This window comes from Rothia sp. HMSC058E10 (genome assembly GCF_001809415.1).
Lineage (GTDB): Bacteria > Actinomycetota > Actinomycetes > Actinomycetales > Micrococcaceae > Rothia > Rothia dentocariosa.
Map to the genome: position 1 here is coordinate 75,461 of NZ_KV797632.1, position 40,873 is coordinate 116,333.

Here is a 40,873-nt window from a genome sequence, read left to right on the forward strand (position 1 = left end):
GGTTGTTCTCCCCTCACCCCGTCTACGCATTAATTGACAGCCCTATAAGTCTTAGCAGGAGAGTCAGAAATTATTCGAGGAACATTACGCATAAAATATATGTAGTTTTGGTGAATGTTTTCCGGTGGATATATTGTGACATCAACGCGAAATTTTTGATTTAAGAGAGCGTTGAGAATACCAACCACACTAAACTTCACCGGGAGAACAACAATGGAGACCCCGAGATCTGCTGTCGTGCCAGATTATTATTCTCTGCTCGATGCCGAGATCCGTGATGCGATTCGCGACGGAGACCTTGACCCTTACACGTCACAGGATGCCGTCGAAGGGCTCATTAGAAGTACTGTTTCCGCCTACGAAAGACGGATGGTACGCGCTTCCCTTCCTCCTCTTGAGAACGTCGAAGAGATTATCCATCGGCTGCGTAACGATCTCTGTGGATATGGCCCGCTTCAGCCTTATCTTGATGATGAAGAGGTCGAAGAAATCTGGATCAATTCACCCGATGAAATCTTTGTGGCTCGTGCTGGCGAGAGTGAACTGACAGGGCTGCACCTTAGCGATGAGGCTATTCAACAGCTCTTGGAACGTATGCTTAAGCCTTCGGGACGACGTGTCGATTTATCATCTCCCTTCGTCGATGCTTCGTTACCGGATGGATCTCGTCTGCACGCCGTGATTCCCGATATTACGAGAGCCCACACCTCCCTCAACATTCGTAAATTTGTGGTGCGCGCCAAACGTCTTCCCGACCTCGTAAAGCTTGGTTCCCTGAGCGCGGGAGCCGCATCGTTTTTACACGCTGCTGTCGAAAGCGGAGTCAATATTTTAGTGTCCGGGGCTACTCAAGCGGGTAAAACCACAATGCTAAATTGTTTGGCAGCATCTATACCGCCGCGTGAACGGGTGGTGACCTGTGAAGAAATCTTTGAGCTTTCTATTCCTCTGCGTGATGTCGTGGGAATGCAATGCAGACAGCCTAATCTAGAGGGTAAAGGCGCAATAGCTCTTCGCCGCCTCGTCAAAGAGGCTCTGCGTATGAGACCGGATCGACTACTCATTGGCGAGGTCCGCGAAGCGGAATCCCTCGATATGCTCATCGCTCTTAACGCGGGTTTACCGGGTATGTGTACTATTCACGCGAATTCTGCACGGGATGCAGTCACTAAAATTTGTACTCTTCCGTTGCTGGCAGGAGACAACATCTCATCCGCCTTCGTGGTGCCCACCGTAGCGAGCTGTTTCGACCTCGTAATTCATTGTGGCCGCGACGCCCACGGGCATCGTCAGGTAGAAGAGATCTATATGCTGGGCGGTCGTGTAGAAGACGGCGTCATTGAGATGTCACCGCTTTTTACCCGTCAACAAGGTGAAATGGTGTGCGTAGCCTTAGAAATCCCAACACCCGAAAAATGGGTTCGCGCCGGACACCGGCCCGATCAAGTATTAGCAGCAGCAAAGGTGGGACGCTAATGGGTGTTATCTATGGCTTAGCAATGGGGATCGGGGTTTTCCTCGTATGGTGGTCATGCTGGAGCATGCCGCAAGGAGCCGTCAAGACTGGACGGGAACCGAAGATAGCGGTAACTCTTCGTAAAGCTGGGATGCACACTATTACTCCCTCGGCTTTTACCGGAGTGAGTATCCTCAGTGGGGTTTTAGCAGGAGTGCTTCTTTTCGCTCTGACCGGGCTGTGGAGTTTCGCCTTCCTAGGGATGGGAGGTGGTTTCATCATGCCTCGCGTGGTCGTAAATCACCGTGCGAAAGTACGTGAGGGTAAGCTCTGGCAGCTCTGGCCGGATGCCGTTGATCACTTACGATCGGCTATTCGTGCTGGGCTTTCACTGCCAGAGGCTCTTATCCAGCTTTCATACCGCGGACCTTATGAACTTCGAGAGGCTTTTGCACGTTTTGGATCGGATTATCGTGCAACCGGTGACTTTGTAGCTTCCTTGAATCGGCTTAAGGAATATGTTGCTGATCCAGTCGCCGATAATATCGTTGAAGCACTCAAAATAGCACGTGAAGTCGGCGGCAGTGACTTGGGACGACTACTGGGCACATTGAGTAATTTCTTACGAGAAAATGCGCGTACCCGAGCAGAACTTCAAGCACGCCAATCTTGGACTGTCAACGCCGCCCGGTTGGCCTGTGTTGCTCCATGGGTAGTACTGATGCTGATGGCCACACAGCCTGCGGTTCGAAATATTTATAACTCTTTTGCCGGTTTCGTTCTTATGTTCGCGGGTGCTGGACTGTCGGTAATCGCGTACCGCATCATGCTCCGTATTGGGGCGCTACCTCAAGAAAGGAGGGTTTTTGCATGAACTTTGCTATTATCTTCGGGCTTTTCTTCGCGTTTGGTGTAATGCTCATAGCATCTTCATTGCGTAAGAGACGTGGGCCGAACTTTGGAGAACGTATTGCGCCGCAGATGCGCTCCGTTTCGATACGCGAATCCCTGCACCGTGAGAATCAGGCCTCAGGAACTAGCGTTTTAGATGCCCTTTATTCGTTCCTGGAACCTATGATGCAGTCGTTCCTAGGGCGGGTACGTTCTACAGAGTCTAGGGACGAAGCCCTTGCTGCTCGCTTGCGCCGCGCGGGAAGTGATCAGACTGTAAGTGCTTTTCGTGCCGAACAAATCCTCTGGGCGGTTAGTTCGGTGGCTCTTTTAGGAGTATTGAGCGTTATTGGGCTGTTGGAAAACCAATTGTCACTCTGGAGCGGCCTGATGCTCATTATCCTGGGTGGTGTTACCGGTTTTCTGGCGCGAGACTGGTGGCTGGGTCAGATTATTGTACGTCGTGAGAAACAGCTCATTGCGGAGTTTCCCGCGCTTGCAGAGATGATGGCGCTTTCGGTGGCTGCGGGTGAATCTGCTCTTGCTTCCCTGGAGCGCATTTGCCGTACTTCTCGCGGGGAATTGGCCCGAGAATTTAACGATATTCTTGCGCAAACGCGAGCTGGATCCAGCCTACTGGCGGCGCTCAACGAATTCGCACAGAGTACACAAATTCCAGCCCTTAGCCGATTTGTCGATGGTGTAGCCGTAGCCATCGAACGCGGTACTCCTTTGGCAGATGTTCTACGGGCACAGGCCCAAGATGTGCGCGACAACGCGAAACGCGAGCTTCTCGAAGTAGCCGGGAAAAAGGAGATCGCCATGTTGGCGCCTGTCGTATTTTTAATTCTGCCTTTGACCGTAGTCTTTGCGATTTTCCCCGGTCTTTCACTGATGAAACTTGCGTTTTAGCACATCATAACCTCGCCGTTAAGGTGGGTTCCATAACAGTCCAATCACATAAGGAAAATACTATGTTTACTCGACTTCGTATGTTGTTTCTGTCTGTTCCCGGTATTGCTTTCCTGCTTACCTCTTATAGAGGCTTGCAAGACGACCCAGAACGCGGAGATGTACCCGGATGGGTCATGATTACCATGATGAGCGCCATCTTGGTCGCCGCGATTTTAGCTATTGCCCAACCAGCTTTGATCAAGATGTTTAACGATGCTATCGCGCTTATTCGTCCCTAGTCGTATGAGCCGACATCAAGAACAAGAGCTTGCAGCACCGCCATCAGAACGAGGGGATGCCAGTACCGAGTTCGTGATGGTTTCTGCTCTCTTAGTACTGCTGACCGTCGCAATTTTGCAGGTTTCCTATGCGTTTTACACGCGCAATATTCTATTGGATGCGGCAAGCGCGGGCGCTCGCTACGGCACGCTGTATGATCGCACCCCTGAGGAAGGTCGGGAACGAGCAGAGCAGATTATTCGGGGGAACTTGCCTGAGAGTTATGCGCAAGATGTTCATACGTCGGTGTATGTTGATCCGTCTGGAATTCGTATTCTTGAGGTTCACGTTACTGCTCCTTTGCCAGTACTGGGGCCATGGGGGTTCCCAGGTTCTATTTCGGTAAGTGGTCATGCTGCATATATTCAGTCTTAGAAACCTGGCGCTGTGTCTGCGGACTCGTGCAGAGGATTCAGAGAATACCGATCATGAACATGAGCGCGGAAGCGCAATTGTTGAATTTCTCGGGCTCGGTGTTACGCTGCTGCTCCCTATCATGTATGGGGTCTTGACGATTTTTTCAGTGCAGGCTTCGATCTTGGGGGCGCACGCCGCAAGCGCGCAGGTAGCTCAATATATTCAGGAGCTGCCGCCTGAGACTTCGATGTCGCAGGAACAGGCTCAACGTTTGAGCGCGCTTGTGGCACGCGATTTTGGGGTTGCAGAATCTGATATCTCGGTATCTTTGAGCTGTTCAGGGTCGTGTAGCGCGCGAGAGAGTATTAAAGTCCAGGTTCAGGTAAATGCACACCTTCCCCTAATTCCGCAGGGGTTAGGAGCAAGCGTTATCCCGGTATCCTCACAATCAGTGACCTGGGGACAGGCTGAGATAGGCTCTGCTGCTTCATCCGCTTTCCGGGAAACTCCGTAAGGAAAATTAGATGGTAGTTTCGTATATTCATGCCGTTCAGAGCCGTGACGGTGATAATGATGAGGGGAGCATTAGCCCGCTCATCGTTGGTATGTGCGCTTTGGTACTGTTGATAGCATCAGTGACTTTAGCGGTCACGGGTGCTCACGTACAAACCCACAGACTCGAAGACCTTGCGGATGCGCAAGCCATTTCTATTGCACGAACTATAGAACATGGATTCTCGGAATATTCCGATAAATCTGCAGACAACGCTCAAGCTAGGCAGCTTGCTGCCAAATATCTGGAGGAGAGTGGAGCTTCTCACGAATTCGTGAACTTGCAAGTAGACTCGGTGCAGATTAGCGATGACCGTACTGTTCATGTCACGTTACGTGCTAGGATTCATCCTCCGATCGTTTCGGCCGTGGTTCCTGATGGTTTTGAGGTGAAGGCTCAGGCTCGCGCCCGCATCCACCAGCAACAGAAGGACGAAAAGTAAATGTGCCTGTAGCGTTGTAAGGTAATTCGGCGGGACTTTCCGCATGATTCACGCTAGTCTTAAATGCTATGGCATCTTTCGACTTTTCGGCTGAGATTAAGGATCTGCGTTCCATATACGCCTCAATTGTTGCGGTGAGTGACCTTGAGGGTATCAAGCGCGCTCTTGAAGATCTGTCTCAGCAAGCTTCAGCACCTGAGCTTTGGGATGATCCTGAGCATGCTCAGCGGGTAACAAGCGCGCTTTCCCATAAGCAAGCTGAACTGAATCGTCTAACGAACTTAGCGTCTCGTATTGATGATGTTGAGGTCATGGTCGAGCTAGCACAGACCGAAGATGAATCATCCGAAGAGGACCTATTGGCGGAGGCTGAAGCCGAGTGTAAAGAGCTGAGGAAGAAGCTGGATGAACTTGAAGTGTTGGTGCTGCTCTCTGGTGAGTACGATCAGCGTGAGGCTGTTGTAACGATTCGTTCAGGCGCGGGTGGTGTGGATGCGGCAGATTTTGCAGAGATGCTTTTGCGCATGTACTTGCGGTGGGCTGAAAAGAATGGCTATCCGACGAAGGTGCTGGACACCTCGTATGCTGAAGAAGCAGGGCTGAAATCCGTAACTTTTGAGGTCAACGCGCCCTACGCTTTTGGCCGCCTTTCTGTTGAAGCGGGCACCCATCGGCTAGTACGTATCTCTCCATTTGATAATCAAGGGCGCAGGCAAACCTCATTTGCTGCGGTTGAAGTTATTCCTCTGATCGAGCAGACCGATGCGCTTGAGATCCCCGAGTCTGAGATTAAGGTTGATGTATTTCGCTCCTCTGGGCCGGGTGGTCAATCCGTCAATACAACGGACTCAGCGGTGCGTATGACGCATATTCCGACGGGTATTGTCGTGTCAATGCAGAATGAAAAATCGCAGATTCAAAACCGGGCTGCGGCTCTGCGCGTGCTGCAATCGCGTTTACTTATGCTTCGTCAAGAGCAGGAGGACGCCAAAAAGAAAGAGCTGGCGGGTGATATTAAAGCAAGCTGGGGCGATCAAATGCGATCCTACGTGCTCCATCCGTACCAGATGGTGAAGGATCTGCGTACCGGATATGAGGAAGGCAACACATCAAGCGTGCTTGATGGGGGACTCAACAGATTTATTGAAGAGGGCATTCGTTGGCGCGCCTCCGGTCGCCGTGTTAACGAAGGCTAATACATAAGGAATATCATGGCTCAGAAAAAGAAAAAAGGCTCTAAAACGGACCCGAATAATTCGATTATTGCGCAGAATAAGAAAGCACGACATAACTACAATATTGTCGACACCTATGAAGCGGGCATGGTTCTTTTAGGAACAGAGGTGAAATCTCTGCGCGACGGGGGAGCCTCTATCACTGACGGGTTCTGCCATGTGAAGGATCACGAACTCTGGCTGGAAGGTATTCATATTGCTGAGTATGGCTATGGTACGTGGACGAATCATTCGGCACGCCGCAGCCGTAAGCTGTTACTGCATCGTTCAGAGATTAACCGGTTAGAGCAGAAACTTAAAGAAACCGGGTATACAGTGGTGCCCCTCAAGCTATATTTTAGCGGTGGGCGTGTGAAGGTTGAGATTGCCTTGGCAACAGGTAAACGTGAGTACGATAAGCGTCAGGCGCTGCGTGAGAGGCAGGATAATTTGGAGGCGGCACGTGCTATGCGGTACCGCAACTTGGGATAGTTATCTAGGCTAGATGAGTTGGGCGTTACTGGTTGATGCCTCTGAAACACTGCCATTAGGGGACATCAAGACTTAGCTGTTTTAGCTAGAAATCTGCACCATTAATGCATATGTAGGATATACTTACTAACAAGACATAAACGCGTATTTACTCGATGGGACGTGTAAGTATGCGACAACACAACAGACAGAAATATGGAGGAGTTTTATGTCTGAGAATACACCCGGTCGCTCTGAAGGACAGCCCGAGCAACCGAAATTTGTTCCTGCTGCGCCACCCGTTGCGCCTGCAGGAAATACTTACTCCGGTTACGTTCCGACGAAGCTCCCTGCTGGCTTGGCGATTGCCTCGCTGGTGTTGGGTATTGTGAGTATAGTTGGGGCTATCCCTTTAAGCTTCGTCACTATCGTTGTTGCCCTTGTAGGTCTGATCCTTGGCATTATTGCGCTCCGTAAGGTCAGCAAAGGTACCGGCGGTGGTAAGGGTATGGCTATCGGTGGTGTTGTTACTAGTGCTATCGGCTTTATATTATCAGCCGTGGTTCTTATCTTTGTCATTATCACCTTGATGATGGTTCAGGACTGCAAGAATACTGGTGTACAGAATAGTGACGGTTCTGTCACCTGTTCGATTAACGGACAGAAGATGACTGTCCGTACCGATGGGACTACTTCTATTCGGTAGCCAAGTTATTGTTCATCGTGTGGGGTGGGTAGCTCAAAAAGCTACCCACCCCACACGTTTGTGTTTCAAGGATAGTGGAATAGGTGAGATAGAGCATCCTAATTTTTATGAAGTTTAGGGTGTTGTAACCAATGGTTTTCGATATAAAAGTTCGTATAATGAAAGTTGGTACTCAGCAATAACGCCGGGATAACCGACGGCCTCACCGAAGACAAAGGATAGTAAAGCATGTCAGAAAACCTTTACGGTCAGAACAAGCCGCAAGGGCAGTCGCAACAGCCTGGTCAAGATCAGAACTCTCAAAATCAGGGTTCACAAGCGCAACAGCAATATCAGGGGCAGGCTCCCCAGAGTAATAGTTCCCAGCAGGGGAACTACCAGGGCAATGGTGCTCAGAACTCATACCAGCAGCAGTACCCTCAGCAGCCGCAACAGGGCTCGGGCAATCAGCATCTTTTCTACGGTGATCAGGCACAAAATCAGCAGCCTACTCCATCAGCAGGGCAGCCCTCCTATAACACGCAGTACTCTAGCTCCTCGAACATGGTTTCGGGGCAGCAACAGCATTCTGCACCCCAGCATTCTTCGCAGACTGGGCAGAATGCTTCAGGACAGGGCTACGCCTCACAGCAGAGTTATAATTCGGCACAAGGTTACAACCAATATCAGCCGACCCAGGAATCACGGAATTACTCTCAGCAGGGGAACTCTGGCCAGCAGAATAGTAATTCGGCACAGAATTACCAAAATTCTGCGGGATACCAGAACGCCCAGCAACAGGGATCTCCACAGCAGAACAGCTACGGTCAGAGCTCTGCTCAGACGCAGCAGAGCGGATCATCTGTTTATAACGGAAATTCTTCCTACGCTCAGCCACAGCAGCAGGCCCCCTACGGAACTTCTGGTTCCCAACCTGCACAACAAAATGCTCAGCAGGGCTACGGTCAACAGAATTCTTACTCGCAGACGAGCGGATACCAGAACCAAGCTGTAAATTCGGGATACACAAGTCAGAATCAAAACTATTATGGTGCCCAGAACCAGCAGGGGCAGTATGGGCAGCCCGCCTACGGTTCTTCTCAGTTTGACGCAAATGCTCAGAACGCAGGCGGTCCCTCGCAGGCCGCTCCGGTTATGGCAATTATTTCCTTGGTACTTGGTGTGCTTGCCATTGTGAGCGGATGGTTCATCGTCGGAGGTCTGCTCGGTATTGGCGCTATTGTTTTGGGCGCTCTGGGGCTTCGCCAGTCACGTCAGCTGGGCAAGGGTAAGGGAATGTCCATCGCCGGTATTATTACCGGTGGCGTGGGTATCATCGTAGCTATTATCGCGACTATCCTTTTTGTGCTGGGGCAGCAGACTCTTCAGGAATGCCAGAAGGTCGGTACTCCGGATGGTAACGGCAACAAGGTCTGCCAGGTGGGGGATAACCCCGATAGCCGTATGACTGTTCCTGCTCAGTAGCGGCAGGTAGCGGTTTTTCGCTGAATGAAGGGGGCGGAGCATCTCGTTACGGATGTGTTCCGCCCCCTTGTGCATAAGTAAAATAATGCTGGTGTGTTGGTAGTAAAAGAACCTGGTGGTTGTGTAGAGACAGACCCCTTGATATAATTAACCATTACCATCGCGAACGGTACTGTGTACATTCAGGGCAATGAAGAGAACGTTTGTAGATGGTGCTTTTTGATAAAAGTATAGGGGGATGATCGGTTTCGACGATGTGGGTTGAGATGGGTGAAGCGTGCCGAGGACGCAGGGTTATCTCGTTAACGCCCTCTGCAAAAAAATAAGTGCAAAATCTAAGCGCACTGACTTCGCACTCGCTGCCTAAGCGCGAGTTGCAGTCTGTCGGTCTGAGCATGCCTTTGGCTCAGAACCCGGCATCGACTTAAAAGGCCACTGCTGTTAGCCCTCGTCGTAGGGGCTGATGGGACTTTTATTACGAATAGGTTTGTCGATGTAAGTGTTTGTGCAAACATCGGAGCCGAGAAATAGCGCTTTCACAAACTGCGCACGGAGAAGCCCTGTTGAAGCCACATCGGACCGGGGTTCGATTCCCCGCATCTCCACAAAAGCCCTTAAAGGGGCAGGGAACTAAAACCCAAACCTGATAACTGAGCCGCCCACAAGCAGAATCGCTGGTGGGCGGCTCAGTTATATTTGGCCTTTTTCGCGCCGAACAAAATATGGGAAGTATGCAACGGCTAAAGCCGCAAGAGCATGATTTTCAGCCCGGAATAACGTAATATCAAGAAAGAAGACTCAGCGCGTATGGAGAAAAAGATGACAGAAAACCCGCGACAGGATCCTATGCCAGATTCAAACACACCTCAGGCATCATATCCTCAAGTCGAAGCTCCAACGCTACAGGAGGGTCACGATATGCAGAATTCTGCAGCTTCAGACGTGCCATTGGCGGCTTATGCTTCAGCAACGGATGGAGCGTCTCATCCTCAGGCTCAGCAAGCCGTACCCCCAGTTGGAAACGTGGCTGCCGCCTACGACTTTGGCTACCGTAGGGTTCCTCGCCAATATGAGGTTCCACCCGAGGACAGGCGACCTTACGGGGAACCTACCGGCGAAATTCGTGGACCTGGATATTTCTACTCGATAGGTTCTTTTGCTGCTTCGCTTTGTGGACTCGTACTTACCGGATTTAGTGGCTTTCAGGTACTGGGGATCGCCATACTCCACGACGACTACGACTCTATGGGCTATGGTGCCTATGAGTTTACGACAATCTCAAATACCATGCTTCTAGCGTTGGTACCTATAGTTATATCAATATGGCTGGGAATTTTTTCCTTTACTGTGAATAAAGGACGTATTACCCCCATGACGGGCAGGATGCGCGCCTTTGCCTCCCTTGGCATCATCATGGGAGCCTTAGGAGCTTTAGGAATAGTTGGAAACTTCTTCCTCTACCTTCTTGCGATTTCCTAGAAATTAGCCTGCCAACACGTGCATATTTACCCGTGCACCAAAGCCAAAGCCTATGTAAAAGCCCCGATGGGATTATCACGCATAAATCTGGTGGCCCGCCGGGGCTTCGCCGTCCCTTACCACAGGGTCCGAATGGTTACTCGGGCGTAAGGTGGCTTATCACAGAACGATGCAAGGTTCCATTAGTAGCCAAAGTACTGGCGGTACCTTCTGCCTGCGCTGTAGCTACTGCATTGTCACCAGTTGCTGTTGTGAAGGTTCCGCCTGCTTCATGCACAAGCGGAACTAGCGCGGCAATATCGTGGAGCGCAACTTGAGCTTCACAAGCAATATCAACAGCCCCTTCGGCCACCAGACAATATGACCAGAAATCACCATAGGCACGGGAACGGTTAACCGCATGGACTAGCGAGAGAAAACTCTGCTCGAGTCCCAACCCCTCCCATCCTTTGAACTCGGCATAGGAGAGCGAGGCTCCAGAGAGCGTGGGGACACTCGAAACCTGAAGTCGTGTAGCCTGAGTTAGCGATTTACCAGCGTATGCGCCCGTACCCTGTGCAGCCCACCACCGTCGCTGTAACGCCGGGGCAGATATAAGACCCATAACCGGTTCACCCTGATCGAGGAGAGCGATGAGTGTGGCCCACACCGGAACACCACGCACAAAATTCTGCGTGCCATCAATAGGATCGATAACCCACTGCCTGGCAGCCGTACCTGTTGATCCTAGCTCTTCACCGATAATACCGTCGCGTGTACGCACCCGCGAGAGCTGTGCACGCAGAAGTTCCTCGACCTCACGATCCACCTCGGTCACTGGAGTGCCGTCGCTTTTGTGTTCCACGGTAAAAGACAGATCTTTAAACCGGGACATGCTGACGCGATCCACGTTATCCGCCAGGATATGCGCCAGCCTCAAATCATCAGTGTATGACGTCGTAAAGTTCATGAATCTCTCATCAGTCGTCAAATGCTACCGTGTGTGGTCTATGGTCTATGTCTTTGGGTACTTATGTACAGGATACGAGCGATTACACGAGTGCCCCAAGCTCTTTATCGGAATCAGCTTCTTCATCAGGAACAACCTGCAAAAGTTTTCGCAATGAATCCAAACGCGCCGCGCCACTAGCTCCCGCTTTACCCGCCTGCACGTAAGTATTTATACCGCAGTCTACTGCCTGAGCCGTATGATGACAGCCCTTAGGGCAGTCCTGCTCGCCAGGAACCAGATCGGGGAATGCCTGTACAATCTGCTCCGGCGGAACATGAGCCAGTCCAAAAGAACGTATACCCGGAGTATCGATAATCCAGGTTCCGGGTGGTACATGAAGCTCAGGCGTGGATACGGGCTGTAAGGCGAGAGCTGACGAAGATGTATGACGACCCCGCCCCGTAACGGCGTTAACGTGCCCAGTCGCACGGTCCGCACCAGTGAGTGCATTCACCAAAGTAGATTTACCTACCCCCGAATGCCCGAGAAGCACAGATACCTTACCCACAAGCTCTTCGAGAAGCTTATGAACGGGGGCATGCAGAAGACCCTCGGCTCCAGACTCACTTGGGGCTCGACCGTCAGCTGACCCCGAGAGTACAATTTTTAGCCCGGAGGCACTGTAATAATCGAGTAGTTGCTGAGGGTGAGAAACATCGGTTTTTGTAATGCACAAAATAGGCTCTATCCCGGCATCATATGCGGCAACGACGGCTCGATCGATAAAACCTGTGCGCGGCTGCGGATTCGCAGCAGCAACCACAATGACCAGCTGGTTTGCATTGGCCACCACCACACGTTCGGTTGTATCTGTGTCATCGGCACTGCGGCGCAGTACCGAAGAACGCTCTCCCAAACGAACGATGCGCGCTAGGGTGTCTTTTGCGCCGGATATATCTCCGACTACATCTACAAAGTCTCCAGTGACAATGGGGGTACGGCGCAATTCGCGTGCCCGTGCCGCGATAAGAGTCCGCTCCTGTGGGGTGCCTTCATCGACAACTACTGACCACCGACCACGATCGACGGTGACGACGCGACCGCGTATAGCATGCTTGTACCGGGGGCGTTCCTTAGTGCGGGGTCGAGAACCCTTTTTATTGGGGCGAACTCGAACGTCGGATTCATCCCACTCGTCGAAAGACCGGTTTCGGGATGGATTCACGAGCGCGCTCCTTCCCATTGCGAAAGCATTTTTTGCCAAAGCGCTGTGAATTGTGGGAGTGTTTTTGCGGTTGTCTGAACGTTTTCGATGCGCACTCCGGGTTCGTGAAGTCCAATAACCGCCGCGAACGTTGCTACTCGATGGTCTTCATAGGTCTGTACCGTCACAGGAGAGTCTTGAGGCAGACGTCGAACGGGGCGAAGAACGCGAATACCGTCAGCTGTTTCTTTGGCAAGCCCGCCCAAACGGTTAATCTCAGCGACGAGAGCCGCGAGGCGGTCAGTCTCATGCCCACGCAGGTGCCCAATGCCAGTGAGAGTGCTCGGGGAGTCAAGAAGCACAACGAGAGCGGCAACTGTGGGCGCGAGTTCGCCTGCAGTCTGTAGGTTAAACTCGACCCCGGAAAGCCGGGTTATATCTTCGGGCCCGGTGACTGTGAGCGAACCATTAGAGAATTCAACGGCACCGCCTAAACGGGGCAGAATGGTACGCCACTCATCACCTCCCTGCGTTGTTCCGGGGGAACCGTCTGCTGTAGGAGCGGGCCAATCGGGAATAGTCACTGAGTTGCCCGTTACCATCGCAGCTGCAAGGAAAGGACCAGCGTTAGAAAGATCCGGTTCAACCGTGACATCAAACCCGGAAATAGTGTCTGGGAATACACGCCAGGCGTATTCATCAGCAACGGCTTCGGCGCGTACCCCCAAGTCACGGAGGGTCTGCAGGGTCATCTCAATATGAGATATCGAAGGCACGGCGTTTCCCCGGTGACGAATCGTTAACCCCTGAGGAAGCCTAGGCGCAATCAAGAGCAGAGCAGATACAAATTGCGATGAAGCCGAAGCATCAATAAAGATCTCTGCGGGAGTACCGGATGCGGCCGCAAGTCCGGGGGAATGCAGAGTGAAAGGCAAGGTATCTACGGAATCATTGCCCGATCGTTCAATACGCGCCCCTAGCTGACGCAGACCATCGCAGAGCGCCGCCATCGGCCGTTTGCGGGCTTGTGGATCACCATCAAAGTTGTAATCACCCGGAATCAAAGCAGCAAGAGCGGGTACAAAACGCATGACCGTTCCCGCAAGTCCACAATCAATCTTTACCATTGGGGGAGCCGAAGCAAGATTTAGAGGGGTTATGAGAAGATCAGGACCAAACTCCGAACCTGTCTCGATACGCTCGAACTGGGCTCCGAGTGCCTCTAAAGCGGAAATCATGAGGGCTGAGTCTCGCGAATGCAGGGGAGCACGCAACCGTGAGGGAGAATCAGCAAGAGCCGCGAGGAGCAGGTAACGGTTGGTGAGCGATTTGGAGCCGGGGATGCGCATCCGTGCGCTCATCCCAGGCGCACCCCGGTACGTGGGGGCTTCCCATGCATGTGCCATGGTATTTTGCGCCGTACTCAATTCGCTCATCGGTATAACTCTCTGCCTCCCATAATCTGTCTGGTGTTTGCGCTGGAACTCGCCGGTTCTCTGTACCTGAGGACGCTCTTCTTCGCGCCCATACACTTCAACCATTCTACCGGGTGGGTACCCCAAACGGGTGAGAATCCAGGTAAAACGGTGTATCATTTTTCGCGGTGAACACACAATATTATGCGGGTTTATAGAAGAATAGCGAGGAGAAACCCGGTAGTCGAGTTTTCTCCTCGCCGTAGTATGCCGCGAACTTAGACCAAAGGCGGTGAAGGCTTAGGCACTCGCCGAACAAAATTCATCAATATGTTCCAAAAGCCTGGCTTTGAGGGATTCAGGCGCCTGCTCGTCACACGAAGATTTGATCTTCGCACGCAAAAGGACCTCAAGATCCTTCGCTTCGGTGCAATGCGAGCAAGCATCAAGGTGCCTCTGAATTTCTTGTATTTCCTCAGCGGTGAGAGCGCCATCAAGATATTCATAAAGGTTTTTGAGTGTTGTGGAACAGGGGTTGCCGCCACAATCTTCGGTAAGTGCCGTGCTATTCTCGGGTGTTTGCTCTTCCATAGCAGACTCCTTTCTTCCGAGTTTATAAAACTGAGCCTATTTCTTCTTCGCCGCTTTTGCTTCGACCTTTGCGATAGTCGAAGGGCGTAAACCATTTTCGCGAGCATAATCCAGTAATTTTTCGCGCAGAATGCGGCGTCCGCGGTGCAGCCGCGACATGACCGTTCCTAATGGAATATCCATAATCTCGGCGATCTCTTTATATGAGAACCCCTCGACGTCGGAGTAGTACACCACCATGCGGAAGTCTTCGGTGAGTGAGGCGAGAGCCTGCCGTACTTCGGTGTCCGGGAGCGCATCCAGAGCCTCCATCTCGGCTGAGCGTAGCCCTGAAGCATCATGAGCGCCCGCTTGGGCTAACTGCCAGTCTTCGACGGATTCCGTATGGGCCTGCTGTGGCTCTCGCTGGCGTTTACGGTACAGATTAATGTACGTATTGGTCAGAATACGGTACAGCCACGCCTTGAGATTGGTACCTTGCCTGTACTGGTGAAAAGAGGCAAAGGCCTTCGTATACGTCTCTTGAACGAGGTCTTCGGCGTCTGCCGAATTCCTGCTCATGCGTAAGGCAGCGGCATAAAGCTGATCGACGTATTGCATGGCATCTGCAGTGAAGCGCTCACGTAATTCACGAGGTGTGAGAGTCGCCGTCGCTTCTGCGGCGTTGGACTCGCTCATAGGTGCTCTTTTCTGTCGTGTAATGACTTTCGGGGGCCTGTGTACAGCATACCTTCGTGTGAGGCTTCGGGGAATGTAACGGCTCGCTCGAATGAATTATTCCCGGTATCCGCAGCACGATCATTAGCTGAAAGGCCAGATAATTCGATAAAGCAAAACCCCGGTGAAAGACCACCGGGGTTCTTACGTATAGCAAGATACCTTATGCGTTGGGGCGCTTACCGTGGTTTGCGCCGCCTTTACGACGGTCCTTGCGCTTACGACCGCGCTTGCTCATAGGAGCCTCCTTCAGAATTGTGAACCTCTGCTCAAAGAAAGCCAGCGAGGCTCTAAACTAACCGCCCCGAGTCTTAGCACAGGCTTAAACGCATAGGGCAACGCCGTCTATTTTTTCATAGAAACGGCTTGAATGCATCTTACCAACAGGCTGATGCGAAAAATATGGAGATCTAGATACTCTGTCTGCGTAAGATCTTATTGCTCGGGAAGGTTAAGCCAGCTGTACCAACCGCGGTGGAGTACAAGCCACGCCATGAGACCGTATCCAGATTGTCCCGGACGCCCATCATTAGCGGCCAGATCATTGCGCCATTGTTCGTGGTGTAAAAGAGGGTTGAACGTATCGACATACACGTGATTACGGCGGGTTACTACATCTGCATAAGCCGCCGAAAGATCAGCGATACGACGGTTACGCTCCGGGTCGAGAGTCGGGGGAGGGCCCACCACAAGTACACGGATGCTGTTCTGAGACGCCATGTCTACCATATTGGCAAGATTCAAGCGTGAACGTGCACTGGTGAGTCCCAAATCAATGTCAAAAGTTGAGGGAGCTATGACCAAACGGTTATCGGCACCGGGAAGGAACCTGCGGCGTGCCTCATCAAACCATCGAGTACTCAACTGCTCGCTTCCTTCATTCGGGGCGGCGAGATTATAGGCTGAAATGGATGCACTAGTTTGCGGGGTACGTGCCATCACGCGACCAAACCAACCTAGGGTGCGGGGGTCACCGACACCGGCGAGCAGGTCGTCTCCAACCGCTACAAGTCGAATATTGCGTTGCTCCACGGGGTTCTTTCTTCCGTTGATATCTTGCGTCTGCAGTACGTAAACGCTCTGTCCTTTTGTTTAAGCATAAGGTGTTCGAGTTATGTTTTCGAACTCCTCGAAAATTTTTGATCCAATCGTGATGAAAAATCCACTTGAGGCATAGGAAAAGCCCCATCACTACAGCCTTCCACAATCGCACGAGTTATAAAACTCGCTGTGAAGCTACGGTTGTGATGGGGCTTTACCCCACAAAGGATTTAGCCTTCGAAGACCTGCTTCATCAGTGCCTCAGCTTCAGCGGCATGGCGTTTACCCGTACCTGCTGCGGGAGATGCCGACGCAGGGCGGGACACCAAACGCATCCGGTAGTCAATAAGTGGCAGCAGGTTCAAAGCCATGAACGGCCACTGACCCTGGTTAGCGGGCTCATCCTGTGCCCATACAATATCGGTGGCGTTCGAGTACAAATCCAGCTGTGCCTTGACCTCTGCCTCGGGCAGGGGGTAAAGCTGCTCAACGGAGACGATAGCGGTTTTCGTATCACCGCGCTTTGCACGCTCAGCCTCAAGATCGTAGTAGAGACGACCAGAGACAAAGACTACACGCTCAACTTGAGCCGGAGTAACACCGGAACGATCGCCAATAACGGGCTGGAACGATCCCTCCGTGAAGTCCTCAATTGAGGATGAGGCAGCCTTCAAACGCAAGAGCTGTTTAGGGCTAATAACCACAAGCGGCTTATACGGGCGGTGCTGTGCGTGACGACGCAACAGGTGGAAATACGATGCCGGGGTAGAAGGCACAGCAACCGTCATATTGTTTTCAGCGCACAACTGCAGGTACCGCTCTATACGTGCTGATGAGTGGTCCGGGCCCTGCCCCTCATAACCGTGGGGGAGCAGAAGAACCAGCGAAGAACGCTGACCCCACTTCTGTTCAGACGATGACACGAACTCGTCGATAATCGTCTGGGCACCGTTCGCAAAGTCACCGAACTGGGCCTCCCACACCACCATCGAATCGGGACGTTCAACCGAGTATCCATACTCGAAGCCTATGACACCGTACTCAGACAGAAGTGAATTGTAGATACGCAGCTTGCCCTGATGATCCGAGAGATGCTGCAGCGGTGACCATTCGTCATCAGTGAGATGATCATGCAGCACCGCGTGACGCTGCACGAAGGTACCGCGTTGAACGTCTTGGCCGCTCATACGCACATCGGTGCCTTCCATGAGCAGAGAGCCAAAGGCCAGAAGCTCGCCCATGCCCCAATTGACCTTGCCGTTTGTGCCCATCTCAACGCGCTGTTCACACAGTTTCTTGAGCTTCTTGTGAACCGTGAAACCCTCGGGAACTTCACCGAATGCTTTTGCGATGTGCTCGAAGGTATCGCGAGAGATCGCGGTGTTACCGCCATGAACAATTTCGGTGCTCTGCTGAGAAGCCGGCAGCTCAAGTCCAGCGACATTGGGGGTCTCGGGAGCGGGTACGGCCGTTTGGGTCTCGCTGAAGATCGCATCCAGCTTCGAGTGGTATGCACTCAATGCCTCATCTGCTTCTTCCTGGGTGATATCGCCGCGACCCACCAGAGCCTCTGCATACTTGGTGCGGGTCGAAGGCATATTATCAATCACCTGGTACATCTTCGGCTGAGTCATCGACGGGTCATCAGCCTCGTTGTGACCGCGGCGACGGTAGCAGAGTAAATCAATTACGGCATCGCGACCGAAGCGCTCGCGGTACTCGAATGCGAGACGACCTGCCCGAACTACGGCCTCGGGGTCGTCGGCGTTTACGTGGAAGACAGGCGCCTTGGTCATCCGAGCAATATCGGTTGCGTTGGTGGCGGTACGTCCATCCTTCGGAGATGTCGTGAAGCCGATCTGGTTATTCACCACGATGTGTACGGTACCGCCGGTAGTGTAGCCACGCAGATTAGCCATCTGCAAGGTTTCCATGACGATACCTTGTGCGGCAAACGCGGCGTCACCATGAATCAAGATGGGCAGAATGGGATGACCTTCGATACCCTGGTCGTTAAGAACATCCTGCTTGGCGCGCACGATGCCTTCCAGAACGGTGTTAACAGCCTCCAAATGTGAAGGATTAGCAGCCAAATACACCTGAGTTTGCTTGCCTGAGGTAGAGGTGAACGTGCCCTCGGTGCCAAGGTGGTATTTCACATCGCCAGAACCACCTTCATATGGTGCCGCAGTACCGCTGAACTCACGGAAAATCTGGGCGTAAGACTTACCCGCGATGTTGGTCAGAACATTGAGGCGGCCACGATGCGCCATACCGATGGCGACCCCGTGCATATTATTATCTGCCGCCTTGTTGATGATCGCATCCAGCAGAGGAATGAGTGACTCTCCGCCTTCGAGTGAGAAACGCTTCTGACCCAGGTATTTGGTCTGCAGGAAGGTCTCAAAGGCCTCGGCCTCAACAAGCTTCTCCAGAACATGCATCAGACGTTCACGGCTAGGCTTGCTGTAGCCATGCTCCAGCTTCTCTTGGAACCATTCACGGGCTTTACGGTCTTCCATGTACATGTACTCGACCGCGAGAGTACCCGCATATGCCTCACGTAGACGCGCCAGAATAGTACGCAAAGGAAGCTGTTCTTTGTCGCCAAACCCTCCCGTAGGCCATACTCGATCCAGATCCCACAGAGTCAGACCGTAGCTTTCTACGTTCAAATCGGGGTTTGAATGTAGCTGGTAGCCCACTGGGTTGGTGCGGGCGATAAGGTGACCGTGCACGCGGTACGCGTGGATAAGCTGTTGAATGCGGGCGACCTTAGAAACCTCAGTATCAGGATTAACCTGATTATCCTGGCTCCATCGAACAGGTTCGAAGGGAATTTGAATAGCCTGGAAGATTTCGTCATAGAATCCTTCGGCGCCTAAGAGGTAGCTCTCTACTATCTTAAGGAATTCGCCGGAACCAGCACCTTGAATAACGCGGTGGTCATAGGTGCTCGTAAGGGTAATAATCTTGGAAATAGCGTGCTGGGCTGCCATCGTCTCCGCCACGCCGCGGAACTCAGCAGGGTATTCAAGAGCACCCACACCGATAATTGCGGCCTGCCCTTTCGAAAGACGAGGAACAGAGTGTACGGTACCGATACCGCCAGGGTTCGTGAGAGTAACCGTAGTTCCCTGGAAATCTTCCAGCCCAAGCTGACCTGCACGACCACGTTTGACGATATCGTCGTAGGCCTGCCAGAACTCCAAGAAGCTCAAGGTCTGTGCACCCTTGATATTCGGAACCACGAGGTTGCGGGAGCCATCAGGGCGGGGCAGATCGATAGCCAGACCGAAGTTCACGTTCGCATTGTGAATAGCAATCGGTTTGCCTTTTTCATCATGACCGTAGGTGACGTTCATTGAAGGCATGGCAGCGAGCGCACGAATAACGGCGTACCCAATGATATGCGTGAAAGAAATCTTGCCGCCGCGGGTTCGAGCTAAATAAGCGTTGATGGCAGAACGGTTTTCAATCAGCAGTTTAGCTGGTACCGCGCGCACCGTCGTAGCGGTTGGAACGGTAAGCGAGTCTTCCATGTTGGCGGCAACGGCTTTAGCCGGTCCGCGCAGGGGTACAATTTTATCTTCTAAAGGTTCCACGTTTTCTGCCTTTGATGAGGTTTTAGGAGCGGGCGATGCTGTCGACTTTGTTGGTGCAGCAGGCTGAGGCGCCGGGGTAGTAATAGATGCTGCAGCGGCTGGAGCAGAAGGTGTCGCCTCGGCTTTTTGGGTAGCTGTTACCGGGGCGGAGGCCGCCGGAGTTCCTTGAAGGGCCTTATCAATAGACTGAAAAATGGGCCACCACGAAGGATCCACGAGATTTTTGTCTTGCTGATAACGTTCATATTGTTCTTCGACGAACCATTCGTTACCGGCAAATTCCTCAGGTACCAGGTGATCTGGCAGATTTGGCACTGTAAACGCCTCTTCCTTGACTGTGAATTTATCCGTCGCGTCCGGAGAAATCCGGCACAGACGACCCGCATCTTCGAGGGGCGAATCATCACGCTGAGTATAAGTTGGCTTTGTGTGTGCCTCTTCAAGTCTCGCACACATTGCGGACTGCAAGAGCTGCAGCGCACCAAATACTCTATAACCTAGTTTAGTGAGAACTCACCCGAACTTTCCAGCTGAACCCGGCGGATACGGTGAGTTGTTCTTCACGGGAACACACTTGTAGGAAGGCAAAACATACCTTGAGGGTGGGTAAGTTCTGCGAGATATTGTGCTCATGGGAGCTTATGTATCTCTGTTTTACATTGATATCTAAAGGAAAGCGTAGCGACCACTGCAAAATTGCCTTAAACATTCGCTAGAATATGGGCTATGGATGACCCCTTCAGTTACCCCAATACAGACTGTCGAATATTACACTTTTATGACGCTCGTCGTTCTGATGACGTTGGGTGCGCGGTGAACGCATGAACTTTATACTTCTTGCTCTCGGCATCGCACTCATTCTAGGAACCGGTTTCTTCGTAGCTGTCGAATTCTCACTTGTGGCACTTGAGACCGCGACCGTGTATCAAGAACGGAAAAAAGGTGATACTCGCGCTAACGCCGTTCTTCAATGCTTACGTACTCTCTCAACACAGCTTTCAAGTTGCCAAATTGGCATTACGATTACGACTCTGCTCACGGGGTACACACTCGACGCTTCCATTAATGCGTTAACCGCTGGATTTATCTCTTCGTGGGGTCTTCCTAGGGCTGTAACTTCAACCCTGACCCTTGTGCTTGCTATGGGAATTGCCACCCTGTTATCAATGCTCCTCGGTGAACTGGTGCCTAAAGGTATTGCGATCGCTGAACCCTACCGGGTGGCGCGGCAAGTCGCGCCTGCGCAGCTTATATTTACGCGCATCATGAAACCTGTGGTCGTCGTGATGAACGGGTCTGCCAATAGGATTCTTCGTCTCTTCGGCATGGAGGCTCAGGAGGAACTTTCTGCTGCCCGCAGTCCCGAAGAGCTTTCGGCAATGGTGCGTCGCTCTGCGGAGCAGGGAACCTTGGATTCGGATACGGCTCGATTTGTGGATCGCACGCTTAGTTTTGCTGAACTTACCGCTTCCGAGGTGATGACTCCGCGAGGGCGGGTTACGATGCTCGAAGATACGGCGCCCGTAACAGAGGTTATAGAGCAGGCCCGTGCGACCGGGCATTCGCGTTTTCCGCTCTATCGTGGAGATCATGACAATATTGTGGGCGTTATCCATGTGAAGAAAGCTGTCGGGGTTCCAACCGATGTGCGTGAGACCCTGGAAGCCGGTGCATTGGCTGATGACGTGCTGCAGGTTCCTGAAACGCTGCACGTGGATGCGCTTCTTACTCAGCTGCGTGAAGGAGCATTACAACTTGCCGTCGTCCTCGACGAATACGGCGGAACATCGGGAATTGTGACTCTTGAAGACCTTGTTGAAGAGATTGTGGGCGAGGTATCCGATGAGCACGATCAAGGGCGAACGGAACGGCCTCTACGTTTTGGTAACGGCGACTGGGTGTTCTCAGGATTGCGTCGCCCGAATGAGGTTAACGAATTTATTCCCGGTGTCATCGCCGAGCATCCTTCCTACGAAACCGTGGGCGGTTTTATGATGGAGCAGCTGGGGCGCATACCTGAACAGGGTGACCAGGTACCGATCCCTGGCGGTATTCTGCGCGTAGACCATGTTGAGGGACGCCGGGTAGACCGCATCCGCTTTATCCCCGACAGCATCGGGGAAGGGCTCGTATCGCAGCCAGCGGTTTTGCAGAATCGGCAGGTGCGCTCATGAATGACTGGATAGCTATAGCACTCCTCGTTATTTTGCTTATCGGCAATGCATTTTTTGTCGCAGGTGAATTTGCCATCATGTCTACCCGCCGAGCCCAAATAGAGCCCCTGGCGGATGGGGGAAGTAAACGCGCAAAAGTGGTGCTCTACGCACTGGAACGCGTCTCTCTGATGTTGGCTACCTGCCAGTTGGGTATTACGATTTGTTCTCTGCTGATTCTGAACGTTTCCGAACCTGCTCTGCACCATCTGCTGGGGTCACCTTTAGAGTTACTTGGTCTTCCGCACACCACGGTCGATATTCTTGCCTTCGTCGTTACCCTTATCGTGGTGACGTATCTGCACGTTATTTTTGGTGAAATGGTGCCGAAAAATGCTGCAGTTACTCTAGCAGCGCGCGGTATTGCCCTGTGGATTGTTCCTACGTTGGTACGGGTTTCGCATGTTTTTGCTCCCATCGTGGCGTTTCTCAACGGTATGTCAAACATGCTTTTACGCTGGATGCGGGTGGATATTAAAGACGAGGTCGCCTCTACCTTTACACTAGGCGAGCTACAGTCTATCGTTGCCCAATCCACGGCAGAAGGCACCGTCGAGGACGATGCCGGCGTTATCGGCGGCGCTCTCGAATTTAGCGGGAAGCATGTTTCTGAGATTATGGTAAGTCGGGACAACGTGCATACACTGCCCTTCGGATGTACTCCGGCAGAGGTAGAACACGCCGTAGCGCGCACCGGATATTCTCGTTTTCCCGTCCACGATGAAGCCGGAATCTATATGGGGTACCTGCACCTCAAGGATGCCCTAGACGTAGCCCCTGAACGCACAGACCAGCCTTTTCCCTGGTACAAACTGCGGTCTTTGACCGTTCTAACACCGACGACCGAAATTGACGATGCGCTCGCCACCATGCAGCAGAATCGCTCGCATCTGGCGCAGGTCGTAGACACTTCGGGCACATTATTAGGCGTGGTCTTTATGGAAGATGTGATCGAAGAACTTGTGGGCGAAATTCATGATACGACACAGGACTCGAAGCGGCGTAAAGCCAGCACATCGCACTCTGAAGGGGTAAGCCAAGATGAACAATAAAGAGTTGTTTATACGGTATATGGCGTGATTTAGTGGTAATGCATCAGCAAACCCGGCGCGTCGTAATTGAAAATCGTTTTCACCTTGCGTAGCCTGGTAAAACTCGCTCGGAAAATATTCGCGCCGCAGTCGAAAGAAGAATTAACATGAAAAAACTCATGAGCACCATAACGGTATTGGCTGGAGTATCTCTCATGGTGAGTGGCTGCTCAACCGCTAACTCGGGTTCCAACGGGTCATCAGGCAACGACGGCGGGAAAGTAAAAGTTGTTGCAACCACTGACGTTTATGCCGATATTGTCAAGCAGGTGGGAGGGGACAACGTAGACGTTACCCCTATTATTGCGTCAACTAGCACTGACCCTCACTCCTATGAAGCAACCGCAGCAGACCGTGTTAAAACGAAGGACGCAGGTCTTGTTGTGGTCAATGGAGGCGGCTACGACCAGTTCCTTGAAGATATGGCAGGTAAAGACAATAGCTCACAGAAGGTTGTCAACGCCGTCAAGCTGAGCGGGAAACTAACTGACAGCGAATATGATCATCTCGCCGAAGACCACAAGGACGGTCACCATGATCATGAAGACGGTGAAGAACATAAACACGCCCACGAGTTTAACGAGCACCTTTGGTACGACTTCGACACCATGAAGAAAGTTGCCACCGAAGTAGCAGAAGACTTGGCACAGCTGGATTCCGCGCACGCGGACTCCTACCGCGAAAATGCTAAGAAACTCGGCACAGAACTTGATACTCTGGACTCCTCAGCGAAGAAGATCAACGGTAAAGGTAAGAAATATATTTCGACCGAGCCTGTGCCGGATTACCTGATTGCCTCCACGGGAGCCGAGAATGCAACCCCTGAGGAATTCGCGGAATCTATCGAAGCTGAGAAAGACGTTCCGGCACTTGTGCTCAAGGAAACCCAAGATTTGGTGACTGAGAAGCAGGTCTCCCTGGTGGCATACAACGAGCAAACCGAAACCTCACAGACCAAGGAAGTGCTTCAAACGGCTAAAGACGCGGGGGTTGCCCATGTTTCCTTTACCGAAACTCTCCCCGAAAACACCGATTACCTGTCGTGGATGAAGACTAACGTTTCAAATCTCGAAAAGGCACTTTCCTAAGTGAAAAATACGACACCATCAGGCACCCCCGCGATAGAAATACGCGGGGGTAGCCTCGCTTTTGGAACCCGTACCCTTTGGAATGACCTCAATCTTTCCATTGCCCAAGGAGAATATTTCGCGGTTCTTGGACCAAATGGTTCCGGAAAATCCACGTTCCTCAAAGTAACCCTCGGGCTCACCGTGATGAATACCGGCACAATCTCTGTTCTGGGCAAGCCGGCCCGCGCCGGAAACCCCGGCGTAGGCTACATTCCCCAGCAAAAAGCAATCGACCCATCAACCCCGATGCGTGCCCGCGACCTCGTTGGCTTGGGCATCGACGGGCACCGCTGGGGAATCCGGTTGGGCGGCAGAAAGTATCGTGCAAAAGTCAATGAACTCTTAGAGGCCGTCGGCGCTTTAGAATACGCCAATGTTCCGGTTGGTCTGCTTTCAGGGGGCGAACAGCAGCGACTGCGCATAGCCCAAGCTCTCGCGAATAACCCCCAAATGCTGCTTGCTGATGAAGCTCTTCTCTCTCTCGACCTGAACCATCAATACGCGGTTGCTGATCTGATTCATCGGTTTAACCGCGATCAGGGTGGCTCTGTTATCTTCGTAACTCACGAGATTAACCCCATCATTGAGCATGTTGATCGCGTCTTATATCTCGCCAACGGGCGATTTACCGTAGGAACTGTACCCGAGGTCATGAACAGCGAAACCCTGAGCGATCTTTATGGAACCCCCATCAACGTGCTGAAATCCAACGGGCGCTACGTTGTGGTAGGGGAGACCCATGCCAGCGACCATTGCCATGTGGTAGGTGGGGAGCAGAACCTTCATGGTGCGCATCAGGACCTTCGAGAAATTGCAGTCGAGACGGATCATGATGCATCCTCGGGTAAACCGATCAAAACCGCGAGCGCGGCGGGTGCCCTAGAAGATTCTTCTAATACTACGAAATATCACGCCGAGCACAAGGGCGGAGGGACACCCCAATGATTCTTTCCACAGTAATCTCTCCGGTGCTTGCGGCAAGCCAGCAACAGAACGATTTACTCTCGCGGATTTTCGTTTTCGACCGATACAGCGAACTAGTTCAGCTGTTGCAGAACTCTATTCTTGCGGGTGCAGTCCTCGGTATTATCGGCGGTTTCGTCGGCATGTTTGTTATGATGCGCGATCATGCCTTCGCCGTGCACGGTGTATCTGAAATGTCGTTTGCGGGCGCCGCGCTGGCACTTCTTCTGGGGTACGATGTCATTACCGGGTCAATGATTGGGTCCATTATCTCCGCCTTGCTGATCGGCATGATGGGCGTGAAGAAAAGCGAATCAAACTCGGTCATTGGTGCCCTCATGCCCTTTGGTCTGGGTTTAGGCATTCTCTTTCTCTCGCTCTACCAGGGCAGGAGCGCCAATAAATTCTCGCTTTTAACCGGTCAGATTGTTTCGGTCGATGGTGATCAGCTGAACGCCATGATCGCTGGAGCCATTGTAATTATCGCAATTCTGACTCTGGTCTGGCGGCCACTGAGCTTCGCTTCACTCGATCCCGAAGTGGCCCAGGCAAAAGGCGTTCCTATGCGTACCCTATCCCTGGTCTTTATGGTGGTTCTGGGTATCGCTGTAGCGCTTTCGGTTCAGGTCGTTGGCTCCCTGTTGGTGCTGGCCCTCTTGATTACTCCGTCTGCCGCAGCGCTTCAGGTGACCGCATCCCCGCTTAAAGCGCTTATTCTCTCGGTGATTTTTGCGGAAATGGCTATTGTGGGCGGTATTTTGCTTGCGCTTGCCGGCTCGCTACCGATCAGCCCTTATGTCACCAGTGTATCCTTCGTAATTTATCTTATCTGCCGCATTATTGGCGGAGTTAGGAGGCGGCACAGTGCATCAGGTCGCATCGCCCGTCAGACACAAGGGGATGCACATCATCACCCTGCGAGCGTCTAGTAGCGGCTCTTTCTAGAGAATCTTAAAGTTCTGTTGCCCACAACTCTTGGTTGAGTTGTGGGCAACAGACTTTAAAAGTAGCGCATACTCTGCGGGATGAACCAGGATTCAGGTCTTATTTACTGGCGCCCCGTCAACCGATTTTCTTCATCACGGAGTTCCAGAGTGCATTCAGGGCAGTAGCCAGTGACTTCAACTACATGCTCCAATTCCGAGAACCCGTATTTTTTCCCCATATCAAGGGCCCAATCCTCAATAGCGGGTGCCTCAAGCTCCACGGCCTTACCGCAACGGCGGCACAGAAGATGATGATGGTGCGTATCGCCTTGACAATGGCGGTAAAGCGACTCGCCTTCGACACCCTTCACGACATCCAGTTCTCCCGAATTAGCGAGAGACTGGAGCACACGGTAGGTCGTCGCCAAAGACACCTGTTCTTTACGGTTAGCTAGGGTGAGGTGCAAATCCTGCGCCGAAATAAAATCGCCCAGTTCGGCCATCGTGGCCTTGATAATGCGGCGCTGCTTGGTGTTGCGCGCCTCTGCCTGTTTCACGATCTTGCGGACGGGAATATGAGTATCCAAAACATAACCTTCCGGGTGGGGCACACCCAAGTAGTATGCGGGTTTGTGAGCCTTTTCTAATGACTCTACACTAAAATTTTGCATATCAAGTGCGAGTTATTAATTCTCTCACGTGGTGAAAATTCTAGATTACCCTGTAGTTAGCTATGGTACAGCACTAGAGCAGGCTCGAATCTGGCGAGTAGACTGGAACCATGGAACTGACAAAATATACCCATTCAAGTGTGCGGATAGAGCACGACGGTCATGTACTAGTGTTTGACCCCGGAAATTTCGCGCCTGAGGGCGAACATGCTCAGCTGCTTGATGGTGCGGACTACCTCTTGATCACACACGAGCACCCCGATCATTTTGATGCCGATCGTGTGCTGCCTTTGATCGCCGAAAAGCAACAGTTGCGTATTTGGGCGCCGCAAGCTGTCGCAGAGAAAATTCTTGATACTGCACCAAACGCCCACGTCACTGTTGTATCGGCAGATAGCGAATTTTCGGTGCCCGGTTTTGATGTACAGACCTTTGGCGGTCAGCACGCGCTGATTCACCCTTTGATCCCTACGATCGCCAATATTGGATACCTCATTAACGGTATTGTGTACCACCCCGGTGATTCCCTCGTGGTGCCACATGGCGTGAAAGCTCCTCATGTGTTGGTGCCGGTGCACGCGCCCTGGAGCAAGGTTCAAGAAGTTATCGATTTTGTGATCGCGGTGGGAGCACGGCATGCGTACCCCATTCACAATGGCATGATTAATGAGAATGGTACGGGAATTATCGAGGGCTTGATTACTACCTTTAGCAACAAGTACGGTACCGAATATTCGCATCTAAACCCCGGTGACACGGTCAAGCTCTAGATTTTGGAGGATAGAGTGAGCAGTATTTTTACCAAGATTATTGACGGCGAGATTCCGGGTCGTTTTGTCTGGAAAGATGAGAAATGCGTGGCGTTTATGGATATTCAGCCAGCATCGCACGGGCATCTGCTTGTGGTCCCGCATGAAGAAATTGACCGTTGGCCCGAGCTGCCGGTGGAGCTTGCAGCACATCTTTTCGCAGTAGCGCATAAGATTTCCGGCGCTCTAGATCGAGCTTTCGATAAAGACCGGGTAGCGCTTATGATTGCCGGGTTCGATGTGCCACACACGCATATTCATCTGTTCCCAGCGGATAGTATGGCGGAATATGACCCGGCGAATGCGCTCGCTAACGTGACTGCCGAGGAACTGGATGCTGACGCGGAGGCGGTGCGTACAGCCTTGCGTGACCTCGGACACGGTGAATTTGTGCCGGAGGCTTAGGAGAGCCTGATCCTCTTAATATTCCGTTTCACCACAGACATGAAAAAGTGCCTTTATTCAGATAAAGGCGCTTTTTCATGTCTGTGGTGAGCATGATGTACAGCTTGCCCCTCAGCGGTACGCTTTGAAACGGTGCAGCGCTTGCTCTGTTTCTGCTGAGAAGCAGGCAAAAGCCTCCGCATACTCGCAAGAAAAGTATTCGGGGGCTCGCCCTCGCCGTAGGTAGGTTTAGTGTTTTTCCGCCTTTGAGATCTGATCTGCCAAATCTTCGGGGGAGAGGTTGGCGGAAGAGAACTCGGGGGTCAGCGGCAGATGCAGCTGTAAACCGGTACCGGGGCAGATTTCTACGTTTGCTGACTTTAATTTGAAATCGACCACGTGTCCGCCATGAGTACGGTCATCGTCAATAAAGTGGGCGTGGCACCCCGGAACGGAAATGCCCTGCTCATAGATGGGGGTACGGAAACCCACAATCGTGCCCGTCAGATTATCGAACTGAACGATATCCTCATTCTCGGTTGCATCCACCATTTTCGGGTAGGGCTTTTCCTGCTTAACCACGGTACGAGTACGAACCCACTCAAACTCGCCATAAATCTTGATAGCGTACATGTAGTTCTTTGACACCGTAAAATTATCGAGAACCTGTGAGGTGGAGGTGCGCAGCATGTTTTGCGGAAGCTCACGACGGATCATGGGTACGAAGTTTGTGACCACTGCATATGGGGTTCGATCAGTAAGCTGGGGGATAGAAACCGAGCCGTCATGGCGCACCTGGTAACAATCGCCGTCGAGCACCACCATCTCCCCATCAAGACCGTTAAAAGTTCCTACCCCAAAGTTACCGTGGCTCAACAGCTCACCAATTGTCATTTCGCCATCGTACACACCGTCGAGCAACTGAGACATAAGACCGGTCTGGAAGACCTCGTTGCGGAATACGGTTTCGCCATTGAGCTGAGTCGGCTGATATGCCATCGTTTTACCTTCCATCGCGTATATTTGACTACACCATCATTCTACGCCGCATATTCCAAATGCCGTGTTTGTATATAAAATATGCCCATGCTAGAGATCGAGTACCATTTCAATGTGCTTGATTCCAGCTTCCTGATAGGGTTCACCGCGAGCCACAAAACCGGCCGCCCCATAGTAGGTATCTCTTAAATATGCTTGCGCGCTAATCACAATCTGCCGTGCAGATGTGTTCGTGCGAATCCAGTCAATGGCCGCGTGTAAAAGTTTGCGTCCTAGCCCATTTCCGCGTACTTCTTGACGTACCGCAACACGGCCCAGCGTCCATGCATCTGCGATGGTGCGGTGATTACCGTCATTGACATGTTCCAGATCAAACATGCGCAGATACGCGAGTACACGACCAGAATCATCAGCGGAAAAGAAATGGACGCATTCAAAATCGGTTTCATCAGCCTCGGGCTCAGTAATCTTCTGCCCCGCAGTAAAAACCAGGGTGCGTGTTATATGAATCTGCTGAAGTTCATGCAGTGTGAGCTCATCAAATAGTTTGGCCGTAAAACCGGGAGAGGAAGTCATGAATCCTGCTTTGTCTGACGAACGGTCTGTTGAGAGCGGGCGGGCATATGATGCGTTACACTACTAGAGGCACATATCCGGCACTGTAGTTTCCTAAAACTTGCCCGTCCCGCATCATCCGTGGATGCGCTAGTGCTCAATCGCCGGATTAGCGCTGTAGATCGAGCACCATCTCGACATGCTCGATTCCAGACTCCATGTAGTGCTCACCGCGCTCAACAAACCCCTCAGGACTGTAGTAGGTATCTTTCAGATATGCTTGAGCGGCGATCACGATTTCTTTTGCGTCCGTGTTATTCCGGATCCATTCCAAGGCTGCGTGTAAAAGCTTGCGTCCCAGGCCGGTACCGCGTGCATCTGGGTGAACTGCCACACGACCGAATGTCCACGCGCCCGGAATGTAGCGGTGGCGTGCATCCTGAACCTTCTCAAGATCGAATAGACGCAGATACGCGAGCACTTTTCCCGAATCGTCCTCATTCACCATATGGATGCATTCGAAATCAGCGTCATCAGGCTCCTGATCAGTTGATTGCTGACCCACTGTGAACACCAGCGAACGAATAATATGAATCTGCTGCAACTCGTGAGCGGTCAGCTCGTCAAAATGCTTGGCGATGAATTTGGACACGGGCTCTCCTGCGTTGGTCATATCGGTGAAAAGACAGTTCTCATTATTCTAACGTGATGTGTGCGAATCACACGAAATCTAGAGAATATGCGGTGAGAATGTGCGGCGTGTACAGCTAAAGCGTACCAATAAGAACGCCGCCAATAACTACGAGGGCGAGTCCTCCTAACACATACAGTAGCTCCAGCCTCGTTTTCTTCTCGCCCAGCAGTAAGATACTGCCCAGAGTGGAGATGATAACGTTCATCTGCGAGAGTGTAAACCCGCTGGCAACACCGTTGCGATGCGGCTCAATAGACACTAGGTAGGCTAACGCAGCACCCGAGAAAATCACGCCACAGATAATGTTCTGTAAAGACTTCTTATCCCAAGGGCGGGTACCGTCACGGGTCAGCATAGACATCGTGATAGCCGCTACCACCATACCCACTGATTGGGGCAGGAATTTATACCACCCGTCTACACTCACATAGTTGGGAAAGAACGAATATCCGACATATCCGATGGTAGAAATTAAGAGTGTGATAATACCGGCTCGCATATTCCCACCCGACTGTGGGTCAGGATTCTCTTGCTTCGTGGTCATCCAGATACCGATGATAATGAGCGTCAGAGCCACAGCACCGATAATCTTAGCCTGAACGGTACCCCAGTCACCGAACGCCACCACGCCCATCAGCGAAGTACCTACCAGCTGCATGCCAGTCGATAAAGGCATGGTTTGAGAAACACCGATCTGGGTAAATGCGCGATATTGGTTCATTTGCCCGAACGCCCAGCTTGCCCCTGAGAGGAAGCACAGAAAAAATGCCCAAGCGTCAAGGCGAATCGGGAAGAAAAGCAGGGAAGTGCCAATACCCATGAGGAGCACGCCCATCGTGGTACCCATAATTTGCTGAGTCGGTTTACCACCGATTTTAGATACGCACAGAGGCAGAATGCCCCAGAATAGCGCGGGTATAAGACCGATAAGGATATCCATGGAAATATTTCCTTAGGCACTATGAGAACACAGAATATACAGCTGTTCCGTGGAAAGAATAGTAAATTACCATTTTAGAAACGTCTATAACGCTGTAAGCTCACTCTAGCTTATCTTGTTTTATAAAATTTCGAGCCCTGTAGGTAAACATCCTGTTTGAGATCTTAAAACAGAAGATGCCCTCCTTACATAAGGGCATCTTTAGGATAGTTCGGTCGAGCTTTAAGACCATAGGGAGGCGACAGTCTTCGTAAAGTGCGTACCATCGGGGTGTATCTGCGATACAAGCTGGAGATTCCAGGTTCCATCGCTCCCATTAATATTTGCGGTTGTGCGCGTGCGTGCTACGAGCTGAGCGCCATTGTCACTTCGTTCCACGTGAGCAGATACTACCTCAATATTGCTGTAGGACATAGTTTTGTCGGCAACCGACTGTACCCACTCATCGCGAGTCTGGATCTGGCCTGTGATGTGGGTGAGTGTAGCATCCTCAGTGAGAGTGGAACGGAGAGTTTCGGCGTCAGCATCCATCATCGCCATAAACATACGCTCTTGTGTGCGAATAGGCTGTTCATCGGAACCTGTATAGGGCTCGCCTGGTGCAGAGGGTAATAGCTGGTCATTCTTATATAGTGCTTCATCGGACGACAGCGAGCTGGAAGCGCAACCTACGAAAGTTGCAACTGCTGTAAGACCAGCTGATAGACATACAGTACGGCGTGATAGTACATGCGACACGTCAAACTCCTTTAGAACGTGGAGGCAGTAATCCCCTAAGAACTTACTTGCGGCTTCATCATACGTGAAGGTTAAGCCTTAATTCCAGATTTTGTAAGTATTCCACATTATGGCCACTGAGGGAATCAAGTACCTTGTGGAGCTGTTCTTTCTGAGTGGGGAAACTTGCGAATAGGTCTATCTTCTCAGTGTTTACTAGTTAAGGAAGGCTACTATGCTAGGCAATGCCGCAGTGTATTGTCAATATGAAAGCACAACCGGAATATACAAATTCTGGAAAGGTTAGTATGTGTATGCTCGCCATGAGCATAATCTATGATGAAGCAAAGGCAGACAAAAAACTATAAGAATATCTCAAAATTATTATAAAGCTAATAAATATGCTTGTCAGAGGTTGGAGTCTTAGAATCCTTAGGAATTATCATCGTGAGTTCTGATATACGACTATATTGAAAATTAGAATCGGCTATGTCAGTAAAAGGGATAAATTTTTGCCCTTTTATTTTCAGAGTCAAAGGTACAGAACTATTCCTATAATGCCGATATTAACTAGAATGCTCCGTGCCCTCATATATGAGGACACGGAGCATTCTAACCTCTATAACTAACGGTTAGACACCGTAGTACAGCTGGTATTCCAGCGGGTGAGGAATCAGCGAGAGCGGTTCAAGCTCGTTCGTGCGCTTGTAGTCAATCCACGCATGAATCAGATCCTCGGTGAATACGCCGCCTTCGAGCAGGAAGTCGTGGTCTGCCTCAAGCGCGGCCAGCGCCTCCTCAAGGTTAGCGGGAGCCTTCTTGATATCCTTGGCCTCTTCGACGGGCAGCTCGTACAGGTCCTTATCGATCGGTGCGGGCGGCTCAATACGGTTGCGAATACCATCCAAACCGGCCATAAGCTGAGCCGAGAACGCGAAATAGGGGTTACATGAGGGGTCAGGGGCACGGAACTCCAGGCGCTTAGCTTTCGGGTTGGCGCCAGTAATCGGAATGCGAATACCGGCAGAGCGGTTACCCTGCGAGTACACCATATTCACGGGGGCCTCGTAGCCAGGCACAAGGCGCTTGTAAGAGTTAACGGTCGGGTTGGTAAACGCCAACACAGCGGAGGAATGCTCAATCAGACCGCCGATGTACCAGCGAGCGATATCGGAGAGGTTTGCGTACCCACGCTCATCGTAAAAGAGTGGCTCGCCGTCTAACCACAGTGACTGGTGGCAATGCATCCCCGAACCGTTATCGCCGAAGACAGGTTTCGGCATGAAAGTCACAGACTTGCCCCACTCATCGGCGGTGTTCTTGATAACGTACTTAAACTTCAGCAGGTCGTCGGCGGCATTGGTGAGGGTGGAGAACTTGTAGTTGATCTCTGCCTGTCCAGGGGAACCGACCTCGTGATGGCTGCGCTCAACTTCGAGCCCAACCTGATCCATCGCTACGCACATAGCATCACGCAGATCGGCTTGCTTATCGACAGGGGAGACCGGGAAATAACCGCCCTTGATAGGGGTCTTATTACCAAGATTGCCGCCTTCTTCCTTGCGGCCGGTGTTCCAATATGCTTCATCGGAATCGATTTTATAGAACACAGAATTGGGCTCTACCTGGTAACGGACATCCTCAAAGACGAAAAACTCGGCTTCAGAAGCAAAGAACGCGGTATCGGCAACACCTGTGGACTGCAAGTACGCTTCGGCGCGTTCGGCTACGCCGCGAGGGTCACGATGGTAAGGCTCACCAGTGCGGGGATTCACAATAGAGCAGATAATAACAAGGGTTTTTTCAAGACGGAAAGGATCAACATACGCCGACTTAACATCGGGAATAAGCTGCATATCAGACTCGGCAATGCCCTGGAAACCACGAATAGACGAGCCATCAAAAAGCTGACCGTTGACGAAGAAATCCTCGTCGATCGCCTTTGCCGGAAGGTTGAAGTGCTGCTGCACCCCGGGCATATCGGTGAATCGAATGTCGACGAAGACAATATCGTCGCTCTTAATAAAATCGAGAACTTCTTGGGGACTGGTAAACATACGGACTGCTCCTCGTGGTGTTTTGTCCTTGGTGTCTGGTGTGGCGCCCAGTTTATGAGTTGTGCACCACTATCTAGCATAGGGGGTATTTTTTGCTCTGTCGTGTCTATTATGTTTCGGTAGTGTTACAAAGTTGCAGATGTGGTAGGGTGGCGTACGTTTAGGAAAAAGATACAGGATAATAGAAACCATGATTGAACGTGACGATCTTGGGTCGTGGCTCAATGGCGCGCCCAGCGACCAAAAATACCCCGGAGAGATCATGGGGCGACCAGAGACAGGACCTGGCGCTATAGCCCGTCCGATGCGTCGCCTCCTAGGTTTCATCATAGATTGGTATCTATGCTTGGGTCTTGCGTTTCTGCTAGTCGGAGGCCAAAATGTACAAATACATGGTCTAACGACACTAGGAATTTTTCTGCTGTACCTGATCGTACTCGTGGGATTTATGGGGCACACTCTGGGGCATTTTCTGGTTGGAGTCCAAGTGCAAACTCTAGATGGCAGGCCCGCTGGTTGGAAGCGAGCCCTTATCCGAGCTGTGCTGACCATGCTGGTGTTGCCCACCGTAATTTTGGATGCGAATTCACGCGGTCTTCATGATCGCGCGGCAGGAACTATACTTGTGCGCATCCGCTAGATGCGAACTGTATTGCCGGAGAGCTTATATTGTTTTCCGGGTATTAGACAGAAAAGCTGAGCCCCGACCTCACCATGATGTCGGGGCTCAACCATAGGATGTACCGTTTCTTAACGCCCACGCATTGCGCGACGATCGGGGCGCACACGGTTCGGGTCTATACCCTTTGGAATGCTGTTCATGGGGTTACGCACATGGTTGAGGGTACTAAGACGATTAGAAACTCCCTGAACTTCTTGCTGAGTCAGGGCTTTAGGCAGCTTGTTCATAGTCTTGACGACATCTTTCAACTCAACCTGATTTTCGTCGTGACCGGTCTCAATCACGTGTACGGGAACACCGGGAACTACGCGGTTAAGATGTTTCTTCTCATTTTTCACAAGGTTCTGCACACGAGATGACGGGCCCTCGGTTACCAGCACAATCCCCGGCTTACCGAGACCACGAAAAACAAGATCCTGATTGCGGTTCGCAGCTACAGGCTGCTCTTCCACAATCCAGCCACGGCGCACGGAGTTCATGGCGGCACCCGCACGCCCAGGTTGTCCTTCGATCTGTGTGAACGCTGCTTTTTGTGCGCGACGACCCAGAATAATCATGGCGGCAAGAACGCCAACCGCAAGACCAAGAATAATAAAAGTGATGATGTTGTTGAGTAACGCGCCGATCAGGACGAAAACAAGTAGGGTAACGACCACTGCAAGAAGCAGAATCCACCCGATATTCGGGTCAGATTTTTTGGTCATCTGGTAGACCTGCTTCATCTGGGCAAACGTACCCGGAGACTTATCTTTCTTCTGCTTTTTCTTCTCTTCGCGCTTTTCTGCCACGGTGCTTCCTCTGGACAACGGGTAGGAAAATGCAGTATAAGACTGCAGTATTTATTCTATCTTAGATTGTTCTTGACCTGGATGCCCGTGCATTCTCCTAAGGAAAAACTCACCTAACAGCCAAACCCGGCAAATGTGTCTAAAGTTTGGCCCTCGTTGGGGTAAACAAAGTTCCCCGATTCGTAACCTTCAGGAGAGGACGAACCGGGGAATTTTCTAAATTTATGTCTCTGCGGACTGAACTATTCTACTATTCTAGAAACCCGCTGCGACGAGGGAAGAAGCCTCTTGCAAAGCCGCACCGCCATCTTCGATATGCGCAAGGTTTTCTGGAATCTCATAGCCGTTCTTCTTCATCGCGCGTGCCCACAGACGACCGGCACGATATGAGGACCGAACCATCGGACCAGCCATAACGCCAGCAAAACCGATGGATTCTGCCATAGCTGAGAACTCCAGGAATTCGGCGGGCTTCACCCAACGCTCAATGGGATGGAAAAGGGGACCGGGGCGCAGATACTGAGTCAGGGTGATAATATCGCATCCGGCGTCGTACAGATCGCAGAGCGCCTCGTAAATCTCATCGTTAGTTTCACCCATACCCAGAATCAGGTTGGACTTCGTGACCATGCCAGCCTCTTTACCCTGGGTGATCACATCGAGTGATCGCTCATAACGGAATGCCGGACGAATCTGCTTAAAGATACGCGGCACAGTCTCTAAGTTGTGCGCAAAAACCTCTGGACGTGCATCAATGACTTTCTGCACATGCTCTGGCTTACCCTTGAAATCAGGGATCAGCATCTCAACACCGGTATTGGGGCACATCTTGTGAATCTGACGTGTAGTCTCTGCGTAGAGCCAGGCACCGCCGTCTTCAAGATCGTCACGTGCCACACCGGTCACCGTGGCATAACGCAAACCCATAACCTTAACATTTTTAGCGACTTTGAAGGGCTCAGCGTAATCAACTGCAGCAGGTTTACCAGTCGCAATATTGCAGAAATCGCAGCGGCGAGTGCATTCGGAACCGCCAATAAGGTAGGTTGCCTCGCGGTCTTCCCAACACTCGTAGATATTAGGACAGCCAGCTTCCTCACACACTGTATGAAGCCCCTGGCCCCGGGCCAGTTCCTTCATTTCATTGTATTCAGGCCCCACAACGGCTTTGGTCTTAATCCAGTGAGGCTTCTTCTCGATGGGAACCTCAGCATTGCGAGCCTCGACGCGCAGCAGCTTGCGGCCTTCAAGCTTAATGCTCATGTGTGTTGCTCCTTCTAACTGGATGCGCCCTCGGTTTAAAACGGGCTGAAACCTATTTTACGCCCGCATCGTGCAGGCGAAAAACACTGTGGCGTGGATTATGGTTTATTTGTCTTTAAGTCTTGTTTACGCACACAAATCTCTATTCGGATTACCCGCCGAATATCGATAAGCGGCACTGACAAGGTGAAATACTTGAGCCTTGTGGCTACGCAGCCGTCTCGTGTGCCACCTTGTGCTCCTGCGGAACAAAGGGTTCAAAAGGCATCGCCAAACGATCCTGATATTTGATGAGCTCACGCTCAAGGGGCCCTAGAATATCTGCCGGGGTTACTGTACGACCGAGCTGCTCTGAGATTGTTGTGACACCAGCATCCGTAATACCGCAGGGAATGAACTGCATGAACGGCGCGGTCTCATTGCAGCAGTTAATGGCGAACCCGTGCATTGTGGTTTGCTTTGAAACGCGAATCCCAATAGCGGCGATTTTCTTATCCGGTGTAATACCATCGCCCAGAATCCATACGCCACTGCGCCCTTCCACTCGTTCGCCTTTGATGCCAAGCTGAGCGAGCACATTCATAATAATTTCTTCTAGGAGGCGCACATACGCTACCACGTCAAGAGGTTCAGGAAGTTTCAGAATGGGATACCCGGTCAGTTGGCCGGGACCATGCCACGTAAGTTTTCCGCCGCGGTCAATTTTCACGACTGGAGTTGAACGGTCTGTGGGGTACTCATGATCTTCAGTGCGCTTGCCAGCCGTAATCACGGGCTCATGTTCGAGCAGAAGAATAGTGTTTTGCCGAGCGCGTGCCGCTACCTCTGCATGAAGGCGAGATTGCATATCAAGGCTCTCAACATAATTCACATAGTCAGGGGCAAACCCCACACGTTCAAGTATTACGGACATAGCTTCTACTTTAGTACCGGAACGACCACGATAAAAATTAGGGCTTCCTGATTACACGTGCTCTGGGACGCAGCATCGCTCTAGGAAAACAACTCGTACTTTGTGTGACAGATTATGACGTCATAAACAAGGCAGAAGGCGAGCAGAAACGCGTTATACAGCATGAAAATCGCTAAAAACCTTGTTCCTGTGGATAACTTTCACGGTGCTTTTCTAAAATCCGGTACATCTAGAGTATGAACACCGATAGCATCACATACCTTGAAAATCTTCACGAAGAACCAAACCTGAGTATTTGGACAGTTAAGATACATGCAAATAGAGATTCATTGGTTAAGAATCGTATTCTTCCCAAACATTTAGCTCCGGGGCTTTACACCCTTGCGATAAGTCATGATTCTCAGCAAATACCGTCGCAACAGATCAAAACACTTTGCGGTTTACCACCCTTACCCGGTGTTGCCACTGTACTAGCCGTAACGCGGGACGAAAGGCAGTCGTCTGACACAGAGCCAGGAACTTATTATTGGTACGAACCGGTTGAGGCAGGATCACTCGAATCTCTCGTGCAGGCACGTGGAACTTTACCGCTCGCCGAGGTTGCGACCTTGGCACACCACATAGGATGGGGTCTCAAGAGCTTACACGCGGCGCATATCTATCCTGAGCATCTAGAGCCTCAGCACGTGATGGTAACCGTTGCTGGACTCCCCGAGTTTCTTTGTCTGCCCAGTTCTGTCAAAGCGAGTAAACGCCAGCCGGATGAACATGAACATGTCGGAGTTCATGATTTTGTGGCTCTTCTGTGGTATGCGCTCACCGGAGAGTCGCCTCGGCAGACTCATCAACGCATTCCGCTGCCGCTCCTTGCCGATGTGCCGCAGACATTGGGAACCGAGCTTGAGCGTCTGCTTGATGATCCTAAGGCTACTGTACAGGAGGTTCTTGACGCATTCAGCGCATTCCAAACGCAGCCTCTCAACGCTTATACCAGCGCGCCTGAGTCAGTACGGTCTAAACTCCCTGTTGCTTCGCGAGAACCGAATACCGTTAAAAGCGCTAAGACCCTGCCCAAGGTTAGACATCAGAACGCTCAAAAACTTATAGGGAAGAGTACTTTCAAAGTTGGGCATAGCCGTGGGCGTTCAAAGGTTCGTAATTTTACGACCCGCAAACTTATGATTCTGGGGGTTGGGAGTCTCATAATCTTAGGAGCTGGAGCAATAGCCGGGGCAATCTGGGTTCCGGAAGCTATGCATCATCATGAGTCTCACACTACTCAGTCTACCGTTGTGAGTACTCCGCAGGATGAGCAGGCTATTCTCACTCAGGTTATAGAGAAGCGCAATCAGTCGTTGAGCGCCCAGGGGGCGGCGACGCTGAAACTGCGCTCATTGACCCGTATTCTGCACAGAGACTCTGACTCTTTAGGAATAACCGCAGAAGTAGAGTCGCCCGGATACGCCCCAACGGATGCGGAGCAGAAAGAATCCGGTGTTCACCTTGTGGACGGTGTGCCGGTGCAGACAGTTATCTTTGAGCTGCATTGCGACGAAGGGGTATGGCGTATTGTCACGGCAACACCAGTCACGGATGAAACACCCAATGAGCCCGATGCGCAGCCTACGGTCGTCCATGAGCCGTGAATAAAAATAACCACCAGGGGAGAGCTGCATATAGATGAGGCAGCTGCGAGTTCAAGCGTGCAGCTCTTAAAAACATATCCCCGGTAGGTCTATAAAAACTACCGGGAACATGGGCAAGAGCATTGTGCCGAAGTGAAGAGCTGTTTAGTGCCAGATGGTGGCAACGGCAACATTAATGACGGCAAGACCGCCCACTGCATGCGCTAATCCTGTTGAAATCGGTTCTCCCGCCTTGTACTTGCGTTGACCGATGAATGCGGCAGCAGCAATGCTCAATGCAATAAGAATTTTGACCGCAATCTTAATGTGGTTAGGACTGCCGGTAACCTCAGCAATTCCTACCAGGAGTAAGCCCGTTACGAGCATCAGAAGCGATGCGTGAAACTGCCCGGGCAGAACTTTAGGTGTGCGAAAATGAGCAATCCAGAGCCCAATAATAATCGCGGCACCTATGATGTGCAAAAACACAAGAACGTTGTTGAGAAGAAACATAGCTAATATTCTGACACTCTGTCACTATAATGTCTACTTTAACAAACTCGGCATAACGACGAAGAATAAAAAATAAAAAAGGGGTGCGTTGGCTTATATGCCAACACACCCCTTGAAACACGATGCTACATCATGCCAGGACCCCTTTAGAGACCGAGCTCAGCCTCAAAGTTTGCCTCTTCCAGGCGAGTCTTGAGGGTGTACAGGAAGCGACCTGCATCCGCACCATCGACCACGCGGTGATCGTAGGTGAGGGACAGGTAGCACATGGAGCGGATAGCGATAACGTCGTTACCGTCAACATCCTTAACAACCATGGGGCGCTTCACGATGGAACCGGTACCGAGGATTGCAACGTTCGGCTGGTTGATGATCGGGGTGTCGAACAGTGCACCGAAGGAACCAATGTTGGTGATGGTGAAGGTCGAACCCGACAGCTCCTCGGGGGAGATGTCGCCGGTACGTGCGCGGCCACCCAGGTCGCCAATAGCCTTTGCCAGGCCAGCAATGCCCAGGTCAGAAGCGTTCTTGATGACGGGAACCAGCAGACCCTTGGGGGTGTCCACAGCAATAGCGATGTTCTCGGAGCCGTGGTAAGTGATCTGCTTGTAGTCCTCGGTCATGGAAGCGTTCAGAGCGGGGTGCTGCTGCAGAGCCTCAGCGGTTGCCTGGACGAAGAAGGGCAGGAAGGTCAGCTTAGCGCCCTCACGAGCAGCGAAGCCGTCCTTAGCCTTTGCACGCAGCTGAACGATGCGGGTCACGTCAACCTCGGTGACCTGGGTCAGCTGGGTGGAGATGTCCAGGGACTCACGCATGCGCTTTGCAATAACCTGGCGGATACGTGCGGTCTTCTCGACGGTGCCACGCTTGGGGGAAACCTCGAAGGTGTGCGGTGCCTTTGCGGAACCAGCAGCCGGAGCAGCAGCGGGTGCAGCAGCGGCGGGAGCAGCGGAACCCTTAGCAGCGATAGCAGCCTGAACATCCTGCTTGCGGATGCGGCCACCAACACCGGTGCCCTTGACGGTGGACAGGTCGATGCCGTTGTCCTTAGCGAGCTTACGGACCAGCGGGGTCACGTATGCTTCGCCCTCAGCAGCTGCCGGAGCGGCAGGAGCAGCGGGAGCAGCAGGAGCTGCAGGTGCAGCCGGAGCCTCAGCAACCGGAGCGGGA

40 protein-coding genes, 1 other RNA gene and 1 pseudogene are annotated in these 40,873 nt (G+C 51.8%); 22 read left to right on the forward strand and 20 right to left on the reverse strand.

From position 1 onward, the window contains the following. The first annotated feature begins 213 nt into the window (after nt 1-213). From HMPREF2609_RS06630 to HMPREF2609_RS06690, 13 genes are all read left to right on the forward strand, one after another. Nucleotides 214-1,476, forward strand: a complete 1,263-nt coding sequence (locus HMPREF2609_RS06630; RefSeq protein WP_048753734.1) for a TadA family conjugal transfer-associated ATPase — start codon at nt 214-216, stop codon at nt 1,474-1,476. After that, entirely contained in the window at nt 1,476-2,330 is an 855-nt protein-coding gene (locus tag HMPREF2609_RS06635; protein WP_048753735.1) for a type II secretion system F family protein, read from the forward strand. The genes HMPREF2609_RS06630 and HMPREF2609_RS06635 overlap by 1 nt, the downstream gene beginning before the upstream one ends. Continuing rightward, the gene (locus tag HMPREF2609_RS06640; RefSeq protein WP_004005017.1) at nt 2,327-3,259 is read left to right on the forward strand and encodes a type II secretion system F family protein; all 933 of its coding nucleotides are present in this window, start codon (nt 2,327-2,329) and stop codon (nt 3,257-3,259) included. Before HMPREF2609_RS06635 ends, HMPREF2609_RS06640 begins: the two co-directional genes overlap by 4 nt. 80 nt (nt 3,260-3,339) lie before the next feature. Further along, nucleotides 3,340-3,540 carry a hypothetical protein gene (locus tag HMPREF2609_RS06645; RefSeq protein ID WP_239661921.1) on the forward strand — a complete coding sequence of 67 codons (201 nt, stop codon included), beginning with the start codon at nt 3,340-3,342 and terminating at the stop codon, nt 3,538-3,540. A 4-nt stretch (nt 3,541-3,544) separates the two neighbouring features. Then, nucleotides 3,545-3,955 carry a TadE family protein gene (locus tag HMPREF2609_RS06650; protein WP_080972560.1) on the forward strand — a complete coding sequence of 137 codons (411 nt, stop codon included), beginning with the start codon at nt 3,545-3,547 and terminating at the stop codon, nt 3,953-3,955. Nucleotides 3,956-4,088: 133 nt separating this feature from the next. Next, nucleotides 4,089-4,451: a pilus assembly protein TadE gene (locus HMPREF2609_RS06655; RefSeq protein ID WP_246825608.1), complete on the forward strand. Its 363-nt coding sequence runs from the start codon at nt 4,089-4,091 to the stop codon at nt 4,449-4,451. A 10-nt stretch (nt 4,452-4,461) separates the two neighbouring features. Beyond that, nucleotides 4,462-4,932, forward strand: a complete 471-nt coding sequence (locus HMPREF2609_RS06660) for a pilus assembly protein TadG-related protein (RefSeq protein ID WP_070535945.1) — start codon at nt 4,462-4,464, stop codon at nt 4,930-4,932. Nucleotides 4,933-5,000: 68 nt separating this feature from the next. After that, a complete protein-coding gene (gene prfB / locus HMPREF2609_RS06665) occupies nt 5,001-6,128 on the forward strand; it encodes a peptide chain release factor 2 (protein WP_070535947.1) in 1,128 nt (375 codons plus the stop codon). 15 nt (nt 6,129-6,143) lie between these two features. Then, the gene (smpB, locus tag HMPREF2609_RS06670; protein ID WP_013397398.1) at nt 6,144-6,638 is read left to right on the forward strand and encodes an SsrA-binding protein SmpB; all 495 of its coding nucleotides are present in this window, start codon (nt 6,144-6,146) and stop codon (nt 6,636-6,638) included. Between the two features lie 208 nt (nt 6,639-6,846). Beyond that, nucleotides 6,847-7,323 (forward strand): DUF4190 domain-containing protein, encoded by a 477-nt coding sequence (locus HMPREF2609_RS06675; RefSeq protein ID WP_070535950.1) that lies wholly within the window; start codon nt 6,847-6,849, stop codon nt 7,321-7,323. A 228-nt stretch (nt 7,324-7,551) separates the two neighbouring features. Beyond that, nucleotides 7,552-8,787, forward strand: coding sequence for a DUF4190 domain-containing protein (locus HMPREF2609_RS06680; protein WP_070535953.1), 1,236 nt, complete (start codon nt 7,552-7,554; stop codon nt 8,785-8,787). Between the two features lie 234 nt (nt 8,788-9,021). Further along, nucleotides 9,022-9,395, forward strand: a transfer-messenger RNA (tmRNA) gene (ssrA, locus tag HMPREF2609_RS06685). A gap of 211 nt (nt 9,396-9,606) precedes the next feature. Beyond that, complete coding sequence (locus HMPREF2609_RS06690) at nt 9,607-10,266, forward strand: hypothetical protein (RefSeq protein ID WP_239664788.1); 660 nt, start codon at nt 9,607-9,609, stop codon at nt 10,264-10,266. Between the two features lie 136 nt (nt 10,267-10,402). Here the strand turns inward: HMPREF2609_RS06690 and HMPREF2609_RS06695 are convergent, their stop codons facing one another. The 8 genes from HMPREF2609_RS06695 to HMPREF2609_RS06725 all read right to left on the reverse strand — a co-directional run bounded on the left by HMPREF2609_RS06695 (nt 10,403) and on the right by HMPREF2609_RS06725 (nt 20,226). After that, entirely contained in the window at nt 10,403-11,215 is an 813-nt protein-coding gene (locus tag HMPREF2609_RS06695) for an inositol monophosphatase family protein (protein ID WP_048755186.1), read from the reverse strand. An 82-nt stretch (nt 11,216-11,297) separates the two neighbouring features. Then, a complete protein-coding gene (rsgA, locus tag HMPREF2609_RS06700; RefSeq protein WP_048755187.1) occupies nt 11,298-12,440 on the reverse strand; it encodes a ribosome small subunit-dependent GTPase A in 1,143 nt (380 codons plus the stop codon). After that, nucleotides 12,419-13,837, reverse strand: a complete 1,419-nt coding sequence (gene aroA, locus HMPREF2609_RS06705) for a 3-phosphoshikimate 1-carboxyvinyltransferase (protein ID WP_080974374.1) — start codon at nt 13,835-13,837, stop codon at nt 12,419-12,421. The genes rsgA and aroA overlap by 22 nt, the downstream gene beginning before the upstream one ends. A gap of 279 nt (nt 13,838-14,116) precedes the next feature. Beyond that, complete coding sequence (rsrA, locus tag HMPREF2609_RS06710; RefSeq protein ID WP_004005003.1) at nt 14,117-14,407, reverse strand: mycothiol system anti-sigma-R factor; 291 nt, start codon at nt 14,405-14,407, stop codon at nt 14,117-14,119. 36 nt (nt 14,408-14,443) lie between these two features. After that, complete coding sequence (locus tag HMPREF2609_RS06715; protein ID WP_004005002.1) at nt 14,444-15,085, reverse strand: sigma-70 family RNA polymerase sigma factor; 642 nt, start codon at nt 15,083-15,085, stop codon at nt 14,444-14,446. A 202-nt stretch (nt 15,086-15,287) separates the two neighbouring features. After that, entirely contained in the window at nt 15,288-15,362 is a 75-nt protein-coding gene (locus HMPREF2609_RS11255; RefSeq protein WP_095343185.1) for a 50S ribosomal protein bL37, read from the reverse strand. A gap of 197 nt (nt 15,363-15,559) precedes the next feature. Beyond that, complete coding sequence (locus HMPREF2609_RS06720) at nt 15,560-16,156, reverse strand: GDSL-type esterase/lipase family protein (protein WP_013397390.1); 597 nt, start codon at nt 16,154-16,156, stop codon at nt 15,560-15,562. 239 nt (nt 16,157-16,395) lie between these two features. Beyond that, nucleotides 16,396-20,226 carry a multifunctional oxoglutarate decarboxylase/oxoglutarate dehydrogenase thiamine pyrophosphate-binding subunit/dihydrolipoyllysine-residue succinyltransferase subunit gene (locus HMPREF2609_RS06725; protein WP_070535955.1) on the reverse strand — a complete coding sequence of 1,277 codons (3,831 nt, stop codon included), beginning with the start codon at nt 20,224-20,226 and terminating at the stop codon, nt 16,396-16,398. A 365-nt stretch (nt 20,227-20,591) separates the two neighbouring features. Between HMPREF2609_RS06725 and HMPREF2609_RS06730 the strand changes: the two genes are divergently transcribed. From HMPREF2609_RS06730 to HMPREF2609_RS06750, 5 genes are all read left to right on the forward strand, one after another. Next, nucleotides 20,592-21,944 carry a hemolysin family protein gene (locus tag HMPREF2609_RS06730; RefSeq protein ID WP_070535958.1) on the forward strand — a complete coding sequence of 451 codons (1,353 nt, stop codon included), beginning with the start codon at nt 20,592-20,594 and terminating at the stop codon, nt 21,942-21,944. Beyond that, nucleotides 21,941-23,035 (forward strand): hemolysin family protein, encoded by a 1,095-nt coding sequence (locus HMPREF2609_RS06735; protein WP_070535961.1) that lies wholly within the window; start codon nt 21,941-21,943, stop codon nt 23,033-23,035. Before HMPREF2609_RS06730 ends, HMPREF2609_RS06735 begins: the two co-directional genes overlap by 4 nt. 158 nt (nt 23,036-23,193) lie before the next feature. Continuing rightward, the gene (locus HMPREF2609_RS06740; protein WP_238789001.1) at nt 23,194-24,162 is read left to right on the forward strand and encodes a metal ABC transporter solute-binding protein, Zn/Mn family; all 969 of its coding nucleotides are present in this window, start codon (nt 23,194-23,196) and stop codon (nt 24,160-24,162) included. Beyond that, nucleotides 24,163-25,149, forward strand: coding sequence for a metal ABC transporter ATP-binding protein (locus tag HMPREF2609_RS06745; protein ID WP_070535964.1), 987 nt, complete (start codon nt 24,163-24,165; stop codon nt 25,147-25,149). Beyond that, entirely contained in the window at nt 25,146-26,096 is a 951-nt protein-coding gene (locus tag HMPREF2609_RS06750) for a metal ABC transporter permease (protein WP_070535966.1), read from the forward strand. Before HMPREF2609_RS06745 ends, HMPREF2609_RS06750 begins: the two co-directional genes overlap by 4 nt. Nucleotides 26,097-26,215: 119 nt before the next feature. Here the strand turns inward: HMPREF2609_RS06750 and HMPREF2609_RS06755 are convergent, their stop codons facing one another. Beyond that, entirely contained in the window at nt 26,216-26,680 is a 465-nt protein-coding gene (locus HMPREF2609_RS06755; RefSeq protein ID WP_037231042.1) for a Fur family transcriptional regulator, read from the reverse strand. A 194-nt stretch (nt 26,681-26,874) separates the two neighbouring features. On the opposite strand from HMPREF2609_RS06755, the gene HMPREF2609_RS06760 reads away from it, so the two are divergent. Next, complete coding sequence (locus tag HMPREF2609_RS06760) at nt 26,875-27,534, forward strand: MBL fold metallo-hydrolase (protein WP_070535969.1); 660 nt, start codon at nt 26,875-26,877, stop codon at nt 27,532-27,534. 15 nt (nt 27,535-27,549) lie between these two features. After that, nucleotides 27,550-27,978 (forward strand): HIT family protein, encoded by a 429-nt coding sequence (locus tag HMPREF2609_RS06765; protein ID WP_041321510.1) that lies wholly within the window; start codon nt 27,550-27,552, stop codon nt 27,976-27,978. Between the two features lie 228 nt (nt 27,979-28,206). On the opposite strand, the gene budA is transcribed toward HMPREF2609_RS06765, so the two are convergent. The 6 genes from budA to glnA form a co-directional block, all read right to left on the reverse strand. Next, entirely contained in the window at nt 28,207-28,956 is a 750-nt protein-coding gene (budA, locus tag HMPREF2609_RS06770) for an acetolactate decarboxylase (protein ID WP_004004988.1), read from the reverse strand. Nucleotides 28,957-29,046: 90 nt separating this feature from the next. Beyond that, nucleotides 29,047-29,532: a GNAT family N-acetyltransferase gene (locus tag HMPREF2609_RS06775; protein ID WP_004004987.1), complete on the reverse strand. Its 486-nt coding sequence runs from the start codon at nt 29,530-29,532 to the stop codon at nt 29,047-29,049. A gap of 148 nt (nt 29,533-29,680) precedes the next feature. Beyond that, nucleotides 29,681-30,163, reverse strand: a complete 483-nt coding sequence (locus tag HMPREF2609_RS06780; RefSeq protein ID WP_238382282.1) for a GNAT family N-acetyltransferase — start codon at nt 30,161-30,163, stop codon at nt 29,681-29,683. A gap of 115 nt (nt 30,164-30,278) precedes the next feature. Continuing rightward, nucleotides 30,279-31,145 (reverse strand): GRP family sugar transporter, encoded by an 867-nt coding sequence (locus HMPREF2609_RS06785; protein WP_070535970.1) that lies wholly within the window; start codon nt 31,143-31,145, stop codon nt 30,279-30,281. Between the two features lie 222 nt (nt 31,146-31,367). Then, the gene (locus tag HMPREF2609_RS06790; protein WP_070535973.1) at nt 31,368-31,883 is read right to left on the reverse strand and encodes a nuclear transport factor 2 family protein; all 516 of its coding nucleotides are present in this window, start codon (nt 31,881-31,883) and stop codon (nt 31,368-31,370) included. 611 nt (nt 31,884-32,494) lie between these two features. Beyond that, nucleotides 32,495-33,919 carry a type I glutamate--ammonia ligase gene (gene glnA / locus HMPREF2609_RS06795; protein WP_070535975.1) on the reverse strand — a complete coding sequence of 475 codons (1,425 nt, stop codon included), beginning with the start codon at nt 33,917-33,919 and terminating at the stop codon, nt 32,495-32,497. Nucleotides 33,920-34,109: 190 nt separating this feature from the next. Here glnA and HMPREF2609_RS06800 point away from each other — a divergent pair, with 190 nt between their 5' ends. Further along, nucleotides 34,110-34,559, forward strand: a complete 450-nt coding sequence (locus tag HMPREF2609_RS06800) for an RDD family protein (protein WP_070448558.1) — start codon at nt 34,110-34,112, stop codon at nt 34,557-34,559. A 110-nt stretch (nt 34,560-34,669) separates the two neighbouring features. Here HMPREF2609_RS06800 and HMPREF2609_RS06805 read toward each other — a convergent pair whose 3' ends face one another. The 3 genes and pseudogenes from HMPREF2609_RS06805 to lipB all read right to left on the reverse strand — a co-directional run. After that, nucleotides 34,670-35,389, reverse strand: a complete 720-nt coding sequence (locus HMPREF2609_RS06805; protein WP_048753778.1) for a DUF4191 domain-containing protein — start codon at nt 35,387-35,389, stop codon at nt 34,670-34,672. A gap of 255 nt (nt 35,390-35,644) precedes the next feature. Then, nucleotides 35,645-36,652: a lipoyl synthase gene (lipA, locus tag HMPREF2609_RS06810; RefSeq protein WP_070448557.1), complete on the reverse strand. Its 1,008-nt coding sequence runs from the start codon at nt 36,650-36,652 to the stop codon at nt 35,645-35,647. A 208-nt stretch (nt 36,653-36,860) separates the two neighbouring features. Next, a pseudogene (gene lipB / locus HMPREF2609_RS06815) lies at nt 36,861-37,568 on the reverse strand (lipoyl(octanoyl) transferase LipB); the annotation flags it as partial. A gap of 563 nt (nt 37,569-38,131) precedes the next feature. Here lipB and HMPREF2609_RS06820 point away from each other — a divergent pair. After that, nucleotides 38,132-39,211: a hypothetical protein gene (locus tag HMPREF2609_RS06820; RefSeq protein ID WP_239661915.1), complete on the forward strand. Its 1,080-nt coding sequence runs from the start codon at nt 38,132-38,134 to the stop codon at nt 39,209-39,211. 144 nt (nt 39,212-39,355) lie between these two features. On the opposite strand, the gene HMPREF2609_RS06825 is transcribed toward HMPREF2609_RS06820, so the two are convergent. Beyond that, nucleotides 39,356-39,703 carry a hypothetical protein gene (locus tag HMPREF2609_RS06825; protein ID WP_048753784.1) on the reverse strand — a complete coding sequence of 116 codons (348 nt, stop codon included), beginning with the start codon at nt 39,701-39,703 and terminating at the stop codon, nt 39,356-39,358. A 146-nt stretch (nt 39,704-39,849) separates the two neighbouring features. Then, nucleotides 39,850-40,873 (reverse strand): 2-oxoglutarate dehydrogenase, E2 component, dihydrolipoamide succinyltransferase (sucB, locus tag HMPREF2609_RS06830; protein ID WP_070535980.1); only part of this gene is annotated, 1,024 nt, incomplete at its 5' end.

Coding starts and splice junctions, on each gene's coding strand:
- rsrA (WP_004005003.1), bottom strand. CDS start 14,407: ATGGAAGAGCAAACACCCGAGAATAGCACGGCACTTACCGAAGATTGT.
- HMPREF2609_RS06680 (WP_070535953.1), top strand. CDS start 7,552: ATGTCAGAAAACCTTTACGGTCAGAACAAGCCGCAAGGGCAGTCGCAA.
- HMPREF2609_RS06675 (WP_070535950.1), top strand. CDS start 6,847: ATGTCTGAGAATACACCCGGTCGCTCTGAAGGACAGCCCGAGCAACCG.
- glnA (WP_070535975.1), bottom strand. CDS start 33,919: ATGTTTACCAGTCCCCAAGAAGTTCTCGATTTTATTAAGAGCGACGAT.
- rsgA (WP_048755187.1), bottom strand. CDS start 12,440: ATGGGAAGGAGCGCGCTCGTGAATCCATCCCGAAACCGGTCTTTCGAC.
- HMPREF2609_RS06775 (WP_004004987.1), bottom strand. CDS start 29,532: ATGACTTCCTCTCCCGGTTTTACGGCCAAACTATTTGATGAGCTCACA.
- prfB (WP_070535947.1), top strand. CDS start 5,001: ATGGCATCTTTCGACTTTTCGGCTGAGATTAAGGATCTGCGTTCCATA.
- HMPREF2609_RS06740 (WP_238789001.1), top strand. CDS start 23,194: ATGAGCACCATAACGGTATTGGCTGGAGTATCTCTCATGGTGAGTGGC.
- HMPREF2609_RS06785 (WP_070535970.1), bottom strand. CDS start 31,145: ATGGATATCCTTATCGGTCTTATACCCGCGCTATTCTGGGGCATTCTG.
- budA (WP_004004988.1), bottom strand. CDS start 28,956: ATGGCATATCAGCCGACTCAGCTCAATGGCGAAACCGTATTCCGCAAC.
- HMPREF2609_RS06690 (WP_239664788.1), top strand. CDS start 9,607: ATGACAGAAAACCCGCGACAGGATCCTATGCCAGATTCAAACACACCT.
- lipA (WP_070448557.1), bottom strand. CDS start 36,652: ATGAGCATTAAGCTTGAAGGCCGCAAGCTGCTGCGCGTCGAGGCTCGC.
- smpB (WP_013397398.1), top strand. CDS start 6,144: ATGGCTCAGAAAAAGAAAAAAGGCTCTAAAACGGACCCGAATAATTCG.
- aroA (WP_080974374.1), bottom strand. CDS start 13,837: ATGAGCGAATTGAGTACGGCGCAAAATACCATGGCACATGCATGGGAA.
- HMPREF2609_RS06650 (WP_080972560.1), top strand. CDS start 3,545: ATGAGCCGACATCAAGAACAAGAGCTTGCAGCACCGCCATCAGAACGA.
- HMPREF2609_RS06730 (WP_070535958.1), top strand. CDS start 20,592: ATGAACTTTATACTTCTTGCTCTCGGCATCGCACTCATTCTAGGAACC.
- HMPREF2609_RS06735 (WP_070535961.1), top strand. CDS start 21,941: ATGAATGACTGGATAGCTATAGCACTCCTCGTTATTTTGCTTATCGGC.
- HMPREF2609_RS06645 (WP_239661921.1), top strand. CDS start 3,340: ATGTTGTTTCTGTCTGTTCCCGGTATTGCTTTCCTGCTTACCTCTTAT.
- HMPREF2609_RS06635 (WP_048753735.1), top strand. CDS start 1,476: ATGGGTGTTATCTATGGCTTAGCAATGGGGATCGGGGTTTTCCTCGTA.
- HMPREF2609_RS06715 (WP_004005002.1), bottom strand. CDS start 15,085: ATGAGCGAGTCCAACGCCGCAGAAGCGACGGCGACTCTCACACCTCGT.
- HMPREF2609_RS06825 (WP_048753784.1), bottom strand. CDS start 39,703: ATGTTTCTTCTCAACAACGTTCTTGTGTTTTTGCACATCATAGGTGCC.
- HMPREF2609_RS06630 (WP_048753734.1), top strand. CDS start 214: ATGGAGACCCCGAGATCTGCTGTCGTGCCAGATTATTATTCTCTGCTC.
- HMPREF2609_RS06660 (WP_070535945.1), top strand. CDS start 4,462: ATGGTAGTTTCGTATATTCATGCCGTTCAGAGCCGTGACGGTGATAAT.
- HMPREF2609_RS06800 (WP_070448558.1), top strand. CDS start 34,110: ATGATTGAACGTGACGATCTTGGGTCGTGGCTCAATGGCGCGCCCAGC.
- HMPREF2609_RS06760 (WP_070535969.1), top strand. CDS start 26,875: ATGGAACTGACAAAATATACCCATTCAAGTGTGCGGATAGAGCACGAC.
- HMPREF2609_RS06695 (WP_048755186.1), bottom strand. CDS start 11,215: ATGAACTTTACGACGTCATACACTGATGATTTGAGGCTGGCGCATATC.
- HMPREF2609_RS06640 (WP_004005017.1), top strand. CDS start 2,327: ATGAACTTTGCTATTATCTTCGGGCTTTTCTTCGCGTTTGGTGTAATG.
- HMPREF2609_RS06725 (WP_070535955.1), bottom strand. CDS start 20,226: ATGTGTGCGAGACTTGAAGAGGCACACACAAAGCCAACTTATACTCAG.
- HMPREF2609_RS06750 (WP_070535966.1), top strand. CDS start 25,146: ATGATTCTTTCCACAGTAATCTCTCCGGTGCTTGCGGCAAGCCAGCAA.